The organism is Ruegeria sp. R8_1 (assembly GCF_017743815.1).
Taxonomy (GTDB): Bacteria; Pseudomonadota; Alphaproteobacteria; order Rhodobacterales; family Rhodobacteraceae; genus Ruegeria; species Ruegeria lacuscaerulensis_A.
In genome coordinates, this window is record NZ_JAGHRL010000001.1 from 506,902 (window position 1) to 564,572 (window position 57,671).

The following is a 57,671-nucleotide window of genomic DNA, read 5'->3' on the forward strand; positions in this document are numbered from 1 at the left end:
GGGTGTGGATTTCGAGGTCGATCTGGCGCGCGGCCAAGTGACATTTGCCGACCCGCCTCCGGAAGAGGTCGAAATCACTGCTGGGTTCGAGTTCGATGTTCCGGTTCGGTTTGACACAGACAAGATTCAAACCAGCGTCGCCAGCTTTCAGGCCGGTGACGTACCGAATGTTCCAGTGGTCGAGGTGCGGGTCTGATGAACAGCGCGAAAGATACCCTTCAAGCCCACTTGAAAACAGGCCTGACCACGACTTGCCGATGCTGGGCGATCCAGCGCGCGGATGGTCAGGTCTTTGGCTTCACGGATCACGACAGGGAACTAGGTTTTGAGGGGCTGACCTTCAAGGCAAGTTCGGGGTTGACGGCTGCAGCAATCGAACAGGCGACTGGCTTGTCCATTGATAACTCGGAAGCCATGGGTGCGCTGTCGGATGCGGCCGTTACGGACGATGATATCGAGGCCGGACGTTTTGATGGCGCGGAAGTCCGGGCTTGGCTGGTCAACTGGGCCGCGCCAGAACAGCGCGTCCTGCAGTTTCGCGGGTCGATCGGGGAAATTCGCCGCTCGGGTGGGGCTTTTCATGCCGAATTGCGCGGGTTGACGGACTTGCTGAATCGCCCTCTGGGAAGGATTTATCAAAAACCCTGTACGGCTGTACTTGGCGACAGCGCCTGCCGGTTCAATGTATCTGCCGCGGGCTATCAGGCTGAGGCCGAGGTTACCGAGTTGACCGCAGGCAGTGTGTTGGAACTGAGCGGTGCTTTGGGGCCGGATGCAGCGTGGTTCGAGCGGGGTCGCTTGGACGTTATCTCGGGTCAGGCCATTGGCTTGTGGGCGTCGATCAAGCAGGACAGCCTCAGACCGGGTGGCCGCAGCGTTACCTTGTGGTCTGGGATCAGTGGTGGTCTGGCCGTGGGTGACAGAGTCCGGTTGACCGCCGGGTGCGACAAGCGCATGGAAACATGCCGGAAGAAGTTCAACAACTTACTGAACTTTCAGGGATTTCCAGATTTGCCCAGCGAAGATTGGGTCATGGCTGTTCCCAAAAAGGGCAATCCCAATACAGGGGGCAGCCTGCGATGAGCACGATCCGCGATCAAATAGTGGCGGAAGCCCGAACATGGCTGGGGACGCCGTATGTGCATCAAGCCTCGTGCAAAGGCGCGGGCAGTGACTGCCTTGGGTTGCTGCGCGGTGTCTGGCGTGCGGTCTTGGGGCCCGAACCCGAATCCGTTCCGAGCTACAGTATGGATTGGTCCGAGCCGCAAGGGGATGAGCGCATGTGGCAAGCCGCAAGGCGACATCTGACAAGCAAGGCTGTTGAAGACATGCAACCCGGCGATGTGTTGTTGTTTCGGATGCGTGACGGGCGCGTTGCGAAGCACGTGGGCATTGTCAGCGAGGGCGGTGAAGCCCCGCGTTTCATTCATGCCTATTCCGGGCACGGCGTTGTTGAAAACACGCTGAGCGACCCCTGGCGCCGCCGGGTTGTCGCTTGTTTCGGTTTCCCGCTGGAGGATTTCTAGATGGCTACAATTGTACTCTCGGCAGCAGGGGCTGCGATTGGTGGCGCGATTGGCGGAACGGTCGCTGGTCTTTCGACGGCTGTCATTGGCCGTGCCATCGGCGCGACGCTGGGTCGGGTCATAGACCAGCGTTTGATGAGCCAGTCCGTTATGGGCGGCGGCAGCGAAGTTGTCGAGACCGGCCGGCTTGACCGCTTTCGCCTGACTGAAACCGGCGAGGGAGCACCCGTTTCGACCCTGTTCGGACGGATGCGCGTTGGTGGGCAAGTGATCTGGGCCTCGGATTTTCTGGAAACGCGCAGCACCTCTACGACGACACAATCGGGTGGAGGTGGCAAGGGCGCACCCAAAGCGCCCGAAGTCACAACGACCACCCATAGCTACAGCTATTCCGTTTCACTGGCGATCGCGGTTGGCGCGGGACAGATTGCTGACGTGCCCCGTATCTGGGCCGACGGTGAAGAGCTTGAGCGTGCCGGCCTGAACATGCGCGTGTATCATGGAACGGACGCCCAGTTGCCGGATCCGCTCATCGAAGCGGTTGAGGGCGCGGGAAATGTTCCGGCATATCGCGGGACGGCGTATGTCGTGATTGAAGATCTGCAGCTGGCAGCTTTCGGAAACCGCGTCCCTCAGTTCTCATTCGAAGTTGTGCGCCCCGATCAGGCGGGTCTGCCGGAAACACATGATGCCTTGTCCCGTATCGTGAAAGGCGTAGCGCTGATGCCGGGCACCGGCGAATACGCTTTGGCGAGCACACAGGTAAATTATACCAAAGGTGCCGGCCAAAGCTGGGCGGCGAATGTGAACTCGGCCTCGGGTGTGCCGGATCTAGTGACCTCGACCAGAGCTTTAAGTACTGAGCTGCCGGCCTGCGGCGCCGCTTCGCTTATCGTTTCGTGGTTCGGTGACGATCTGCGATGCGGCGCGTGCCAGGTAAAGCCGAAGGTTCTGCATAAAGAACTGGAAGGTGAAAACATGCCATGGCGCGTGGCTGGCGTGACACGCGGCGCTGCCGAGGTGGTGAAGCATGAACAGGATCGCCCTGTCTATGGCGCCACCCCAACGGACCAGTCGGTAATTCAGGCGATTCAACATTTGAAGCAGACCGGCAAGCGCGTGATGTTCTACCCGTTCATTCTGATGGACCAGTTGCGCAATAACGGCCTGCCGGATCCTTGGTCTGACGCGGCGGATCAACCTCATCTTCCGTGGCGGGGGCGTATCACCCTCAGCCGGGCTCCGGGGCGCAGCGGCTCGCCGGACGGAACAGCCGCGGCAGACCTTCAGGTGGCCGCGTTTTTTGGAAACGCCCGTGCGGACCATTTTACCGTCGTCAACGGCAAGGTGGTCTATTCCGGCCCGCAAGAATGGGGCCTGTTCCGTTTCATCCTGCACTATGCAGCGTTGTGCCAAGCTGCGGGGGGCGTTGACTCGTTCTGCATCGCGTCCGAGATGCGCGGATTGACACAAATTCGCGGTGCATCAGGCTTTCCGGCGGTGGCGCAGATGCGTGTTCTCGCAGCCGAAGTGCGCAAGATTTTGGGATCACAGACCAAGATCGGCTACGCTGCCGACTGGAGCGAGTATTTCGGCTATCAACCTGCGGATGGCAGTGGCGATCGATACTTCCATCTGGACCCGCTTTGGGCAGATACCAATATCGACTTTATCGGTGTCGATAACTACATGCCGTTGTCCGACTGGCGTGATGGCGAAGGTCATGTGGACGCCCGCGACGGGGCAAAGTCCATCTATGACCTCGACTACCTGCGCGGCAACATAGAGGGCGGTGAAGGGTACGACTGGTTCTATGCGTCACCCGAAGAGGCCCAAGCGCAAATACGGGCCCCGATCGAGGATGATGATCATGGCGAGCCATGGATATGGCGGTACAAAGATCTGCGGAATTGGTGGTCGCAGCCACACCACGAACGGATCGGTGGCGTCCGCCAACCAGATCGCACCGCGTGGGTACCTGGGTCCAAACCGATCTGGTTCACGGAGTTGGGCTGTGCCGCGATAGACAAAGGAACAAACCAGCCGAACAAATTTCTGGACCCAAAGTCGTCGGAGTCGAGCTTGCCGGTGTATTCCAACGGTCAGCGTGACGATTTTATGCAAGTTCAATACCTACGAGCGGTTCTGGGCTATTGGTCCGACCCAAAGATCAACCCGATCTCGGACGTGTATGGTGGCCCGATGGTGGACATGTCCAATGCCTATGTCTGGGCCTGGGACGCGCGCCCATTTCCCGCCTTTCCGAACCTGCGCAGTCAATGGAGCGATGGTGAAAACTATGCCCGCGGCCATTGGCTGAATGGGCGCTCGGGATCGCGAACTTTGGCCTCTGTGGTCGCCGAGATCTGTCATGGCGCGGGAGTCACGGATATTGACATCACGGAGTTGCACGGAGTCGTGCGTGGATACGTGATCGAACAGGTTTCGGACGGGCGCGCCGCGTTGCAGCCACTGATGCTTCGGTATGGCTTTGACGCTATCGAACGCGACGGCGTGTTGCGTTTTCAGATGCGCAACGGGCGGGCTCCGGTTCAGCTTGATAGCGACCTGCTTGCAGCCAGTACCGAGATCGATGGCACCATCGAACATCGCCGCGAAGCCGAGGCGGAGATGACCGGTCGTGTCCGGCTGCGATTTGTCCAGTCTGATGCGGATCATGATATCGTATCGGAAGAGGCCGTTTTACCGGATACGAGTACCCATTCGGTTTCCGTCAATGAGATGCCGTTGTCGATGACACGCGCCGAAGGCCGTCAAACCGCCGAGCGGTGGCTGAGCGAATCCCGCGTGTCGCGAGAGAGCGTCCGGTTTGCATTGCCGCCTTCGATGTTGAATGTCGGTGCGGGTGATATCGTCACCCTGTCCGGCGAGCAGGGCGCGCGGTATCGTATCGACCGGCTCGAACAGGCCGAAATGCAGATGGCAGACGCTGTTCGCGTTGAACCGGGTGTTTATACGCCTTCCGATCTGCCGGACGACGACGTCTCGGAAAACCCGTTTGTGGCACCAGTCCCCGTATTTCCAGTTTTCCTGGACTTGCCGCTTATCACAGGATCCGAGGTGCCCCACGCACCTTATCTGGCGATCTCGGCTGATCCATGGCCGGGAAGTGCAGCGGTCTACTCATCTGCGACTGATGAGGACTATGCTTTGCAAGAAGTGGTCAGCGGGCAAGCCGTTGTCGGATTCACGCAATCGCCGATGCGCCGGGCAGGTGCCGGGCTGTGGGATGAGGGGGCACCCCTGACTGTCGAACTGATTGCGGGTGTTCTGGAATCCCGACCGCGCGACGCGTTGCTGAACGGCGCAAACCTTGCGGCAATCGGCGATGGATCACCGGATAACTGGGAGCTGTTTCAGTTTGAACGCGCTACTCTGCAAGAACGCGGCATCTACACTCTGTCAGGTCGTCTTCGGGGACAACTGGGGACAGATGCCAAAATCCCGGATGTATGGCCCGAAGGCTCGACTTTTGTGCTTTTGGACCAACGGGTGTATCAAACCAACCTGCTGAGGTCTGAGCGCCGTGTGGCCAAGCACTACCGGATAGGCCCTGCGGCGCGCAGTTATGACGATCCGTCCTTCGTCCACAGGGTCGAGGCATTCAACGGCAATGGTCTACGCCCTTATGCGCCATCCCACCTGCGGGTTGCCAAATCTGCGGGTGACGATCAGCTGTCGTGGATACGTCGCACGCGCATCGACGGTGATGATTGGTCGGGTATCGACGTACCATTAGGTGAAGAAACGGAATCTTATCTGGTGCAAGTGCGCGCCGAAGGGGCGTTGGTGCGCGAACTGATCTCAGCCAATCCAAGTTGGACATACACGGCCGCAATGAAATCAGCCGACGGTGTAAGCGCAGGATACACCGTGCAGGTTGCGCAGGTCTCGGCCAGCTATGGTCCGGGTCTGCCTGTCAGCCTTGACGTAAGCTAAGTCATACGTCCGGCTTTTCACAGAGATTTAAGTGCTGCGGCGCGCGTGCTATTGCGTGCGCCGGCACCTGACCGGTTTTGCCTGTGTCGGCGCGTGCTTACCGAGGCCGAGTTGGCCGATCGGTACATGCATCGAACCGGTCATCTTCATCCGGTATTCGGCAATGGATCGCTGGTAACCGCAGCGTGTATCCGTCCCTTGGACGTTGAACCCAGTTTTGACGATCTACAATACTGTCAGTGTTTCGCGATGGTTTTAAACAGTCTGGTACGGCTTCATCTTAGCCAGACGCGCAGCTGACGCATTTTGTGGCTGCCAGATCCAGTTTTAGCCGACCTGCAGGAATCTCTTCTCCGCAATCTTCGCAGAAACCATATTCGCCGTCCCGAATCCGGTTCAGGGCGGCGGTCAGTCTGCGCCGTTCCAGATCGCGACTGGCTTGATGTGCTTTGGCCATAGCCTGGTTTTGCAACGCGTCCATCCGGCTAAGGCGACCAACGGCCTGCTGATCCAACTCAACCACAGCCTGCGCGCTTTTGCCCGATGCAGTGCTGTCTGCCAACTCGTCCATACGAGCGAGGATCAAAGCGCTAAAATGTGCCAGTTCCGAGTCATTCATTTTCGTTATCGTGCGGATCACGGGTTTGCGTTTGGTGTTTTTACCACTAAATGGCATCTTAGGCGCAGCAAAGGATGAAAAGCCATGTTGGAAAAGCGCAGTCACGTGACCCCCGTCGATCCCGTTTGGGATCGTATCACGACCGAAGCTCAGGCGGCCGTCGAGAATGAACCGCTGATGGGCGGGCTTGTCCATGCTTGTGTCCTTCATCACAAAAGTCTTGAGCGGGCGTTGTCATATCGCGTTTCTGCCAAGCTGTGCTCGAACGAGATGTCGATGATGGTTCTTCGTGAAATCGTGGATGAGGCTTATGCCGACGACCCATCACTGATCGAAGCCGCGCGCGCAGATCTGATGGCCGTATATGAACGTGATCCGGCCTGCCACCGGTTGCTGCAGCCAATTCTTTATTTCAAGGGTTATCAGGCGATGCAGGCCTATCGTGTGGCGCATTGGCTTTGGCGTAAGGGTCGTTATGATCTGGCTTACTTCTTCCAGATGCGCTCGTCCGAGATTTTTGGCATCGACATTCACCCTGCAGCGAAGATTGGCAAGGGGATTATGATCGACCATGCGCATTCCATAGTGATCGGTGAAACTGCCATCGTAGGCGACAACGTCTCGATGTTGCACTCGGTGACGCTGGGCGGAACCGGCAAAGAAGAGGAACAGCGTCACCCCAAGATCGGGAACGGAGTTCTGATTGGCGCGGGCGCCAAGGTGCTTGGAAATATCGAAGTCGGCCATTGCAGCCGCATCGCAGCCGGTTCGGTTGTTCTGCAGGAGGTTCCCCCCTGCAAAACCGTTGCAGGCATTCCCGCCAAGATCGTGGGCGAGGCCGGGTGCGATCAGCCCTCGATCTCAATGGACCACATGCTGGGTAAAAATCAGTAAGTAGTCTTAGTTCGAGCGGTTGTTCTTTTCGTTCAACCGCTTGAGACGACGCTCTTCCCGGCGCTTTTTGCGCTCTTCAATGCGTTTCGCACGATCGGCTTCCCATTTGCCAACTGCGCTCTTGGAATTGAACTTCGAGTTCTCTCCTGGATAGCTGTTTGGTTTTGCGTAGGCGTCCGCAGGGGCAAGCGCCGCCAGCATCAGCAGAACCAGAAATGTGCGTGTAATTTGAGTGATGGTCATATGGCACCTGTGCGTCCTTGAATGTCGTGCCACCAATCTGGAGCCCCACAGGCCCCCGAGCAATAGTAAGCCCGATCACGTCGGCTCACATCCCGTCAGGCCATGAAAAAACCGCGCCGGGGTTGCCCGACGCGGTCTCTGCAAGTTTGCGGGAATCAAGCCAGCATAACCATAGGATTTTCAAGGTTTTCCACGATGGCCTGCAACAATTCAGCCCCAAGCGCACCGTCGATAACCCGGTGATCTACTGACATGGTGACGGACATTACTGTAGCCACAGTCAGCTCTCCGTCGTCTCCGACAACCGGTTTCTTGACGCCGGTGCCGACCGCCAGAATTCCGGCGTGAGGCGGGTTCACAATGGCGTCAAAATTGTCGATGCCGAACATACCCAGGTTCGAGATCGCAAAGGTGCCGCCCTGATATTCATGCGGTGCCAGCTTGCGTTCACGCGCGCGACCGGCCAGATCTTTCATCTCGGTCGATAGCGCGGACAGCGATTTGGTGTCGGCGTCCTGCAGAACCGGGGTGAACAGACCGCCCTCGATGGCAACCGCGACGGCCACGTCCGAAGGTTTCAGTTGCAGCACCCGATCACCGGCCCAGACCGCGTTACAGGCTGGAACCTGTTGCAGCGCGTTGGCAACGGCCTTGATGATAAAGTCATTGACACTGAGCTTCACGCCCCGGCCTTCCAGCTGCTTGTTCAGCTGGCTGCGGAACTTCAGCAGTGCGTCCAGCTTTATGTCACGACGCAGATAGAAATGCGGGATGGTCTGCTTGGCCTCGGACAGGCGCGCGGCAATGGTTTTGCGCATCCCGTCGAGCTTGATTTCCTCATAGTCGCGACCATCGTACATTTTGGCCACCGCATCTGCGGAGGGGCCAGCCGGTGCCGCTGCTGCAGGGGCGGCTGCCGCAGGTGCGGGGGCTGCCGCCGGGGCAGTCGCGGTTGCGCCTTCGACATCGGCTTTGACGATCCGACCATGCGGACCCGAGCCGGTGATCTGCGCCAGATCAAGGCCCTTTTGCGCGGCAATCCGGCGGGCCAGAGGCGAGGCAAAGATACGACCGCCATCGGCCTTGACCGGAGCGGCCGGGGCAGGGGCGGGCGCCTCGGACGCCGCTGGCGCGGCGGCCTCGTTGCCTGCGGCGGCTGCCGGGGCAGCCGCGGGGGCTGCGGCAGGGGCTGCGCTGATGTCGTCAGCGCTTTCGCCATCTTCCAGCAGGACCGCGATGGCGGTGTTGACCTTGACCCCTTCAGATCCTTCCGGGATCAGGATTTTGCCAATCGTACCTTCGTCGACGGCCTCGAATTCCATCGTGGCCTTGTCGGTTTCAATTTCGGCCAGCAGGTCGCCGGACGAGACAGTGTCACCCTCTTTGACCAGCCATTTGGCAAGGGTGCCTTCTTCCATGGTCGGCGACAGGGCGGGCATCAGAATTTCTGTGGGCATCTGTGTCGCTCCTTACCGGTAGGTCACTTGTTTGACGGCGGCGATCACCTCATCTGTGGTGATCAGCGCCAGCTTTTCGAGGTTCGCAGCATAGGGCATCGGAACATCTTTGCCGGTGCAGTTGATGACCGGCGCGTCGAGATAGTCGAACGCCTCCTGCATCACGACTGAGCTGATATAACTACCGACCGAGCCTTGTGGCCAGCCTTCCTCGACCGTCACCAGACGGTTGGTTTTCATCACCGAGTTGATGATCGCGCCGGTGTCCATCGGGCGGATGGTGCGCAGGTCGACGACCTCGGCGCTGATACCTTCTTCGGCCAGCTTGTCGGCGGCTTCCAGCGCGTATTGCATGCCGATGCCAAAGCTGACGATGGTCACGTCTGTGCCTTCGCGCCAAATGCGTGCTTTGCCCAACGGCACAGTCAGGTCATCCACCTGCGGAACGTCGAAGGACCGGCCATAGAGGATTTCGTTTTCCAGGAAAATCACCGGGTTTGGATCGCGGATCGCCGATTTCAGCAGGCCTTTGGCGTCGGCGGCCGAGTAGGGCATGACGACTTTCAGGCCGGGGATCTGCATGTACCACGCGGCGTAATCCTGAGAGTGTTGCGCTGCCACGCGGGCGGCGGCGCCGTTGGGGCCGCGGAACACGATCGGGCAGCCCATCTGGCCGCCGGACATATAGAGTGTCTTGGCGGCGGAGTTGATGATCTGGTCAATCGCCTGCATGGCGAAGTTGAAGGTCATGAACTCAACGATGGGTTTCAGGCCGCCAAAGGCAGAACCAACTGCGATACCGGCAAAACCATGTTCGGTGATGGGGGTGTCGATCACGCGTTTGGGGCCGAATTCATCTAGCAGACCTTGGCTGATCTTATATGCGCCTTGATATTCGGCGACCTCTTCGCCCATCAGGTAGACGTCGCCGTCGCCGCGCATTTCCTCGGCCATCGCATCGCGTAGGGCCTCGCGGACGGTTTCGGATTTCATCTCGGCATCTGCTGGCCAGTCCGGGGATAGATCGACGACTGGTGCCGCCGGTGCGGCGGCGGAAGCGGGGGCCTCAACCGCCGCAGGGGCGGCCTCGGCCACCGCTGCGGCTGCGGGGGCAGCCGTGGGAAGGGCGGAGGCGTCTTCGCCTTCTTCCACCAGCACCGCGATGGGGGTGTTCACTTTGACCCCTTCGGTGCCCTCGGCGATCAGAATCTTGCCGACGATACCTTCATCGACAGCTTCGAACTCCATCGTTGCCTTGTCGGTTTCGATCTCGGCCATGATATCGCCCGAGGATACGGTGTCGCCTTCTTTGACCAGCCATTTGGCCAGCGTGCCCTCTTCCATCGTGGGCGAAAGGGCGGGCATGAGAATTTCGGTTGCCATGTCTTAGTCGTCCTCTCAGGCGTAAATGTCGGTCCAGAGCTCTTCGACGGAAGGCTCGGGGCTTTCTTTCGAGAATTCGGCGGCCTGGTTGACGATCTCTTTGATCTCTTTATCGATCGCCTTCAGGTCATCCTCGGTCGCGTGTTTGCCGGTCAACAGCAGTTCGCGGACATGTTCGATCGGGTCGCTTTGTTCGCGGACCTTCTGAACCTCTTCGCGGGTGCGGTATTTGGCTGGGTCTGACATCGAGTGGCCGCGATAGCGGTAGGTCTTGACCTCAAGGATGTAGGGGCCTTTTCCGGAGCGGCAGTGTGCGACGGCTTTCTCACCAGCAGCTTTGACCGCAAGCACGTCCATACCGTTGACCATTTCGCCAGGGATTCCGAATGCTTGTCCGCGGTGATAGATATCTGCCGAAGAGGTGGAGCGCGCTTGCGCTGTACCCATGGCGTATTGGTTGTTCTCGATCACGAAAACCACCGGAAGGTCCCACAAGGCGGCCATGTTGAACGTCTCGTAAACCTGACCTTGGTTCGCCGCGCCGTCGCCGAAATAGGTGAAGGTGACGCCGCCGTTTTCCTTGTACTTGTCGGCAAAAGCCAGACCTGCCCCTAAGGGAACCTGCGCGCCAACGATGCCGTGGCCGCCATAGAAATGCTTCTCTTTCGAGAACATGTGCATCGAGCCGCCTTTACCTTTGGACAGGCCGCCAATACGTCCGGTGAGTTCCGCCATCACGCCGCCCGGGTCCATGCCGCAGGCTAGCATGTGGCCGTGGTCGCGATAGGAAGTAATCCGCTTGTCGCCTTCTTTCGCTGCGGCCTCGAGGCCCACAACAACGGCTTCCTGCCCGATGTACAGGTGACAGAAACCGCCAATCAGGCCCATGCCATATAGCTGACCAGCCTTCTCCTCGAATCGGCGGATCAGCAGCATTTCCCGGTAATATGTGGTGAGTTCTTCCGCAGAAACATTTGGTTTCTTTGTGGTTTTTCGCGCAGCCATATCGGCGATCTCCCCCTCTCGGCAAGATAGTTTAGCGTTAAACTATCTAATAAAGCATTTGTCGCTTTGTGGCGAGGAGAAATGTGACGCGACGTCGAAACCTGCGGACATCGTCGCGAGGGTGTTTTGGGTTTACTCAGTAGAAAGGGTCACTGAATAACGATCTCATCCGAACGGATCATGCCCAATACTGAACGCGCCTGCTGATCCAAAAGGTCCAGATCCAAATATGTATCTGACAGACGGCGTGTGAGGTTTTCCATCTGAGCAATCTCGGCTTCCAGCTTCCCAAGATCGCGCGACAGGGCGTCCCGTTCCGCTGCAATCTCGACCCGTCGGAACAGGCCATAGTCACCCTGAACGGCAGCAAAGGTGAAATACACACCCAGCATAAAAGCTACCATAAAGAATGCGACTGCGCCCAAACCGGGCCGATGGGAACGGGACACTCTGTTTACCGCCGTATGAAACGCCTCAATAACGGGCCCTTTTTGGACCTCTGAAAGTACTATGTCACAGGCGATTCGGGTTGTGAATCCCCTGATTCGCAAAAATGCGTCAAAGGTCGACTTTTTATTGATCCAGCGCGGCGACACCCGGCAGGGTCTTGCCTTCCATCCATTCCAGGAACGCGCCGCCTGCGGTCGAGATATACGAGAAGTCCTTGGCGGCACCCGAAGCGTTCAGCGCCGCGACCGTGTCGCCTCCGCCAGCGACTGATACCAAGTTACCCGAGCGGGTCAGGGCGGCGGCTTTCAGGGCGGATGCGTTGGTGGCGGCGTCAAAGGGCTCGATCTCGAATGCGCCCAGTGGGCCGTTCCAAATCAGCGTCTGACTTTGGTCGAAGATATCCGAGATCGCTGCGACACTGTTGGGGCCTGCGTCTAGGATCATGCCCTCGTCAGTACACTGGTCCGCAGGCAGGATCTGGTGCGGCGCGCCGGCCTCGAACTTTTCGGCGACAACGATGTCAGTGGGCAGAACGATGGTGCAGCCCGCGCCGTCGGCCTTGGCCATGATTTCGGCCGCGGTGCCCTTCATCGCGGTTTCGGCGAGGGACTTGCCGACATTCACGCCTTTGGCCACGAGGAAGGTGTTGGCCATGCCACCGCCGATCACAAGATAATCCACCTTGGTGATCAGATTGCCCAGCAGCTCCAGCTTGGTCGACACTTTGGCCCCGCCCACGACCGCCGTCACTGGCCGTTTCGGCGCGCCCAGAGCGCCTTCCAGCGCCTCAAGCTCGGCCTGCATCAGGCGACCGGCACAGGCGGGCAGCAGCCGGGCAATGGCCTCGGTCGAACTGTGGGCGCGGTGCGCGGCGGAAAACGCGTCGTTGCAGTAGACCTCACCCAGACGCGCCATGCCGGCGGCCAGATCAGCGTCATTCTTGGTTTCAGCCGCATGGAAGCGAGTGTTTTCCAGCAGCAGCACCTGACCGGGCTTCAGCTGCTCGGCGGCCAGTTCAGCCTCGGTGCCGACGCAATCGGCGGCAAACAGAACGTCTGCGCCAAAGGCGGTGGTCAGCGTGGGGATCAGCTGTTTCAGCGACAGGTTCTCGCGGCGCTCGCCACCCGGACGACCGAAATGCGCCAGCAGGATCGGCTTGCCGCCTGCTGCAAGGATATCGCGCACGGTGGGCACGATGCGCTGAATACGGGTGGCGTCGGTCACAACGCCGTCAACGACCGGCACGTTGATATCCACGCGCACCAGCACGCGCTTGCCGTTCAGGTCCATATCGTCCAGCGTTTTCCAGCCCATCGTTCCATCCTTGCCGTTAAATGCGATTTAGGCGGTTCTTTTCCTGCATTTCGCCCTCAGGTCAATGCGTCACTTGGCTTTCACGCCCATGCCGCATAGGTATTTGCGCAAGACAAACGACAGGAGGGCCTCATGGCCGAGATCAAGGATCCCGAAAACACCATCATCATCGAACTCAAAGGCGGCAATGTCGTCATCGAGCTGCTGCCCGACGTGGCCCCTCAGCACTCGGCCCGGATGAAGGAACTGGCCCGCGGCGGTGAGTATGACAACGTGGCCTTCCACCGTGTGATCGACGGTTTCATGGCGCAGACCGGCGACGTTCAGCACGGCGACATGGAAGACGGGTTCAACATCCGTATGGCAGGCACAGGTGGGTCGTCGTTGCCCAACGTTCCGGCAGAGTTTTCGAAGCTGCCGCATGACCGGGGCACGCTGGGTGCCGCGCGGTCGCAGAATCCTGATTCAGCCAACTCTCAGTTCTTCATCAACTTCAAGGACAATCACTTCCTGAACGGTCAATACACCGTTTACGGGCGCGTCATCGACGGGATGGAGCATGTAGACGCGATTGTTCGCGGCGAGCCGCCGATGAACCCCGACCGGATGATCAGCGTCAAGGTGGCGGCCGATGTATAAGCTAGCCGCCGCATTTGCCGTTTTGGCCAGCCCCGCGCTGGCTACTGGCCTTGAGATCGAGATTGAAGGTGAGGGCGCCAATGGCACCGTGACTGTCGATCTGTTTGATGACCTGGCCCCGAAACATGTTGAGCAGATCAGCGCTCTGGCGGCTGAAGGCAAGTATGACGGGGTGGTCTTCCACCGCGTGATCGAGGGGTTCATGGCGCAAACCGGCGATGTTGAACATGGCCGTCTGGGCAGTGACCTGCGCCGCGCCGGAACAGGTGGGTCGGATCGCCCCGATCTGGCAGCCGAGTTTTCGGACTACAATTATGATCGTGGCGTGATCGGTATGGCGCGAGCCCAGGACCCCAACAGTGCAAATTCGCAATTCTTCATCATGTTTGCGCCGGGGCCGTTCCTGAACGGCCAATACACGGTTGTAGGTCAGGTAACTGGCGGGATGGACGTCGTCGATGCGATCAAGCGTGGTGACGGACCTAACGGCGCAGTGATCGGACAGCCGGATGTAATGAAAAAGGTCACAGTGACCGAGTAACAGAAAAGGCCCCGTGGCAATGCGCTTCGGGGCCTTTCTTTTAAAGGCTCAATCGTCGCCGATCACATTCCAGATGATCGCGCCAATGATGCCCCCCGCCAATGGGGCCGCCCAGAACAGCCATAGCTGCTCCATCGCGGGGCCTTCGGCAAACAGGGCAACTCCGGTTGATCGGGCCGGATTGACCGAAGTGTTTGTCACCGGGATCGAGATCAGATGGATCAGTGTCAGGCCAAGCCCGATGGCAATCGGCGCAAAACCGGCTGGTGCAAATTTCGACGTCGAACCCAGTATGATCAACAGGAAGAAAGCGGTCAGCGTGATCTCGATCACCAGCGCCGATGCCATCGAATACCCCTGCGGCGAGGCCTCATCGAAACCGTTGGTGGCAAAACTGCCAACCCCTTCGAAACCCGGCGCGCCGCTGACGATCACGTATAGGACGGCGGCGGCAGCGACAGAGCCCGCAACCTGAGCGATCCAATACGGGATGAGAAGCTTTGGCGAAAACCGGCCACCAACCGCAAGGCCGAGACTGACTGCCGGGTTGAAGTGCCCGCCCGAGATTTGACCGACCGCATAGGCCATGGTCAGAACCGTCAGGCCAAAGGCAAAGGATACACCCAGCCAGCCGATGCCCACATCGGCCACACCAGCTGCCAGAACGGCGCTGCCGCATCCGCCCAGAACCAGCCAGAACGTGCCGAAGAATTCGGCCATGAGTTTTGATGACATGAAAAGCCCTCCCAAAAACAATGGGTTCACTATAATTCAAAAATGGATTTTTGTGAAACTGTACTGTCAGGTCCAGCTTGCAGGGTCCAGTTGGAATAATTTGGCCAGTTGTTCGTAGACTTCGGGCGCCTCGGACTTGAGCGCGACGGGCCGCTCAAAGAAAACTTCGACCGAGACTGCAAAGAACTCCTCATGCCCGGTAGCGCCATAGGGGTCGATAACGGTGTGTCGACCATGTTCGACCGCGCTGACATGCGCGTCGTAGGCGGTCAGGAACACCCGTTCCCATTCTGCAAAGCTCTGCCCGTTGCTGAGGATTGGCACTCCGTTCGTGCCCCCCGAGAGGTCGTCGACCTGATGCGCGAACTCGTGCAACACGACATTCTGCCCATCGCGATCATTCAGCGCGCCTTGTTGGCTGTGCGTCCAAGACAGGATCACCGGGCCGCGATCCCAGCTTTCACCCGTGCGCACGATCTCTTTCTCGCTGATAACATAGCCATCCTGCCTGCGCTGACGCGACTTGAATGCAGTGGGGTAGATCAGAATGGTGGTCAGGTTGTCGTACCAGATATCCCGATTGACCAGTAACAGACTGGCCTGTGCGGCAATGGCCAGTTCCATCTCTTCGGTGACGTCCAACCCGTCACAACCAAAAAAGCGGACCTGATCCAGGAACAGATTGACCTTGCCGTCCAGCTTGGCCCTCAGTTCTTTTGGTAGGCGGCGTATCAAAGGCACCTGAGCGTCGATTACACGACGCTGATGATCGGACAGCGGGGCGGCCAGCAGCGCATTGCGCGCCTGAGTCTTGGACCAATGGCGATAGGCAAAAAAGCCGATGACCAACAGCAGAACCGAGAAAAAAATCAGCATTCGCAAAGACTACTATGCGCAGCCGGGGCTTGAAACCAAAAACGCCGCAGGTTTCCCCGCGGCGTTCATAGAATAGGGCAGAGCCTGCTTTACTGTTTGACCTCTGCAGCCGGGTTTGCACCACCCTTGGCGCTGCGGCCGGGGTTCAGCGGGTCGTCTTGACGCTGAACCGAACCTTCGAAATGCGCGCCGCTTTCGATCGCGATGGTCTTGTGGATGATGTCGCCCTCGACACGTGCGGTCGAGGTCAGACGGACTTTCAGACCGCGCACGCGGCCGACGATGCGGCCGTTGATCACGACATCATCTGCGGTGACCTCACCCTTGATGGTCGCAGTTTCACCGATGGTCAGCAGATGGGCGCGAATGTCACCTTCTACGGTGCCTTCCACCTGAATATCGCCGGATGTTTTCAGGTTGCCGGTGATGTGCAGATCTGACGACAGAACCGATGCCGGAGGCTTGGGCTTGGGTGCAGTGCTGGCCTTGGCTTCTGACGGCGCAGGCGCGGCAGGCGTCGCGGGGGCAGCCGGTTTTGCGGCCTCTGTGTCTTTGGTTCCGGGCTCGTTGATTTTGCTCTTAGAAAACATTTCTCGCAGCCTTGATGTAAGTCATTGGGTTAACAGGTTTTCCATTCACGCGCACTTCGTAATGAAGATGCGTGCCGGTCGACCGTCCGGTGCTACCCATATCAGCAATATGATCCCCGCGCGAGACCCTTTGACCAACCTTTACGCGTATCTTGGTGTTATGAGCATAAAGTGTCTCAATTCCAAAGGCATGCTTAATTTTTACCAGCCGTCCGAACCCTGACTGCCAGCCAGCATGGGTGACCACACCATCGGCGGTCGCGAAGATATCCGTTCCATGCGCACCAGCGAAATCAGCACCGTTATGCATGCGGCGTCCGCCCGTTTTGGGGTCGCGACGGGTGCCGAAGCCACTGGTGTAACGCACCACCGCGTTCACGGGGCTTGCAAACGGTGCCTTTTCGGCGGCAATGCGATAGAGGTTCAGCTGGTCCATCTGCTGCAGCAGAGTATTCGCGCGGACTTCGTCGGGGGTCAGTTCCTCGCCGCGCGTGCTGAAGGATATGGGGGTTAGGGGGCCGCCCATGCCGCTGTACCCGCGCCGTACTTCTTCAATGATACGGTCTGTGGGCATTCCTGCCTGACGGAACATCTTGTCGAGCGGCTCGACCGAGATAACCATCGCCTCTTCCAGCTGACGGAAGATTTCGTCGCTGCGTTCCTGCATGAGCCGGATTTCCAGCTCAAGGTCATCACGCTGTTCCAGCGCGTCCTTGGCGTCGGCTGCGATCTGGTCCCGTTCCAAGGCCGTGCGGACCAAAGCCTGGGTCATGAAATCCATCTGAGCCGGATTGCTTACATTTGCCATGTAAGCGTCCGCGCCATCCTCCTGCTTGAGGCTGGCCAACTCCAGACGCGCGTCTTCGCGCTGCTTCATGGTCGCACGCAGAGTGGTTTGAATGACTTCAATGCCCGTTTCCAACTCGCGGCGGCGGTTTTCCGACGCCAGAAGCTCGGATTGCATCGTCGAAATTTGTTCAAGTGCCGTGTTGAAACGGTCCTGCGCCATGAGCGCCTCAGAGGCGCGCATATCCCGCTCGGCCGACAGTACGTTCAGACGTTCCTGATAGGTTGCCTGATCCCGCTTGGCCTGCTCGCGGAAATTACCTGATCCAATGCTGTCCATCAGCAGGATTGCGGTTGCGACGGCAGTCCAGCCGACGAAGGCGGCGACGCCCGCAACGGCAATAACCTGCGTCTCGGAACTGAGCCGGATAAACCGCGTATCATTATCAGATTTCAGAAAAACCCGGCGTTCAGGAAAGTGCCGCTCGAGCAGTGAGTGTAGTTTTATTGCCAGACGTGTTCGCACGCGTCTTCCCTCTGTCCATCCCCAAATTCGGGACCGGTTGTGAGTGATCTCCGTCCCTTGGGGCAATTGCATAGAGGGGACATGTGATTTGGGCAAGTTTGTTAACCAGTTCACACATGAAACCGGTTTTTTCCCGCCAGTTTTAGGCGGGAAGTTGCCGATAGCGTCAACTTGCGCATGTTTAATGGGCTTGACCAGGCGCAGGCAGGTCTTCGGTCAAAGGCCAGTAAAAGTCGGGTGGCAACCCGGCTTCAGCGCGTTTTTCCTCGTTGAACGGAGGTTTAAGGACCCCGTGGAAATAGCGCCGTACAAGCTCATGAAACACATCCTTGGGATCTGCATTCTCTCTTCCGCACAAAAAGTGGAACCATTTTGATCCATAGGCGACATGTCCCACCTCTTCGGCATATATGACCTCAAGCGCGGCGATGGCGTGGTCGTCCTTGGCTTTGCGGAAGATGTCGATCATGCCCGGCGTCACATCCAGCCCACGCGCCTCAAGCACCATTGGAACAACCGCTAGGCGGCCCATCAGGTCCTCGGCCGTGTCTTCTGCGGCGCGCCACATGCCGGCATGGGCGGGCAGGGCACCATAGTGACTGCCCATGCGTTCAAGGCAATCGCAAACCATTTCGAAATGGCGCGATTCTTCTTCAGCGCATTTGACCCAATCGTCATAGAACCCAACTGGCATGGGAACATGCCCGAACCGCGCAATGATGTCCCAATGCAGGTCGACCGCATTCAACTCGATATGGGCGACTGCGTGCAACAACGCGATCCGTCCAGCTTCGGTGCCGGGTTTGCGTTTGGGTACTTCGCGGGGAGACAGCAGTTCAGGCCGTTCAGGTCGCGCCGGTTGCAGCGGAGGCGTCGCGGTGCCGACCTCGATCTCGGGTGCATCGCCTTTCCGCGCCGCGAACCATTCGGCCGCATAACGTTTGGACAGGGCGGTCTTGGCCCGCCCATCCGCCGTGGTCAGAACTTCGGTTGCCATCTGGGTCAGTGTTTTGGGCACAGGTCCGCTCCGTTCAGGTTTGGGCGGGTCTTAAACCGGATGGCAACCGCAGGAAAGAGCCGTCAGAGCGCGCGCACCGCCTCTAGCACCTCGTCTACATGGCCGGGCACTTTGACCTTGCGCCAAGCGCGGGCAATCTTGCCCTCGGCGTCGATCAGAAATGTAGACCGTTCGATGCCCATCGACTTGCGGCCGTACATGTTCTTTTCGACCCAGACGCCATAGTCTTCGCACACGGTTGATCCTTCGTCGGACAAAAGCGGCGTGGTCAGGCTGTGTTTGGCGACGAATTTGTCATGCTTGGCGACGCTGTCGCGCGAAATGCCGAAAACGTGAGCCCCGGCATCGGCAAAGGCCTGAAGTTGTTCCGAGAAACCGATGGATTCCTTGGTGCAGCCCGGCGTATCATCACGGGGATAGAAAAACAAAACGACGGCACCTCCGCGCAGGTCCGACAACGTGACCTCGCCACCGCCGTCACGGGGCAAAGTGAAATCAGGGGCGATGTCTGTAACGTCGGGCATTGGAAACTCCGTTAAAGGTTTTTATGTGCTGCTCGGGATCATAGGGCGGTACGAGCGGGTTGAAAGGCGTGGATAGCAATTTGGTGCAGCACGACGAAAAAAGTGCAGACCACAGCCAGACACCTCGGCGTCGCAGGTCGCGCCGTCGGTTGGCCGCCTATGTGACCCTTGGCTTTACTTTGACACTGGGCGGGTTGGCTGTTGCCGGTTGGTTCTTTCTGATCGGTCACCAGTTGCACGCGCCGCAATGGATGCGCACTCAGGCTGAAAAACGGCTGGATCAGACGTTGGGCGGTTTGAAGGTCAGGTTTGGAGAGGCGACGTTTTTTGTTAATGAGCAGTGGCTTCCTCGCCTCAAGTTAAGTGACGTGACGATCAGCGACGCGACCGGGCAGCAGATCGCTCAGGTCGGAGATCTGCGCACGCGCCTGTCAATGCGGGGCCTCCTGCGTGGGCAAATCCGGCCCCGCCGCATCATCCTGCAGGATGCGCAGATCGCGCTGACGCGTAACAAGGACGGAGCGCTGTCGCTGACGGTCGGGTCCGGCAGCTCTCCGGTGCAAGAAGCGCCGACGCTGGCCGAGTTGATTGAAGAATCGGATGACGTGTTCTTGTCACCGATCTTGTCCGGTTTGCGCTCGGTAGAGCTGCAATCGCTGACGTTGGACTATCAAGACTTGCGGCTGGGACGGGCTTGGGTGTTTGATGGCGGTCATATCAACGTAACGCGCGACGGGGACGAGATGCGCCTTGCCACCGGGTTCTCGGTTCTGACGGGACGGGACTATGCCAGTTCGATCGAGGCGAACTACACAAGCCTTCTAGGCAGTCCACAGGCGAGTTTCGGGTTTTCGATCACAGACTTACCGGCTGAAGATATAGCGGGGCAAAGCCTTGCCCTGTCTTGGTTGCAGGTTCTGAAAGCCCCGATTTCAGGATCTTTGCGTGGCAGCGTCGATGATCAGGCGTCTCTGGGCCCACTATTTGCGACACTGAACCTTGGTGCCGGTGCAGTTCAGCCGACGCTCGAGACACGCCCTATACGGTTCGACTCGGCCCGAACATATTTCACCTATGACCCGAGCCAGCACGTACTGGACTTCAACGAAGCATCCGTGGTCTCGGATCTCGGGGCGGTTCAAGCTGAAGGCAAAGCGTTTCTGGAGGGCATCGAAGATGGTACGCTAGAGAGCCTGACCGCTCAGTTGAAACTGAACGACATCGACATCTATCCCGGTGGTCTTTTCCCGGAATCGTTGGAATCAGCCCGAGCTGAGTTGGACTTTCAGATGAAACTCCTGCCTTTCGAACTGCGCCTGGGGCAAATGACGCTTGTCGAAGCTGGTCATACGCTGCGGGCCTCGGGGCGCTTGCTGGGCCGCCCGGACGGATGGGTGGCGGCGCTGGATGCTGATCTGGACAATATGACCGCGGACCGATTGCTGAACTATTGGCCCGAAATTCTGGCTCCTAAGCCGCGCTTGTGGGTGTCAGAAAACCTGTACGAAGGCGATTTTTCGGGCGTAGAATTCTCGCTGCGCCTGCGCCCTGAAACCAAGCCAGATATCTATTTGGGGTTCGGTTTCGATAACGCAAAGATAAGATATGCCAAGACCCTGCCGCCCATCCAGAACGCGCAAGGGCGGGTGAGTTTGTTGGAAAACCGTTTTACGGCCTCGGCAGAAAGCGGCGTTGTGATCGCCGATCAGGGTGGCGCCGTGGATGCGTCGGGGACGTCGTTTATCATCCCTGACACGACACTTAAAAAGAACTCGCCCGCGATTGTGCGGATCAAGGCCAAGGGTAAAGCCACTGCCGCGCTGTCGCTGCTGGATCTGCCGCCACTGGAGTTGCTGAGCAAAGCCGGGTTGCCGGTAGATCTTGCAGCAGGAGATGTCAGCCTGTCAGGCACGCTGTCGCTGCCGATGAAGAAGGGGCTAAAGTTCGAAGACACCGAGTTCCACTTTACCGGTGACATAGACAACGTGAAAAGCGATCGTCTGGTTCCGGGGTTCGTTGTCAGTGCCGACCGGCTGACCCTGTCCGGAGATCAGACTGCCGTCGAGATCGGAGGGTACGGCCTGTTTGGCGACGTTCCAATGCATGCAACATGGCGACAGCCCATCGGAGGGGCAGCTCCGCAACGCAGCGAACTCTCGGGCGAAATCGAACTGTCTCCGCGTCTGATGACCGAGTTGAAGGCCGGGTTACCGCAAGGAATGCTGACCGGAGAAGGGACGGCTGACATCACATTGGGCATCGGCGCTGGCGAGCCCATAGAGCTCACCGCGAGTTCTGATCTGGTGGGGGTCGGCCTGTCGATCCCCGAACTGGGTTGGAGCAAAGGCCGTCGGACCAAAGGCGCAATGACCCTCGATGCGACGTTGGGCGATCAGCTGCGGGTCAACTCGTTGAAACTGGATGCGGCTGGACTTCGCAGCACCGCGTCGATTTCGTTCCGCGAGGGTGGTGAGTTCGATAAGGTCGAATTCAGCTCGTTCGATCTGGGGAACTGGCTTGCAGTTCCGGCGGAACTGGTCAGCCGCGGCGCATCCGTGCCCGATATCCGGGTACAGGGCGGGGTGATGAATCTTGGGGCGGCCACCTTCGGAGGAAGTGGCGGCAGTGGCAGCGGAGGGGCTGGAAACGGACCGAACCTGGATGTGGTACTGGACCGCCTGCAAGTGACAGACAGCATCGCCCTGACGGGTTTCAAGGGCGATTTCCGAACCACGGGCGGCGTCACCGGCGCTTTCACGGCACGTATCAACGGTGCTGCGCCGGTTCGGGGTACTATCACGCCCAGAGGTGCACGCAGCGCGGTCGAATTGACATCAGAAGATGCCGGTGAGGCGTTGCGATCTGCCGGGGTGATTACGCAGGCCCGCGGCGGAACCTTGACCATGACATTGGAACCAGTAGGCAACGGCAGCGACTACGACGCCAACCTGAAAATTTCGAACACCCGCATAACCGATGCTCCGGCGATGGCGGCGCTGCTGAACGCCATCAGCCTTGTCGGTTTGATCGACGAAATGGCCGGGCAAGGCATCTTTTTCTCGACTATCGAAAGTCGGATGCGCATTACGCCGACCGAGATCAAGGTCTTAAGTGGCAGCGCCGTTGGACCCTCAATGGGGCTGTCGTTCGACGGTACGGTTGATCTGGCAAATGGGCTGCTAAATCTGCGGGGGGCGATCTCGCCGATCTACCTAGTGAATGCGATCGGCAGTGTTTTCACCAAGAAGGGGGAAGGGGTGATCGGCTTTAACTATACGCTGACCGGCCCGTTGAATGCGCCTAAAGTGTCGGTCAATCCACTGTCCGGTCTGGCCCCTTTGTTTTTACGTAATCTGCTACGTGCACCAGCGCCGACCGTGGCAGATGGCCCGAATGCGCAACCCGTTCGACCCGACAAGCCGAAAAAGACCTTTGGGTCTCCGTCCGGCGATCGGTGAATTGGGCTGTTGCTGAATCCACTGGGGCCTTGTAAGGCGCGCGCATGAAACTGAGCGATTTTGATTTCCACCTGCCTGAAGATTTGATTGCCACGCGGCCTGCGACCCCTCGGTCATCGGCGCGTTTGCTGGTTGCAAACGGCGACGCGTTTACGGATGCGCATGTTTTCGATCTGCCCGACTGGCTGCAATCCGGAGATCGCCTTGTTCTGAACGACACCCGCGTGATCCCCGCGCGGTTGAGCGGCCGCCGTCATCGTGACAGCGCACAAGGGCCCGTCTCGGCCGCGATCGAGGCGACCCTGCTGGAGCCGCAGGCGGATGGGACATGGACCGCTTTGATCAAGCCGCTGAAAAAGGTCAAACCGGGTGAGGATATCCGGTTTTCGGATGATTTGAGCGCGACGCTGGACCGGGTCGAAGACGGGCAGGCCCACCTGCGGTTCAACCTGACGGGTGAGGATTTCGACACCGCGCTGGAGCAGGCCGGAGCGATGCCTTTGCCGCCCTATATCGCAGCCAAACGGCCGGCAGACGAACAGGACAAGACCGACTATCAAACCATCTGGGCGCGCAATTCCGGCGCAGTCGCGGCCCCTACGGCATCGTTGCATTTCGACCCGGCATTGATGCTGGCACTACAAGCGCGGGGCGTGGCGATTACTCATGTCACATTACATGTCGGGGCGGGGACTTTCCTGCCGGTCAAGGTCGAGGATGTAACAACCCACAAGATGCATGCCGAATGGGGCCGGGTCAGCGAAGCGGCCGCGCAAGAAATCCGTGACACCAAAGCTGCTGGTGGCCGGGTGATCCCGGTCGGCACAACAGCGTTACGACTGATCGAAAGTGCGGCGCGCGGTGGCGACATCAAGGCATGGGAAGGTGAGACAGACATTTTCATCTACCCGGGGTTTCAGTTCAACGTGACCGACGCGTTAATGACGAACTTTCACTTGCCGAAATCTACATTGTTGATGCTGGTATCGGCATTGATGGGGCAAGATCGGATGCGCGACGTCTACGCCCATGCGATTGAACAGAAATATCGCTTCTTCTCGTATGGGGATGCGTCGCTGCTGGTCCCAAAGTGACGTAAGTGTCGGGATCATGTCATCGTAATGTCGTAGACAAACACGACGGATACCCGCTTTCATATCAAAACGAACTAAACGTCAGGTCGGCATAATTCGGAGGCCCCAATGATTCAGGTCCTTTCCAGCGCATGGGCGCTTCTTCTTGGGATGGGTCTTCTTATGATCGGCAACGGCCTGCAGGGGACGATCCTCGGTGTCCGTGGCGAGATCGAGGGGTTTTCGACCCTCCAGATGTCATTCGTGATGTCGGCCTATTTCGTGGGATTCCTCGGCGGATCCCGCCTTGCGCCCGAGATGATCCGGCGCGTCGGACATGTCCGTGTCTTTGCTGCGCTGGCCTCATTCATTTCGGCAGTGATGATCATGTATCCACTGCTCACCAACGAGATTGCGTGGATTCTGGGCCGGGTTGTGATCGGGTTTTGCTTTTCCGGCGTGTATGTCACCGCCGAAAGCTGGCTGAACAACGCGGCCAACAACGAAAACCGCGGGCAAGCGCTATCGCTTTACATGATTGTGCAGATGACCGGGATCATCTCGGCGCAGGGGCTTGTTCTGATTGGTGACCCGTCCGGCTATGAGACGTTCGTGATCGCGTCGATTCTGGTTTCGGTTTCTTTTGCACCGATCCTGCTGTCGATCTCGCCGACACCGGCCTTCGATACCACCAAACCGATGACCCTGCGCGAGTTGATGGGGAAATCTCCGTTGGGATGTGTTGGGATGTTCCTTCTGGGCGGCGTGTTCTCGGCCCAGTTTGGCATGGCTTCGGTCTATGGCGCGCGGGCAGGTTTGTCGTTGGCCGAAATTTCGACCTTCGTGGCTGCGTTCTATGTCGGAGCGGTGCTGCTGCAATACCCTCTGGGGTGGTTCTCGGACCGGATGGACAGGCGTTTTCTGATCATGCTGGTGGCGATCACTGGGGCTGCCGGGGCGGTCTGTGGGATGCTGTTCGGCGTGTCATTCCCGATCCTGTTGGTCTCGGCTTTTGTCATTGGCGGCATGTCTAACCCGCTTTACTCGATGCTGATTGCCCATACGAACGACTTTCTGGAGCATGAGGATATGGCAGCCGCGTCCGGAGGGCTGGTGTTCATCAACGGTATGGGCGCAATCTCGGGGCCATTGATTACAGGTTGGTTGATGGGAGACGGAGTTTTCGGGCCTCCGGGCTTTTTCCTGATCATTGCTGCGTTGCTGGCCATGACAGCTGTTTATGCGATGTACCGCATGACACAACGCGCCGCGATTCCCGTCGACGAGACCGGCACAATGTCTCCGATCTATCCAACCTCGTCGCCCGTTGCCTTCGAGGTCGCGCAGGAAGTGGCCATCGAAGCGGCCGAGGAAGCGGCCGAGGCCGAGCAGGATACGCAGAATGTTGCCTAAAACACGGAATTATTGCGCAAATGTTGCAATATGTTACTGTCACAAATCTGTAAAACGCCCTTAAATGACGTTACGTCCCTGGGGAGGCGAACATACGGAGTTAAGGGCAATGGCAGGGCCTGAAGACGTACTGAGTTATTGGTTGGATGAAGTCGGCCCCAAGGGTTGGTATCTGCAGGATGAGGCACTGGATGCCGAAATCCGGGAAAAATTCCTGACCACGTGGGAAGCCGCGAGTGAGGGCAAATTCTCACTTTGGCTTACCTATCCCAGCGGCGCGCTGGCTTATATCATTCTGATGGATCAGTTCCCGCGCAACATGTTCCGAGGTAGCGCCAAGGCGTTTGCGTCTGATCGTGCGGCGTTGTCGGCCGCTAAATGTGCCGTCGACAAGGGTTGGGATCTTAGGATCGACGAACCCGCCAGGCAGTTCTTTTACCTGCCCCTGATGCACTCTGAGAACCTGTGTGATCAGGAACGCTGTGTGCGACTGATGTGTCAAAACATCCAAGGCGATGCCAGCAATCTGTTGCACGCCCGAGCCCATCGCGAGGTGATCCGCCAATTCGGTCGTTTCCCGTATCGGAACGAGGCGCTGTCGCGCCCCATGACCGAACACGAAGCAGCCTATGTGGACATGGGTGGCTATGGGGCGACGGTGCGGGAATTGCAGGCTGCTGGTTAACTACCCGGTACGCACCCACGGATAGCGATAATCCGGTCGGCGGCAACGTCGGCCGTGGTTGTAATGGCGGTTTGTATCAGCTCATCCGGTGCTTCGGTCAGGTCTGCGATGCGTGTCTGAGCTGCTTGCAGTTTAGTTTCGAGCCCGTCGAGTTTACCTAGTGCCGCTGAAATCTGTTGCGCCGTGGCGCTGTCGGAAAGGGCTGCGGTGTCCTGCAGGGATGAAAGCTCGCTGCGCAAGGCCGTCAATTCTCCGCGCACGCCCTGAACCTCGTCTTTAAGCGGGGCAACGATGTGAAGGTTCTCTGCGAAGGCTGTCGTGACGCCTTCAACGGTCGATGCTAGTTTCCAGCCCAAAAACAGACACAAAGCCACCAGGATCAGCGTTGCGTTCAACATAGCAAGCAACAGGTCGGAGAGTGTTCTGGCCATGATAAGTCATTCCAATTCGTCGTGAAAAAATAATGGGTCGGGTTGCCCCGGTATCTATGTTCTAGCCATTAGCAACTGTGCGGTATAGGCTGAAAAATGCGCGATAAGCGCGAATTGACCCGCCGTTAGTAATGTCGCGGGCAATTTCGTTGATGCATGTCTAAATATAGTTTAATGGTGAACTAATTTCTGCATCGACCTGCGCCGAGAGGGAAACATGGCTGCAAAATCTTTTGATCTTATCGTAATTGGCGCCGGCCCTGGCGGCTATGTGGCGGCCATTCGCGCGGCGCAGCTTGGGCTGAAGGCTGCCGTGGTAGAGCGCGAGCATCTGGGTGGCATCTGTTTGAACTGGGGATGCATCCCGACCAAGGCGCTTTTGCGCTCGTCTGAGGTGTTCCATTTGATGGAGCGGGCAAAGGATTTCGGCCTCAAGGCCGAGAAGATTGGCTATGATCTGGATGCGGTGGTTAAACGATCACGCGGAGTCGCGGGCCAGTTGTCGGGTGGCATTGGCCACCTGTTGAAAAAGAATAAAGTGACCGTAGTGATGGGCGAGGCGACGATCCCCGCCAAGGGCAAGGTATCGGTAAAAACCGAAAAGGGGACCGAAGAGCTGACGGCCAATAACATCGTTCTGGCCACCGGAGCCCGCGCGCGCGAGCTGCCGGGGCTTGAAGCAGATGGCGATCTGGTCTGGACCTATAAACACGCGCTGCAACCGCCGCGGATGCCCAAGAAACTGCTGGTCATCGGTTCGGGCGCGATCGGTATTGAATTTGCCAGCTTCTACAACACGCTGGGCGCGGATACGACCGTGGTCGAGGTGATGGACCGTGTGTTGCCAGTCGAGGACGCGGAAATCAGCGCCTTTGCCAAGAAAGCTTTTACCAAACAGGGCATGACCATCATGGAAAAAGCGATGGTTAAGCAGTTGGATCGCGCCAAGGGCAAGGTTACCGCGCATATTGAGGTCAAAAGTAAAGTTGAAAAACACGAGTTCGATACCGTGATATCGGCCGTTGGAATCGTTGGTAACGTTGAAAATCTCGGGCTGGAGGCTTTGGGTGTCAAAATCGACCGAACCCACGTTGTGACGGATGAATTCTGCCGGACCGGGGTCGATGGGCTTTACGCGATCGGGGATATCGCGGGCGCGCCTTGGTTGGCGCATAAGGCAAGCCATGAGGGCGTCATGGTTGCTGAGTTGATCGCTGGCAAACATGCGCATCCGGTCAAACCGGAAAGCATCGCGGGTTGTACTTATTGCCAGCCGCAGGTCGCCTCGGTCGGCTATACCGAAGCCAAGGCGAAAGAGCTGGGCTATGACGTCAAAGTGGGTCGCTTCCCCTTTATCGGAAATGGCAAAGCAATCGCGCTAGGTGAACCAGAGGGGATGATCAAAACCATCTTTGACGCCAAAACCGGTGAATTGCTGGGCGCGCACATGATCGGCGCAGAAGTCACTGAGTTGATTCAGGGCTACGTGGTCGGACGTCAGTTGGAGACCACGGAAGAGGACCTGATGAACACGGTTTTCCCGCATCCGACCTTGTCGGAGATGATGCATGAAAGCGTATTGGACGCTTACGGCAAGGTCATTCACATGTGATCGGCCATGGAGGGGGCGCTGCCCCCGCCGCCCTTTGGGCGACTCCCCCGAGGTATTTCCGGCCAGATGAAAAGACGAATCCTTCATTCATCTGGCTAAAAAATACCTCGGAGCGCGAGGCAGAGCCTCGCTGAAAACCTAGCGCGTTAGCGCGTCCAGGATGCGGGCCCAGGACCGGATGCCTTTGTGAAAGCTTTTGACGTCGTATTTCTCATTCGGCGAGTGAATTGCGTCATCATCGTTGGCAAAACCGACAAGCATCGAGTCCAAACCCAGCTCGGTATTGAAATATCCGACCACAGGGATTGAGCCGCCCATACCGGTGAACACGGCCTCGCGGCCCCACTCATCAGACAATGCGCCGCGGGCGGCTTCGAATTCAGGCCGTTCTAAATTCATGACCGAGGCCGGAGAGCCTTCCAGATCATTGTCCCATTCGACACTTGCGTCGGCGGACAGACGGTCTTCGACATGTTTGCGGATTTTGTTGCGCAAATCATCGGGATCCATGTCGCCAACCAGACGACAAGTAATCTTGCAGTGCGCGCGCGACGGAATCACCGTTTTTGAACCTGCGCCGTTGTATCCCCCCCACAGGCCGTTGACTTCGAGCGTTGGCCGCGCCCATTGCTGTTCGAGTGTTGAGTACCCTTTTTCACCGTGCGGTTGAGAATAGCCCACGGAGTTAAGGTAGTCTTCCTCGTCAAACCCGCAGCCTTGCCACTGACGAAGTTGGTCCGCTGGAACTTCGTGGACGCCATCATAAAAGCCTTCGACAGCGACGCGGCCGGACGCGTCGTCATAGAAAGAGGCAACGATCCTTGACAATTCGCGCAGTGGATTCAGACCGGGGCCGCCGTAATGCCCCGAGTGCAGATCGATACGCGGACCAATGATGGTGAATTCGTCCTTGAGCATCCCGCGCAGTTGCGAGGCGATCGAAGGCACGCCGCGCGACACCATCGAGGTATCGCAGACCAAAGCCAAGTCGGCTTTCAATTCGGCGGCGTTCTCGCGCAGGAAAGGCACCAGAGAAGGTGAGCCGGACTCTTCTTCGCCTTCGAAGAAAAATGTGATGCGACAGGGCAGGGTACCGTGCACCGCTTTCCACGCACGGCAAGCTTCGACAAAGGTCATCAGTTGGCCCTTGTCGTCAGATGATCCGCGACCGCGGATGACAGGGCCGTTTTCTGTGTCTTCGATTGCGGGGTCAAACGGATCACGGTTCCACAGGTCTAACGGGTCCACCGGCTGCACATCATAATGCCCGTAAAAGAGAACATGAGGGGCGTCGCTGTCTTCTCCGATGTGACCAACGACCATCGGATGACCTGTGGTTTCGCGCTTTTCGGCATGAATGCCGATTGTGTTCAGATCGGCGACCAACCAATCGGCGGCCTGGCTGACCTGAGCGTCAAACGCGGGATCCGTCGAGATGGAGGGGATGCGCAACAGCTCCATCAGGCGGTCGATTGAGGTTTGCAAATCGGCGTCGATACGGTTCAGAACTGCGTCAAGCGTCATGGAAGGCTCCTGCCAATGGGATTTATGGCCGAACCCTATCAGCGCGGATGGCGCCGTCCAGCCCATATGCCGGCGAATATTGGGTAATATCGGAAACATGGCGCGCTGCCCTGCGTCGTTTCCCCACGTCCGATAGCCGTAACTTTACTTGTCGCGTCACAAGTGAAGCGATATTTGATGCAAATCAAATAAGCATTCCCGGACTCGGTTATATGGTCCGAGCACTTGGGAACACATCGGCGTCGTTCGAAAACGGGGTCGTGGAATATGTCCGGTCAATGTGGATTGGCTGGGCTGTTAAGGAGAAACCGGTGGACTATACTGCTCAGCTCGATACTGCGATTGCCAGGCTTCACGACGAAGGACGCTACCGGACCTTCATCGACATCGAACGTCGCAATGGTCATTTCCCGCATGCGGTTCATACCCGCCCAGACGGGTCCCAGCAAAACATCACGGTATGGTGCGGCAACGACTATCTTGGCATGGGGCAAAACCCTGTTGTCCTGAACGCCATGCACGAGGCTGTGGAGTCCGCCGGTGCCGGCTCAGGCGGTACACGCAATATTTCGGGTACGACGGTTTACCATAAACAGCTTGAGGCCGAGCTGGCCGATTTGCACGGCAAGGAAGCCGCGCTGCTGTTCACGTCTGCTTATATCGCCAACGACGCGACGCTGAGCACTTTGCCCAAACTGTTCCCCGGGTTGATTATCTATTCGGATGCTTTGAACCACGCCTCGATGATCGAAGGTGTACGCCGTAATGGTGGGGCGAAACGTATTTTCCGTCACAACGACGTGGCCCATCTGCGCGAACTGCTTGAAGCCGACGATCCTGCCGCGCCCAAGCTGATCGCGTTCGAATCCGTCTATTCGATGGATGGTGACTTTGGTCCTATCGAAGAGATCTGTGATCTCGCCGATGAGTTTGGCGCTCTGACATATATCGATGAGGTCCACGCGGTAGGCATGTATGGCCCGCGGGGCGGTGGCGTGACCGAGCGGGATCGTCTGGCCCACCGGATCGACATCATCAATGGCACGCTGGCAAAAGCCTTTGGCGTCATGGGTGGCTATATCGCTGCAAGCGCGAAAATGTGTGACGCTGTGCGCTCTTACGCGCCGGGTTTCATCTTTACCACGTCTCTGCCGCCAGCCGTCGCAGCGGGTGCCGCGGCGTCGGTCGCTTATCTGAAGAATGCTCCTGAACTGCGCGAGCAGCACCAAACGCAGGCCAAAATTCTCAAGCTGCGGCTGAAGGGGTTGGGCCTGCCATTGATCGACCACGGCAGTCACATTGTCCCGGTGATTGTGGGCAACCCGGTTCACACCAAGAAGCTGAGCGATATGTTGCTGGATGACTATGGCATCTATGTCCAGCCGATCAATTTCCCGACCGTTCCACGCGGGACGGAACGCCTGCGGTTTACGCCGTCACCTGTTCACGGACCCAATGAGATGAACAGTCTGGTTCAGGCGATGGACGAACTTTGGTCACATTGTGCGCTAAATCGCGCCGAACTAGCAGGTTAACCTCACGCCAAAGTGTGCAACGTGTTTTTCACGTGTTAGGCTTAAGCTAACAAAAGAAGCGACCGAATCGTGTAGGATTGATTCGGTTCTTGCGTGAAACACGCGTAGGCAGAATGGGGCAGCAGGGATGATTGGGCGCAGATCTCAGCGCGAATCCGAAGATGAAACCGACGTCCGGCCAAAGGGCTTTGACGATTACGAGGTGAGTCTGGGTGATCGGATGCGTGGGGAACGCGCAACGATGGGCAAATCCCTTTTGGATGTCCAACGCGAGCTGCGGATCAAGGCCAACTACATTGCAGCCATAGAAGACGCTGACCCTGACGCGTTTGATACACCGGGTTTTATCGCAGGGTACGTCAGGTCTTACGCGCGTTACCTGGGTATGAACCCGGATGAAACCTTCGCCACCTTTTGTGCCGAAAGCGGGTTTGAAGTTGCCCATGGCATGTCGGCCGAAGCATCGGTTGTACGTAAACCAAATGGAGGGCTGCCCGCGCGCGGTCCGATGGGGCGCGATCCTTTTACCTCTCCTAACACGCCGTTTGTTCCGGGACGTGAGTCGTTTGTCAGCCAGATCGAACCGCGTGCAATCGGGTCGTCGCTGGTTTTGCTGGCTGTAATATGTGGCATCGGATACGGCGGATGGGCGGTGCTGAACCGCATTCAGCAGGTTCAAGTCAGCCCGGTTGAGCAAGCACCCGTTGTTCTGTCCGACCTCGATCCGTTGGACGTTGCGCGCAGTGCGACACCAGACGAACAAGTGGCGGCGACCGATTTGCCAAGTGCTGAAGCTCTGGACCGTCTGTATCGTCCTCAGGCGTTGGACCTGCCGGTATTAGTGGCCCGAGACGCGCCGATTTCTACCCTGGACCCTCGCACAGTTGGAACATTCCAACCGCCCGAGCCGCCTCAGATTGAAGTGGCCGAGGTGCACACGGTCGAACGTCCCGCCTTGCCGCAGGTTGTTGAAAAGCTGGATACGACGCTGAAGATTGTGGCCGTGAATCCTTCGTGGATGCGCGTAACGGCTGCGGATGGCAGCATCATCTTCGAAGGCACGTTAGGAACGGTAGAGCAGGGCAACACGTTTGAGGTGCCCCTGACGGAAGAACCTCCGCAACTTCGGGCCGGCGCGTCGGGTTCTGTTTACTTCTCAATGAACGGTGAACATTTCGGCCCGGTCGGCGCGCCGGGAACAGTTGCTAAAGGCGTGATTCTATCCAAGGACGCTGTGGCCGAAACCTACAGTGTTGCGGATCTGGAAGCCGAACAGAACAGCGCCCTCAAGCGCCTTGTGGCCGAGCTTCAGGCGCAGGAACCTGTTGCCACATCTGAGTGATCTAGCCATTGCGATAGTGGGTTAAGCGAACTATCTAAAGACGCAACCTAGTCTGTCTTGGACCTGTTCCCATGTCGCTCAATCACGTTCGTCCGTGGCGCAATATCTATCGCCGCAAATCCCGTCAGATCATGGTTGGCGATGTTGCCATCGGCGGCGATGCTCCGATTGCCGTGCAGACCATGACCAACACTCTGACAACCGACGTTGCAGCAACGGTGGCGCAAGTGCAGGCCGCAGCCGAAGCAGGGGCGGATATCGTGCGGGTTTCGGTCCCGGATGAGGCGTCTTCGAAAGCGTTGAAAGAGATCGTGCGCGAAAGCCCTGTACCGATCGTGGCCGACATCCATTTCCACTATAAACGCGGGATCGAGGCGGCTGAGGCGGGCGCCGCTTGCCTGCGGATCAATCCGGGCAATATCGGCGACGAAAAGCGCGTGCAGGAGGTGATCAAGGCCGCCCGCGACCACAATTGCTCGATCCGGATCGGGGTCAATGCGGGGTCGCTGGAAAAGCACCTGCTTGAGAAATACGGCGAGCCATGCCCCGAGGCGATGGTCGAAAGCGGGCTGGAACATATCCGCATTCTGGAAGACAACGACTTTCACAACTTCAAGATTAGCGTGAAGGCCAGCGACGTGTTCCTGTCGGCGGCGGCCTATCAGGGCATTGCCGAGGCCACGGATGCCCCCATCCATCTGGGCATCACCGAGGCCGGAGGACTGGTCAGCGGTACTATCAAATCCGCCATTGGGCTGGGCAATCTGCTGTGGATGGGGATCGGCGACACGATACGCGTCAGCCTGTCCGCGGACCCGGTGGAAGAGGTCAAGGTGGGCTATGAGATCCTGAAATCTCTGGGCCTTCGCCATCGCGGTGTGAACATCATCTCATGCCCGTCTTGTGCGCGGCAGGGGTTTGACGTGATCAAAACGGTCGAAGCGCTGGAACAGCGGCTGGAACACATCAAGACACCCATGAGCCTGTCGATCATCGGCTGCGTCGTGAACGGCCCCGGTGAGGCGCTGATGACCGACGTTGGCTTTACCGGCGGCGGTGCGGGGTCTGGCATGGTCTATCTGGCGGGTAAAGCCAGCCACAAGATGTCGAACGATCAGATGATCGACCACATCGTCGAGCAGGTCGAAAAGAAAGCGGCCGAACTGGACGCGGCAGCTGAGGCTGCGGAATAAAATCCAATTTCTAGTCTAGCTGTCACGTTATGGCCTGAATCTGCAGTTTTTGTGTCGGTATAGATTTCGCAAGCCGGAGCAGTGAACATTGAAAGTTAAAACCATTTGCGCGGGGCTTATGATCACTGCTGTCGCTGCTTGTAGCACCTCTTCCAACATCTACGACGACCGGCCAAGTTTTATCCATGTGCCGGTTCCACCGACCCAAGGAACCCAGCTTGGGTATTTGTCGGTGAATGTTGCGGGCTTTAACGAAAACGGTGTCACTAAACGAACCGATGTTCGTATAAGCCCAGGCGGGCAGGGAAAACCACGCGGAAAACTGACGCCCGTGATGCAGGTTGATCCGCAACTCACCTCGCGGGTGGCGCTGTCCTTGCGGGATGGGCAGGATTCTCAGGCAGCGTTTGCGTTTGCGCAGCAAATCGCGCGTGCCACTTATTGTCCTTCAGGACCAATCGCCAAGAATACGGGAATACGCAAATACTCAAATCCAAAAGATCTGCAGGCGATTCTGTCAGAAAGCCAACGTCAGGGGCGCGATGTTATTCCGGCTGGTATCAAGGGTGAGGCTGTCTCGGCAACAGATTTTCGGACCAATGACTCGCCAACATGGGTCGTGTCGATGACGTGTAACGCGCCTTTCCCCTACGACTAACGGGTAAAGGGGCGGTCTTACCGCCCCCATGCTTTTAACCCTGTTCGGCCCGCACGGCGTCTGCGATCTGCAGCATCTGATCGGCAGTCAGGTAGCCGCGCAGCATTTCTGAGCCCAAAACGAAAGAGGGCGTACCCGAAATCTGCATCCGACGCGCCAATTCGCGGGTCTGGTTGATCTCGTCGGTCACACGATCGCTGTCCATCGCTTCCATGATTGCATCGCTGTCCAGCCCAAGGCCATCTGACAGGCGGCGCAGGGTGACTTCGTTGGGCTCTCCGCCAAATTCCAGCAATGCATCGTGGACTTGTTTATAGGCGTCGTCGCCAGCTACGTGTTTTGTCGCAACGGCAAAGCGAGACGAGACGACGGACGCGTCGCCGAGGATCGGAAACTCTTTGATGACCAAGCGGATGTTGCCATCCTCGGCCAGCAATTCGGCCACTTCAGGCACGGCTCGACGGCAATAACCGCACCGATAGTCCATGAACTCGACAAGGGTGATATCGCCGTCCGGGTTTCCGCCAACCCAGCTATAGCCGTCGTTGAACAACTCATCTGCATTGACGGCCACCAGTTCCTTGTCGGCAGCGGCCTCGGCAACGGCGTTGCGTTGTTCAAGCACGTTTATGGCTTCGATGATCACTTCGGGGTTTTCCAGAAGATATTCCCGAATCTGAGCGCCGAACTGCTCTTTTTCGGCATCGCTCATGGCGTTCAGGTCCAGCGCGTGTGCGGGACCGGTGATCAGGGAAAGACCCAGAAGGGCCGGTGCAGCATGTCTGAGGATCATTTCCGTTTCCTTTTCTTTTTCTCTGCTTGTTCCGAGGCAATCAGCACATCCTGTGCCCGTTGCCAACCAGGGGACCCCTCGGGCAGTTGCCCGACGGCGCGTCTTGCGTGAATACCTGCATCTGCCAGCTGGCCTTGCAAGGCAAATCGTTCGGCGGTGACTGCAGATGCCATGCCGTTATTGCCGGTTTGTGAATAAGCAACGCCCAGATCGCGTAGAAGGCGTGCGTTCCTGAAATCCCTTGCCCGCGCTTTTTCAAGAACTTGCAGGGCGTTCTTCGTTTCACCATGCGCCAAAAGGGCGCGACCGTATCCTGCCAGAATTAAAGGATCATTGGGCGTCATCTTGACCGCGTGGCGGTATGCCGCGACAGCTGCCTCCACTTGCCGATTTTCAAGCAGGATCTGCCCTTTCAATTCGTAGTAAAACGGATCGTCAGGACGGATAGCCAGTGCTGCGTTTATTGCAGCACGCGCGTTATTCAGGTCCCGGTTCTGGTGATAGGCGGCGGCCTCGCGCATCAGGCGAATGTCCTGAGCGGTTTCCTCTTTGGCGCGGCGCATTGTCCAGCTTGGAGATCTGAGAAAGGCGGACAGTTTGCCTTTAACGCGGGCAAACCAATAATTGGCGTTCTGATCTGGAAGTGCACTATCCCCGAACGCGTCCAAAAAGGTTTGGGCGGCCCGCAAGCGTTCGCGGCTTGTGGGATGCGAACGCATATAAGGGTCCTGGTTGATCTCGCTCAGCAACTCCTGCCCTGCGAATTTCTGGTGTAGGGCAACCATACCGCTGGGTGAAATCCCTGCCCATCTGAGGTAGCTGGCGGCGCTTTGGTCGGCCGAGGATTCTTCGGCCCGCGTGTGCCCCAGAAAGCTGCGCAAGGCTGAACCTGATGTGCCCGCGGCGATACCGGCCGCAGCCTCGCCGCCGCCTGCAGCTGCGACAACCAGTGCAAGGGCTGTTCCCAATTGCGAATTGCGTTGTGCGGCCTTTAGGTTTTCGACACGGCGCGCCAGATGGCCATTGGCAATATGCGCGGCTTCGTGGGCGATCACGGCCTGCAGCATCTCGGGGGACTCGACGTTCAGGATCAGGCCGTAGTTCAGATAGATGGCATTGTAATCAATGACAAACGCATTGAACGTACTGTCGTTGACCACAAAAATCTGAACTCTGTTGGTGTTCAAGCCGGCAGCACGCAGCACGGGAAAGGCCAGCTCTCGAAGGCCGTATTCGATGTCCGGGTCGCGGATCAGGCTTTGCGCGGCGGATTGAACAACTGTCGCGGCCCATGTCGCTACAAGCAGCAACAGGGCCGGGATTGACGCCAGCCTGGATACACGTTCAAAAGCCATGTCAGCAACATGGGAGATGGGCATGCGAAACTCAACCCGGTCCGGGGTCGATCCGTTTATTGTGATGGACGTGATGGAGGCCGCGCGCAAAGCGGAAGAAGCCGGGCGCACCATCATCCACATGGAGGTCGGCCAGCCTGGCACCGGCGCCCCCACGGGGGCGACAGCCGCGTTGACCCAAGCGATGCAGCATGAGCCGCTGGGCTACACTGTCGCGCTGGGTATGCCTGCGCTGCGTCAACGCATCGCTCGGATGTATGGTGAATGGTATGACGTCGATCTAAACCCTGATCGGGTGGTGGTCACGCCCGGATCGTCTGGGGGTTTTTTGCTAGCGTTCACGGCGCTTTTCGACAGCGGAGACCGGGTTGGAATCGGCGCACCTGGCTATCCGTCTTACAGGCAGATTTTGAAGGCTTTGGGGCTGGTGCCGGTCGACCTGCCCACTGCACCGGAAAATCGTTTGCAGCCCGTACCGGCGGATTTTGCCGGGCTGGACCTGCAAGGGTTGATGGTGGCCTCTCCGGCAAATCCCACCGGGACAATGCTGGATCGCACGGCAATGGGCGCGCTCATCGAGGCGGCGCAGGGGCAGGGGGCCTCGTTCATCAGTGACGAAATTTACCACGGGCTGGAATATGAGGCCAAGGCTGTCACTGCGCTGGAGCTGACGGATGAGTGCTATGTGATCAATTCCTTTTCAAAATATTTCTCGATGACAGGTTGGCGCGTCGGTTGGATGGTAGTGCCCGAAGATCAGGTGCGAGTGGTCGAACGGATTGCCCAGAACATGTTTATCTGTGCTCCGCATGCCAGTCAGGTGGCGGCGCTGGCCGCGATGGATTGCGACGAGGAATTGCAAGCCAATCTGGATGTATACCGCAGAAATCGCGCATTGATGCTGGAAGGGTTGCCCAAAGCAGGGTTCACGAATATCGCGCCTCCTGACGGGGCATTTTATGTTTATGCGGATGTCTCTGAGCTGACCAATGACAGCCAAGCCTTCGCCGCCGAGATTCTGGACAAGGCAGGTGTCGCCGTGACCCCGGGCTTGGATTTTGACCCTCAGCGGGGCCACACGACTTTGCGGTTCTCGTATGCGCGGTCAACCGATGATATCGCCGAAGGCCTGAGCCGACTTGCGCGCTTCATGACCGAGCGGGGATTGTCCAAGGCCAAAGCCTAAGGCGTTCACAAGTGGGCGCAGGTCGGTTAGTCTTGGGCGCAAACGATCTTGGGAAAACTCGAGGCCATGAGCAGGATATTTTTTGCCATAGCGCTCATCTGCGCGCTTGCAGCTTCAGCCTTTGCGCATGATTTCAGCGCATTGGCCCGGATTGAACCTGCAAACAGCCATGTTCAAAATGATGGGCAGGCTGGGGTTCAGGTACAGCTTGGTCTCAGCCAGGGTGTGCCGTATCGGGTGTTCACTCTGGAAAACCCCTATCGCGTCGTTCTTGATTTCAAAGAAGTCGATTGGACCGGGCTTGAGAGCGACAGCTTTCTGCAGGCGGATCGCGTGACGTCTGTGCAATTCGGGGCCTATGTGCCGGGGTGGTCTCGGATGGTGCTGGAGCTTGGCGCGCCAATGGTCGTCGATACGGCGGGCCTGCGGATTGATTCCGCGTCCGGAGCCGCTGAGTTGTCTTTGCGCCTTAAGCGATCGACTGCGGAAACCTTTGCCGCCAGTGCCGGCGCACCGCGACAACCGGGATGGGATCTGCCGGAAGCCGCTGATTTACCCGACGCTCACCCCAGTGACGGTCCGCGTCCGCTGCGCGTCATGTTAGATCCCGGACATGGCGGTATTGATCCGGGGGCCGAGGTTCAGGGCGTGAACGAAAAGTCCCTCATGCTGACTTTTGCCCGCGAACTGCGCGAGCTTTTGCTGCGTCAAGACGGGTATGAGGTGATCCTGACGCGGACAGACGATCATTTCGTGTCGCTCGAGCGGCGCATTGCGCTTGCGCACAGAGCGGGGGCGGATGTGTTCATCTCGCTGCACGCGGATATCCTGTCAGAAGGTCGCGCACATGGGGCAGCTGTTTACACCTTGTCCCAAGACGCCTCGGACGTGGCCAGTCACAAACTGGCCGAACGGCACGATCGTGCCGACCTGATCTCAGGTATTGATCTGAGTGGTGCGGACGATCAGGTGGCGGATGTTTTGCTGGATTTAGCGCGTCAGGAAACCCGCCCACGGACAGATGCGTTGGCGGGGGCTTTGGCCAACGGAATGGCTCAGCAAGGCGGACCGATGAACAGCCATCCAATCAGAACAGCGTCCTTTTCGGTGCTTAAGGCGGCCGATATCCCTTCGGTTCTGATCGAACTGGGCTTTCTGTCCAGTCCCAGAGACCTGAAAAACATAGTAGATCCCGAATGGCGCATGGGCATGGCGCGGGGGATACGTGACGGGCTGGAGGATTGGCGTCAGCAGGATGTGATCCGGCGGTCCCTGATTGGTCAGTGACCCTGCGGCGTAATCCGGCTAATATGGGTCATCGTGTTTTGACCCAGAGCAGGCGCGCCCTTATATAGACCGCACCGCGAGCAAAAGGCAGTGACGTGATCCGTTTCATATTTTCAATCTTCGGGGCGATCTTCAGCCTCGTGACCCTTGGTGTTTTCATGGCCGCGCTGGTGATTGGCGCGATCTTCTGGATGTATGGGCGCGACCTGCCCAGCCATGAATCGCTGGCGCAGTACAAACCGCCCACGATCAGTCGGATCTATTCGGGCGAAGGCCAGTTGATCGACGAATTCGCGCAAGAACGCCGTCTGTTCACGCCGTCCGAGGAAATTCCCGATCTGGTGAAACAGGCCTTTATCTCGGCCGAGGATAAAAACTTCTACACGCACCAAGGCTATGACCCGCGCGGGATCATCGCAGCTGGCGTTGAGGCGGTGAAATCCAAGGGTGAAAACGTGCGTGGTGCGTCGACCATCACCCAACAGGTGATGAAGAACTTCCTGCTGTCCGGCGACCGTCGCGCCGAGCGCAAGATCAAGGAGATTATCCTCGCCACCCGGCTTGAGGATACGTTGGACAAGGAACAGATTCTCGAACTCTACATGAACGAGATTTTTCTGGGCCAGAACTCGTATGGTGTGACGGCGGCTGCCCAGACCTATTTCAACAAGACGCTGCAGGAACTGGCCCCGCATGAGGCGGCGACCTTGGCGGCGATGCCCAAGGCACCTTCGGACTACCACCCGGTGCGCGAGAAAGAGCGCCTGCTGGCGCGCCGCAACTATGTGCTGCGCGAGATGAATCAGAACGGGTACCTCGACTTGGCCACCTATGAGGCCGAGGTGGCGCAACCGCTGCGTTCGGTCCAAAACGGCGATTTCGAAAGCTTCCGGACCGCATTGCCGCCGCGTGACTATTTCACCGACGAAATCCGCCGCCAATTGAGCGAGGATTTCGGTGAGGGTGAGTTCTTCACCGGCGGCTTCACCGTCCGCGCCTCGGTGGATGAGGAAATGCAGGTCGAGGCCGCCAAGGCCCTGCGCACGGCGTTGCAGAAATACGACCGCTCGCGCGGGAAATGGCGCGGCACGGGGGAGGTGATTGCCGAAGACAAGCTGGCGGATGAAGCGCAATGGCGCGAAGCATTGGCAATTACGGAAATCCCCCGCGACGTGGAACTGCCGACTCAATGGTATCCGGCCGTCGTGCTGAACGTCGCCGATCAGTCCCTGACAGTGGGTATCGAGGACGGTCCTGCAAACGGTACCATCCCTCGTTCGGACATCCAGTGGATGCAGGGTAATTTCTTTGACAATTTCAAGCGCGGCGACGTCATTCTGGTGATGGCCGGGGACGAGGGCCAATGGTCCGCCCGTCAGATCCCTGAAGTGCAGGGTGGCTTTGTCGCGATGGATGTGAATTCGGGCCGAGTTCTGGCCATGCAGGGCGGATTCTCGTATCAGGATTCGGTGTTCAACCGCGCCACACAGGCGCAGCGCCAGCCGGGATCGAGCTTCAAACCCTTCGTCTACGCCGCCGCGCTGGACAGTGGCTACAGCCCTGCCACTATCGTTGTGGATGCCCCGATCGAGGTGAACACACCTCAAGGTCTGTGGCGGCCCAAGAATTCGTCGAACAAATTCTATGGGCCTACCCCTTTGCGTACAGGGATTGAACAGTCGCGGAACCTGATGACCATCCGTTTGGCGCAAGAAGTCACGATGCCCGTGGTTGCGGGCTATGCCGAACGGTTTGGAGTTTATGACCGGATGGGCGCATTCCTTGCGAACTCGCTGGGGTCAGAGGAGACGACGCTTTACAAAATGGTCGCCGCCTACGCGATGTTTGCAAATGGTGGCGAGCGGGTCGAGCCCACTCTGGTCGATCGCATTCAGGATCGGTTCGGCAAGACGATCTATCGCCATGATGATCGTCAGTGTCTGGATTGCAACTCGGCATGGTTGGAACCTGACGAGTCACCCACCATCGAGACCGACCGCTGGCAGGTGATGGACGCCATCACCGCGTATCAGCTGACGTCGATGATGAAAGGTGTTGTGGATCGTGGGACTGCATCTGCTCATGTAAACCTGCCGGTGCCAACGGCTGGCAAAACCGGTACGACCAACGAATCCAAGGATGCATGGTTTATCGGTTTCACCTCGAACATCGTGGCTGGGTGCTACATTGGGTATGACCGCCCGCGTCCGATGGGTAGAGGTGCCTATGGGGGGACAATGTGCGGCCCGGTGTTCCAGAGTTTCATGGAACACGCCACCGAGAAGTATGGCGGCGGTCCGTTCGAAGTGCCCGAGGGTGGCCATTTCATCAAAATCGACCGCTTCAGCGGCGCGCGTCTGCCTGCGGACGCGACCGGTGATTATGTCGTCGCCGAGTATTTCCGCGATGGTGTGGATGGCTTTATCGACCGGGTTTACGATGGTGGGTTTGCGATGGGCTCGGACCTGCCTTTGTTTGAAGAAGCCAGCTCGGGCCGACAGGTGACGACATCGACCGGTGATACGATCACTGTTGGCCCCAACGCCAGCCAGGGTGATCTGCAGGGCGGCGGGCTTTACTGAAATCTTTAAGGACCGCTCTGACTTGTAGCGGTCCCATGCTCTTGCTATCACGCAGCACTGATCAAGCAAGTTGGGACGTAACCATGCGCGCCGAAACCCAGAATATTGTGGCGGAAATCGAAAAGTCGCTGGAGCTGCTGGCGCAGCGTATGGACTATGAAACCGCACCTCATCGTCTTGAGGAATTCAACGCGCGGGTTGAAGACCCCAACCTGTGGGACAATCCCGAGAACGCACAAAAGCTGATGCGCGAGCGGCAGATGCTGGTCGATGCCATCGAAACCTATGAAACCATCAAGACCGATCTCAGCGACAATATTGAGCTGATCGAGTTGGGCGAAATGGAAGAGGATGACGAGGTCGTCGCCGACGCCGAGGGGGCGATCAAGGCGCTTGGCGAAAAAGCCGCCAAGAAAGAGCTTGAGGCCCTTCTGGACGGCGAAGCCGACAGCAATGACACGTTCCTCGAAATCAACTCGGGCGCGGGGGGGACGGAAAGCTGCGACTGGGCCTCGATGCTGGCGCGGATGTATGTCCGCTGGGCCGAGAAAAAAGGCTATACGGTTGAGCTGCAATCCGAGACCGCGGGCGAAGAGGCGGGGATCAAGTCGGCGGCCTACAAGATTTCTGGCCATAACGCTTATGGCTGGTTGAAGTCGGAAAGCGGTGTGCACCGTTTGGTGCGGATTTCGCCGTATGACTCAGCGGCCAAGCGGCATACATCGTTCAGTTCGGTCTGGGTCTATCCCGTGGTTGATGACAATATCGAGATTGAGGTGAATCCGGCGGATATTCGGATTGATACCTATCGGTCGTCCGGTGCGGGTGGTCAGCACGTGAACACCACGGATTCGGCGGTGCGGATCACGCATATTCCTACCGGTATCGTTGTGACCAGTTCCGAAAAGTCGCAGCACCAGAACCGCGATATCGCCATGAAAGCGCTGAAGTCGCGCCTGTATCAGCAAGAGCTGGACCGCCGGAACGCCGATATCAACGCCGCCCATGAAGCCAAAGGCGATGCGGGCTGGGGTAACCAGATCCGGTCTTACGTGCTGCAGCCTTACCAGATGGTAAAGGACCTGCGGACCAACCATGAGACGTCGGACACAAAGGGTGTGTTGGATGGCGATCTGGATGGGTTCATGGCGGCAACTTTGGCGCTGGATGTGGCTGGTAAGTCCCGGTCCGAGGCGCAGGGCGACTAAGCCGGGCAGGGGGCTCTGCCCCCGCCGCGCGATGCGCGACTCCCCCGAGATATTTTTGGCCAGATGAAGTCGACCCCCGTGTGGTTGCTGCTGGAAAAGATACATCTAAACAGTGGGTTTAAATGGGGATAAGCCCCGGATAGGCTGATCGAGTCAGTGTGACCTGTCAGCCGAAGAGATCCGAATGAACCTAAGCCAGATTACCGCAACCGCGTTGGTGACCGAATTGTCCGAAGGGCGGGTCTCTGCGTCTGAAGTGATGCGGGCCACGTTGGACCGCATAGCAGCGGTGAATGGCGATTTAAACGCCATAGTTGGATTGCGGGACGAGGGCGATCTGATGGCAGAGGCGGCTGAGCTCGACAAAGGGGCGAATAGGGGTCCTCTGCATGGGGTGCCGATCGCGGTCAAAGACTTGGTCAATGTGGCCGGGGTTGTGTCGACCCAAGGGTCGCCGTTGTTTCGCGATCATATCCCTCAGAAGGATGACATGATCGCTGCCCGGATGCGGGCGGCCGGAGCGATTTTGATCGGAAAGACCAACACGCCCGAATTCGGATTGGGGTCACACACGTTCAACCCGGTTTATGGCGCCACGCGAAACCCATATGATTCATCCCGAACTTGCGGTGGATCTTCTGGTGGCGCGGCGGTTGCTTTGGCGTCTGGTATGGTGACGCTGGCGGATGGCTCGGACATGATGGGTAGTTTGCGAAACCCCGCCGCGTGGAACAATGTCTACGGGTTTAGACCAAGCTGGGGTAGGGTTCCGTCCGAACCGGTCGGAGACGCGTTTCTGCATCAGCTTTCGACCCTCGGTCCGATGGCGCGTTGCCCTGAAGATTTGGGTCTGCTTTTGGATGTCATATCCGAGCGTGACACGCGTCAGCCCTACAGTGTGAAACCTGAGCCCGTTGGGCCGGTTCAAGCGCGCGACCTGACAGGGGTTCGTATCGGTTGGCTTGGCGATTGGGGCGGAGCCTATCCGTTCGAAGACGGGATAACGGATCTGTGTCGGGAAGCCGTGTCCGTTCTTGCTGGGTTGGGGGCACAGGTCGATGACGTCGTGCCCGATTTCGAAGCCGAGCGTCTGTGGGAAAGCTGGACGGTGCTTAGATCATGGAGCATCGCCGCCAGCCTTGCCCCTCTGACCGAGCATAGATCAATGTTGAAAGACACGGCGCAATGGGAACTGGATCGGGGGCTTGCCTTGACCGCAATGCAGGTTCACCGCGCCAGTGAGATGCGTTCAGAATGGTTCCGGCACGCTCTTGGAATGTTCAACACCTATGACGCGCTGATCCTGCCATCCGCGCAAGTCTGGCCTTTCGAGATCGAAACGCCGTATCCGACCGAGATCGCTGGCACCAAAATGGATACTTACCACCGTTGGATGGAGGTTGTTCTGCCAGTGAGCCTGATTGGCCTGCCGTGCCTGTCCGTGCCGGCGGGGTTTGGCTCAGAAGGCGTGCCGATGGGGATGCAGGTTTTCGGTCCGCGCGGCACGGACGCAAAGCTTTTGTCAATCGGGGCTGCCTATCATGCGGCGACTGAGTGGCCACAAAAAAGACCCGCCAGCTAATAAGCGACACAGGGAGGAGGGAGACAGAATGGAGAAGCCTTTCGGAGTTCCGAAAATGGGGCCGGTTACGACAGACATGTTGCGTGAAGCCTTGAGCCGGGCTTGGGCGGATTTTCGACGTGCGCCGGTCTATGGCCTTGTGTTCGCAGGTTTCTACGTCCTCGCAGGCTGGGCAATGGCGTGGGTCACGGTACAAACTCAGACCTCGTATTGGCTGGTACTGGCCGCGATCGGTTTCCCGCTATTGGGGCCCTTTGCAGCAGTTGGGCTGTATGAAGTCTCTCACCGGTTGGAGTTGGGGGAACCACTTGATTACGCTTCTATTTTTGGCGTTGTGGCGCAGCAGGGTCGACGTCAGCTGCCCTCAATTTGTGCGATCATCGTGGTCATGTTCCTGTTCTGGTTCTTCCTTGGTCACATGATTTTTGCACTGTTCATGGGACTGTCGACCATGACCAACGTTTCCACCTCTCTTGAGGTTTTTCTGACTGTAAATGGCCTGACGATGCTGGCGGTCGGAACTTTGGTTGGAGCGGTTTTTGCCACTCTTCTTTACATGATCACCGTACTGTCCATCCCAATGTTGCTGGATAGGGAATTGGATTTCGTGACAGCAATGATCGCCAGCTACAGCTATGTCAGCGCGAACTTGACGGTGATGCTGGGTTGGGGCCTATTCGTTGCTCTGCTGACGTTTCTCGCCATGGTCCCATGGTTTCTGGGACTACTGATCATCTTGCCGCTGCTTGGACATGCGAGCTGGCACTTGTATCGGCAGATCACACAAGCCGAATCCGCTGCTGCAGAGCCAGGTTAACCAACGTTTATTCTAAGCGTTCAAGGCCATGGCATGCGCACGTCGGGCGGTGCGGGCCGCGCTTATGGCTGCGGTCGGTTTTGTACCTAGGTATCGCAAATTCAAGCGACGCATTGTTGTCTCGTTGGCTGTGGTTTTGGACAGGCAAATCGCAACACCCCGCCAGGTGTCGGGCTGATCTCCTCCACAGCGCGTCATCAGATAAATCTTGCTGTTTTGCGCCGTACGGTTCGACATCAATATGTAGACTTGGCTTCCTGCGCAGGCCGCGATGCCTTGAACTTCGCGCAATTCAGGCGATGTCGCCTCGCTGGTCGCCGGCGGTTCGTAGCTGCGGATCATGGTGCATTGCGGAAGGCGCCGCGCATGGATCACGCGGTACCGTGTCACCTGCGCCCCGTCCAGAGCGGTTTCCGAGACATAATAAAACCCGGCGGGCAGAAGGTCCTCGGTCAGAGTGCCGGGCCCGGAACCCAGAAATTCTGTCAGAGCAGTTGCAGCAGGATGAGGCGCCGGCAGATCGATTTCGTTAATGGGTCGTAGAAGAATACGTGCGTCCACGTCGAAAAAACTGCAAATACGATTAAGCACGTCGGGCCGGGGAAAGCTCTCTCCGCCAAGGTACCGGTTGAACTGAGTACGGTTGATCCCAAGCTGACGGCACAGTTCAGAAATCGAGGGGTAGTCCGATGCCAGCAGTCGAAGATTATCACCGAACATCTTGCGCAGCTCAGCCGGGCTGCGGGTTTCGTTGGTCATTTCTGTCCCGGTCTTATTATGTGTTGCCGTGTTAACCTTGTTTGTCCGAGCAATAGACCGGACAATCGCGCTTCAATCGTACTGAGGACCCTGACCAGCGCATCCCAACGCCACGTCACAAGACGAGGCTAACGTCCTGATGCGTAAAAGCAATAGTCTTTTAAGTATATTGTATGGAATTTTTGGTGTTTTGGATCGTTTTGGACAACACATTGCTAAAACGCGTGCAGCCGCTATCAAACCCGAGTTGTCCCGTCCGCTACGTAAGCGCAGCGGACGGGACAGAATATTCAGTCGCCGCGCAGCAGTGCGGCGACACCTGTGCGGGCGATCTCGATCAAACCCAACGGACGCATCAGGTCGGCAAAGGCGTCGATCTTGTCCGGCGCACCGGTGATCTCAAAGATGAATGAATTCAAGGTGCTGTCGACCACATTGGCACGGAAAATATCGGCAAGGCGCAGCGCCTCGACCCGCTTGTCGCCTTCACCTACGACTTTGATGATCGCCAGTTCCCGCTCGACCGAGGGCCCCTCGACCGTCAGGTCATGCACCTCATGCACGGGTACGATGCGGCCCAGTTGAGCTTTGATTTGTTCGATCACCTGCGGGGTGCCGGTGGTGACGATGGTGATGCGGCTCAGGTGACCGGTGTGGTCCACCTCGGCCACGGTCAGGCTTTCGATGTTATAACCACGGCCCGAAAACAGGCCGATCACGCGGGCCAGAACGCCGGGTTCGTTTTCGACCAGAACCGCAATCGTGTGGCGCTCCTGCACGTCCGAAAAGGTCGGCCGTAGGTTATAGGCCGAATGGCGGGTGGAGCCTTTTTTGATATGTAGGGCAGACATTTACGTCCCTTTCATCATCCTGCGAAAGCCGGGCACCGGAGCGCCCGACAAAATTCGACGAATTTTGTTAAACCAGAACCGAACCTTTGGAGTCGATCACGCCCTGCGTCTCGGCCTCGCCCAGCAGCATCTCGTTATGGGCCTTGCCCGACGGGATCATGGGGAAGCAGTTCTCGTGCTTTTCAACCAGACAGTCAAAGATCACCGGGCCGTCATAGTTGATCATCTCCATGATCGCGTCATCCAGATCGGCGGGGTCGGAACACAGGATGCCCTTGGCCCCGAAGGCCTCGGCCAGTTTGACGAAATCGGGCAGGGCCTCGGACCACGAATGCGAGTACCGCTCGCCATGCAGCAGCTCTTGCCATTGGCGCACCATGCCCAGACGTTCGTTGTTCAGAATGAACTGCTTAACCGGCAGGCGGTATTGAACGGCTGTGCCCATTTCCTGCATGTTCATCAGCCACGAGGCCTCACCCGCGACGTTGATCACCAGCGCGTCGGGATGGGCCATCTGCACACCGATCGAGGCCGGGGTGCCATAACCCATCGTGCCCAGACCACCCGAGGTCATCCAGCGGTTGGGGTCTTCGAAACCGAGGTACTGCGCGGCCCACATCTGATGCTGGCCGACCTCGGTCGTGATATAACGGTCGTGGTTTTTAGTCAGCTCTTCAAGACGTTGCAGGGCGTATTGCGGTTTGATCGTCTTTTCGCTGTTGGTGTAGGCCAGACAATTGACCTTGCGCCAGTCGCTGATCTGTTCCTGCCACTTGGCAACGGCAGCCGCATCCGTCTTGCGCCCACGCGCTTTCCAGACCTTGAGGATATCCTCCAGCACATGGGCCACGTCGCCGACAATCGGGATATCGACGCGGATCACCTTGTTGATCGACGAGGGATCAATGTCGATATGCGCCTTTTTCGAATTCGGCGAGAACGCATCAATCCGCCCGGTGATCCGGTCGTCAAACCGCGCGCCGATGTTGATCATCAGGTCACAGTCATGCATCGCAAGGTTGGCCTCATACAGGCCGTGCATCCCCAGCATACCCAACCAATTCTTGCCCGAGGCTGGATAAGAGCCCAGACCCATCAGGGTCGAGGTGATTGGGAAGCCGGTCGCATCCACAAGCTCGCGCAGCAACTGGCTGGCCGCGGGGCCCGAGTTGATCACGCCACCGCCGGTATAGAAGACGGGCTTTTTGGCTGTTTCAATCGCCGCGACCAGCTCGGTGATCTCTTCCAGATCGCCTTTCAGAACCGGTTGGTAATGCGAGGTCGAGGGTTTCGGCCCGGAATACTCACCCGAGGCGAACTGAACGTCTTTGGGGATGTCGATCAGCACCGGACCGGGGCGACCGGAGGTGGCGACGTGGAACGCCTCGTGCACGGTTTCGGCCAGCGAGTCCGTGTCTTTCACCAGCCAATTATGCTTGGTGCAGGGGCGGGTGATGCCAACGGTGTCAGCCTCTTGGAACGCGTCCGAGCCGATCATGAAGGTCGGAACCTGACCGGTCAGAACCACGATCGGGATCGAATCCAGCAGTGCGTCGGTCAGGCCGGTCACCGCGTTGGTGGCGCCGGGGCCGGAGGTCACCAGCGCAACGCCGGGTTTTCCGGTCGAGCGCGCATAGCCTTCGGCGGCGTGCACGGCCCCCTGTTCGTGACGCACCAGAATGTGGCGAATGTCGTTTTGCAGAAAAATCTCATCATAGATCGGTAGCACGGCGCCGCCGGGGTATCCGAATACCGTGTCCACGCCCTGATCCTTGAGGGCCTGAACCACCATCTTTGCGCCGGTCATCTCACGTGTCATCTGCTTTGCTCCGTTCGCGACATGTGTCTTGCGTGTTGCCAAAAAAAAGCCCCCGAGATTTTCGGAGGCGCATGGGTTGAATTATGGTTTACCGTCACCGGCCCATGCGCGTGTTTCCTACGATTACGACTAGCGCTTTCATCGCCAGAGGCTCCTTTTTTGCGTGCAGGGACATTATGGGCGGCGCGACGGGGCGTCAACAGGCAATCGCACCAATTTTCTATCTCAGGCAGTGAATTTTGCGACATTTTATTGCGCAAATTGCCGCATGTCCGGAATTTTTGAGAAATAGGGGCGCTGATTCTCTGCGCTCGCCTGTTTCGCTTGTGCTCAAAAGCGTCACGACGATGTCCGAAACGAGCATGATTGCGGCTTAAAGCTGAGGCAACCTGACCCAGACCTTTGCTGGCAACGGAGGCACCCATGCTGCATGATCTGATTAATCTGGGACGGTATCCGATAGATTGTCCGGGTTCGCGGGCATACGAGCAGTTAATCAACGATCTGCGAAAAGAACTGGATCAGGATGGCTGCGCTGTCATGCCGGGGTTTGTTCATGCCGAAGGTGTCGCGTCGCTGTTGCAAGAGGCTGAGCGTGTTGCAGGTCACGCCCATCGCTCGTTTAACCGGACGAACGCCTATTTCACGCAGGACGATCCGACGCTGGAAAGATCCCACCCGGTGCGGCAGTTTTATGACCGTTCGAACGCGTTTGTGCCTGCGGATAATTTCCCGAATTCCGGGCCGCTGAGGCGTATTTATGAGTCTGAACCTTTTTTGCCATTCATCCGGGCGGCGCTGAATGAACCGGAAGACAAGTTCTTTCGCTACGATGACCCGTTGGCGGATGTGATTGTCAACGTTGTGGAGGAGGGGCAGGGTTTTCCATGGCATTTCGACACCAACAACTACACGGTCACACTGGCTATTCAAAATGGTGAGGCAGGAGGCACGTTCGAATACGTCCCGAACCTTCGAACCGCCGAGGACGAGCAGTTTGCATCGGTCGCTTCGGTTCTTGACGGTAGCAGGGCAAGGGTCCGTGAATTGGAACTGCTTCCTGGCGATCTGCAGATATTCCGTGGGCGGTACGCGTTGCACCGGGTGACCCCTGTGAAAGGGCCGCGCAGCCGTTACGTCGGCATTTTCTCATTCGCCGAAGCCGAAGGGATGTGTGGCAGCGTTGAGCGAACCAAACAGCTTTATGGTCGGGTGCTACAACATCACCATGATCGGGAGGGGCTGAGAAACGATCCATTGCTGGATTGAAACGTGGCAGCCTGCGCGTGAGATAGATTTGCCACCGGAGGCGCACATGCCTGAAGTATTGCAGCTCACTCCATTTGTATTGTGCTCTTCGTTGCAAAAGCAGATAGACTTCTATTGCGACCGTCTTGGGTTTGCCTGCGGGTTTCGGCAAGACAATTATGCGTTTCTGTCGCTTGGCCCAGTGGCCATTCGGTTGCTGGAATGCCCGCCGCGGGAAGACGGGCGACAGTTAGGCGACGAGCAATCGTTCTACATAGACGTGGATGATGTTGACGCGCTGTATGAAACCTTACGCGCGGGGTTCGAGAGTTTGCCCGAGGGGCGCGTGCGGCCACCATTTGACCAACCCTATCAGCAGCGCGAGTTTCACGTCATTGATGAAGATGGAACGCTAGTCTTTTTCGGTCAGGACATCAGGCCAAGGGGCTGAGTGCTCCCGCCCGTTGTCAATGCGCCTGCGGCGCATCTCCGCCGGTTGGGCCGGGCAGCGCGTGCCGCGCTGCGGTCAGAAACCGGGGCTGGTGCCCTGCAAGACTCCATGCTCGAGCGCATAGCGAGTCAGACCTGCAGTCGAAGAAATTCCCAGTTTGCGTTTGATGTTCTTGCGGTGGGTCTCGACCGTGCGGACCGAGATGTCCAACGCTTGGGCTACTTCTTTGTTGGATTTTCCCTGGGCCAGTTCCAACAGAATGGTCTGTTCCCGACCCGTCAGGGCCTCGCGCGCACCACCGCTTTTGGGTTCCAGCGACCCACTGGCTCCGGTGCACAGGTATTGCTCGCCTTGCATAACGGCATCGATGGCCTTCTTGATCTCGTCCGTCGGAACATCCTTTAGGACATATCCCTTGGCCCCGTGACTGAGGGCTGTTGAAATGTATTCAGGGCTGTCGTGCATGGACAGGACCAGAACGCGGGTTTGAGGCAGGCGTTCCAGAATGATCTCGGTCGCGCTGAGGCCGCCCATGCCGGGCATGTTCAAATCCATCAAGATCACATCAGGTGCCAGAGTAGCGACCTGATCGACGGCGTCCTGCCCGCTACTGAGCGTTCCGACAACAGTGATTTCGTCGTAGCTTTCGAGGATCGACTGTATCCCTTCGGCGACCATCGGGTGGTCGTCTACGATAAGGACACGGATTGTGGCGTCGCTCATGTACCGGCCTTTCGGTTGGGCGTGGCGTCTTCCTGTGGCGGCAGCAAATGGCTGAGAGGCAGGCTGACCTCGATCACCGTGCCGCTGCGTGGTCCGCGTGATGACAGAATGCGGAGCGATCCGTCAAGCTGTTCGATACGCTCCTGCATGTTTCGCAGCCCGATCCCCGTACTGCCGTCGCCGGGTGCACTGCGCAGTCCGCGGCCGTTGTCGGTGATCCGCATGGTTGCGCCCTTTTTGTGGCCGCGCAGGTCTATCGTAACACGAGTTGCGCCGGAATGGCGTTCGATATTGGTCAGGGCCTCTTGCGCGATGCGGTAGAGCGCGATCTTGCTGTCCTGATCCAGACGGTTGCGGAAGACAACCGTTGAGAACTCGGTGTCGATTCCGGTGCGGTCCCTAAAGTCATCGGTCAACGCCTTGAGGGCAGGGCCAAGCCCGAGGTCGTCCAAAACGCCGGGACGCAGGTCGCGGCTTATGCGACGAACTTCGGTGATAGCAGACCCCAGATGGTCGATACCCTTGCCCAACGGGTCACGCGCGCCCGCATCATCGCCACGTTCCAACCGCCTGCGGGCGTTATCCAACGCGTATCGCACGCCCACAAGGATCTGGCTGATCCCGTCATGCAATTCCCGCGCCACGCGGCCACGCTCTTCCTCTTGCGCATCGAAAACGCGTTGTGTCAGCTCTTTCAGCTTTGCGTCGGCCAACCTGCGCTCGCGAACGTTCAGCAGCATCCCCGATGTGAAAACGATCAGAACAGCCGCCAGAACGATCGCGCCGATGTATCCAAAGGTGCGCTGCACACGGGCCTCGACCTCGGCACGGGCATTGGCGACGGTTGCGACGATATCGTCGATGAAAACGCCGGTCCCAACAGCCCAGCGCCAGTCCTGCAGGCCGACCACATAGGCGATCATCTGTGCCTCTTCCCCGGTCGAGGGCTTCTGCCACATAAAGCTGTGCCATCCTGCCCCCTGACGGGCGAGGCGAATGAATTCATCCACGACAGGGGTGCCATCGCTGTCGGTCAGCCCTTCCCAGTTGCGGTTGATGAATTGCGTCTGACGCGGGCTGACAAGGTTGTTGCCGTCATAGTCATAGACAAAGAAGAATCCGTCCTTGCCGTAGATCATCGCCGACAGGATCTGTGTCACAAGATTCTGCGCGACCTTATCGTCGGGCGTGGCGCGACCATAGATATAGGCAAATCCGTTGCGTGCCTGAGTGACGTAATTGCGCAGTTCTTCTTTCTTGGCCTCGATCAGGCGACGTTCCAGTGCCTGAATTTCGCGCTCGGCCGTGGCGCGGGCTTCCTGTGTAACAAAGAACGCAATTGCCGCTACGGCCACCAATAGCGGGATAGCTGCCACAAGTGATAGCTTCTGGCCATAGGTCAGCGAAATCAGGTTGCGAAATCCTTTCATGGACGAATCGATACGCAAGCGCGCGGGAAAATGCAAAATCTTTGCTCGCGACCGGTTTTTTCTATCGTTCGCGAGCGGAAAGCACTGGACGTTTCCCCAATTTCAACGCCTCGCCGCAGAAAAACCGGCTTACCTACGTAGTAGTAGGTATTCACATTCAAATTCCTGTCATTAGGCTGGCGCGCACTGAAAACGACTGCCCCGACAGCGCTCGGGGAATTTGACTATGTAGGGGAGGAACACTCATATGGATCGTCGTTCATTTCTAAAAACATCTGCTCTGGGCGGCTCGGCTGCTGCGGCCACCACGCTGGCAGCACCGTCTTATGCACAGGGCAAGCGTACCCTGACCATGGTGACCTCGTGGGGTCGCGGTCTGGCGGGCGTTTTTGACAGCGCACAGCGTTGCGCCGACAGCATCACTACGATGTCCGATGGCGACCTGACGGTTGAAATCAAAGCCGCGGGCGAGCTGGTTGGTGCGTTCGAGGTGTTTGACGCCGTTTCGTCCGGTCAGGCCGACATGTACCACGCTGCCGATTATTACTTTGTGGGTCAGCACCCGGGCTACGCATTCTTCACCGCTGTACCTTTTGGCATGACTGCGCAGGAACTGGTGAACTGGTACTACCACGATGGCGGCATGGAGCTGCATGACGAGCTGGGCGAAATCTTTGGCCTGAAATCCTTCCTGGCCGGGAACACCGGTGCGCAGGCGGGCGGCTGGTACTCGAAAGAGATCAACGGCCCCGAGGATTTCCAGGGTCTGAAATTCCGCATGCCGGGTCTGGGTGGTCAGGCACTGGGCAAACTGGGCGCATCGGTTCAGAACATTCCGGGCTCGGAAGTGTATCAGGCGCTGTCCTCGGGTGCGATTGACGGCACTGAGTGGATTGGCCCCTGGGCGGACGAAAAAGCCGGTTTCCAGGAAATTACCAAGACATACTACACCGCGGGCTTCCACGAGCCGGGCGCAGGTCTGTCGCTGGCAACGAACCGCGACGTGTTCGACGAACTGACACCTGCACAGCAGAAGATCATCGAGATTGCGGCTGGCGAAGCGCACCAGTGGAACCTGGCGCAATTCCTGGCCAACAACGGCGCGGCGTTGCAGCGCCTGCAGTCGGGTGGCGTTAAGGTTCTGGAATTCCCCGACAGCGTCTGGGATGCCTTCGGTCAGGCCAGCCAGGAAGTTCTGGACGAAAACATGGGCGACGAGCTGTTCAAGAAAATCCACGACAGCGCAATGTCGTCGATGGCAGCATCCTCGGCGTGGCAGAACCTGTCATCGGGTGCCTACACCACGCAGCGCGACCGCGTTCGCGGCTAAGCAGCGTTTCTTCGACCAAACGGTTTCCCCACCACGCGTGGGGAAGCCTTTCCCGTTGCAACAGCGCGGTTCGGACAGCCGTGCGTCATAGGTGCAACTGACGCGACCTGGGGACAACATGCAGGACGAAAACGGTATCTCGTTCTTCGGCGCCCTGTGGAATGGACTTGTATGGTTCATCCAGAACATTGCCGAAGCCTTCTATAATTTCGGATACGCCATCACGCATCCGCAACTCTGGCTAGACTGGTCGGACAAGGCGTCGATCATGCGCTTTGTCTATTACGGCGGCTCGGTCGAGTTCTTCTTTGTGATCTTCACCTTCTTTCTGGTTCTGACCGCCGTCGGCCTGTATTACCGCAATTTCATGTGGGGGATGGTGCGGGTTCTTGAGGGCTTTGCGAATACCACAGGCCGGTTCTTTGCATGGGCCGGTTTGCTGATGGTCATCCAGCAGATTGTCATCGTTTTCATGCAACGGGTGTTTACCCGCCCTGATATGTCCTTTGGTCTGGGTATCCCATTCACACAAGATATCAGTTGGTTCGCGGAAGAGCTTAAACTGTATAACGCCATGGTGGTCTGCCTGTGCTGCACCTACACTTTCGTGCAGGGCGGACATGTACGCGTTGACCTGATCTATGCCGGGATCAGCCACCGGGCCAAACGCGTGGTCGACATGTGCGGTGCGGTTCTGTTCATGATGCCGATGGCCGTGCTGACGTGGATGTATGGCTGGTACTTCATGTGGCGGCATCTGATCGTGCCGAAACCCTCGGCCAGTGATACGTTGGACCGTCTGGTCGCCAAATCCCGCGCACTGCGCTGGAACGTGGAAACCATCGGCTTCAGCCCCAACGGGTTCAACGCCTATTTCCTGTTCAAGATCCTGCTGGTGGCTTTTGCGGCCATGGTGTTCTTGCACGCCATCGCATTCCTCTACCGCTCGTTCCTGGAATACTCGGAAGGGTCCGAGAGCATCGGAAAACACCTCGACAAGGACAGCCTTGGTGAGGGTGAAGAAGCCTACGAAGGCGCACATTAGGGACGGAGACCCAGACTATGTTATTCGGACTTGATGGCATCGAGATTGGCCTCATTATCGTATTCTTCTGCCTTTTCGGAGGCATCCTATCCGGTTTCCCGGTGGCGTTCGCCATCGGCGGTGCTGGGATCATTTCCTTCGGGATCATCGCAGCGCTGGACAGTGCCGGGCTGCTGATCCACCAGGCGATTGATACCAGTTCCCAAGCCTACCGAGACCTCGTGAATTCGGGCGTCAAACCTGACACGGTGTCGGTGTTCCGCTTCCCGGATTTACCAAGGATCGCCGAGCCGGTCTTTGTGCAGGGCTGGGAAACCGCGCTGGACCGCAATGTCTCGTTCATCGTGAACCGCATGAATGAACGCGTGCTGGCCGGTCAGTCGATTGAAACCCTGCTGGCCGTTCTGATGTTCGTCCTGATGGGCATCACACTGGAGCGCTCGAAGATCGCAAACGATCTGCTGACCACGATGGCGCGTGTCTTTGGCCCGCTGCCCGGCGGTCTGGCCGTGTCGATTGTAGTTGTGGGGGCCTTCCTTGCGGCCTCGACCGGGATCGTAGGTGCGACCGTGGTGACGATGGGCCTGCTGGCGCTGCCGACCATGCTTCGCAACAACTACTCGCCGGAACTGGCGACCGGTGTGATTGCGGCCTCGGGCACATTGGGGCAGATCATTCCGCCGTCGATCGTGATCGTTTTGCTCGGGACACTGGCCGGTGATCTCTATTCCACCGCGCAGGAAACCCGCGCGCAGGATGCGGGATGTACTGACGCGCTGACGTATTTGGGCGAACCTGCCGTGGTCTCAGTCGGGACATTGTTTCAGGCGGCCTTGCTGCCGGGGATCATGCTGGCGCTGCTGTATGCGCTTTATGCCTTTGGCTATGCGCTGCTGAATCCGGACAAGGCCCCGGCCGTTGAAATGTCGGGCGGCAGTGGTGAGCCGATCACCCGTGCCGAAGGACTGACGTGGCTGCTGGGTGCACCGGTTGCGCTGATCGTGGGAATGATGGTTCTGAGCAGTGCTGGTGTTGTCGGAAGCCAGAACATCAGCGTCTCGGCCTTCTCGGATATCGGTGAGGGCGCATCGCTGCGCACGAACGTGTCTGAGGAATGCAAAGCCTCGATGATCGACTTGCACGGACAATTGGCCTGGGATCAGGCCGTGGCCGAGCAAGAGGCCATCGATGCCGCAGGTGGCACCGCCGAGTCGACACGCCTGACCGAAGAAGAACTGGTTGCTGCGCAACAAGCCAAGATCGCTGCTGCTGCGCCGATCGGCACGGGTGTGGCTGTCATGGTCGTGCTGCTGGGTCTGACGCTGGTCATGGGTCGCGGCATTGCGCCATCGAAGCCGACGCAGCCGCTGATCGTAGGTGCCATCGGCCTGTTGCTGATGCTGCTGGTCGATGTCCTGCTCATTGCGCCAACCACGTCCTCGGGGGCGACCTTTGTCTTGATGGCGGTGCCGTTTGCGCTGGCCATTTATGGATGCAAAGAGGCCGCTGCGCGCTGTGCGACCAATGATCTGATCCGCGTGGTCTTCCCGCCGCTGGTTCTGATCATCGCGGTTCTGGGCTCGATCCTGGGCGGTGTGACCAACCCGACGCCCGCTGCGGCGCTGGGGGCAGGCGGGGCGATCATGTTGGCCGCGTACCGCAAGCTGCAGGATCAGGGCCGCTCGGCCAAGGTGATCATCTGGGCGACTTTGGCCGTGATCGTGGCCTTGCTGATGGGTGTGAACTTTGACCTGCGCATCAACCAGAGCGATGTCAGCGTCGAGACCTGGATTGCCTTCATCGTGGCCTATGGCGCCTATCTATTTGCCCTGTTCGGCTTGCTGTTTGGTTGCTGGGTCTTGTTTACCAGCGGGGTTCTGACGCCCGTGGTGCGCGAGACGGCCAAGGTGACCTCGATGGTCTTCACCATCCTGATCGGCTCGCAGTTGCTGAACCTTGTGGTGATCTCGTTCGGGGGTGAGCACTATATCCAGCAGTTCCTGCGCAGTTTCGACAACGAGTTCACGGTCTTCCTGATCGTGATGCTGGTGCTGTTCATTCTGGGCTTTGTGCTGGACTTCCTCGAGATCATCTACATCGTGATCCCCATCGTGGGCCCGGTGATCTATGGCGGGTCATTCGATCCGAAATGGGTCACGATCATGGTGGCGGTGAACCTGCAGACCTCGTTCCTGACGCCACCTTTCGGGTTCGCGCTGTTCTACCTGAGGGGCGTTGCGCCTAAAGAGGTCACAACAGGTCATATCTATCGCGGGATCATTCCATTCGTGCTGATTCAGGTAGTCGGGATTGGTATCCTTTGGTTCTTCCCGACCATCGTGACCATCGTGCCGGATCTGATCCCGAACTGATCGGGCTGACAGAAGAATGACAGACCGGAGGCTCTGTGGCCTCCGGTCTTTTTTGTTCAGGCTTCGGCTTTGGGATGCGTCAGTTTCGCAAAAGCGGTCTCAGCCTCGTGGTCGATATCCAGCGTGGCAGGGGTCAGGGTCCCGGCGTCGGGGTCATTGAATACCGCCCTGTCCAGCTTGCCGACACGCTGCGCGACAATGGTGGTGACAACCGCGTCTCCGGTGATATTCACGACCGTCCGCATCATGTCGATGATCCGGTCAACGGCGAGTATGATGGCGATCCCGTCCAGCGGCATACCCAGTTGATTCAACACCATGGCCAGCATCACAATCCCCACGCCAGGCACTCCGGCAGTGCCGATTGAGGCCAGAACCGAGATCGAGATGATGGTCATATAGCCACCCAGCCCCAGATCAATCCCATAGGCATTGGCCAGGAACACCGTCGCCACCCCATGCATGATCGCAGTTCCGTCCATATTGATCGTCGCACCCAACGGGATGCCGAACGAAGCGACCGAGCGGTCCACACCGATGCGCTGCGTCACGCATTGCATCGAGGCCGGGATCGTCGCGTTCGAGCTTGAGGTCGAGAAGGCAAACACCTGCGCCGAGCGCATCTTGCGCAGAAACGCGCGCGGGCTGAGGCCGGTGCACGCATAGAGCAGCACCATCAGCGTCACGCAAAGGTGGAAGACAAGCGTCAGGCTAATGGTCGCCAGATATCCGATGACGGGGGCAAACAGGCTGAACCCTTCCAGCGCAAAGGTTTTGGCAATCAGGCAGAAGACGCCGATCGGAGCAAAGGCCATCACGATCT

The 57,671-nt window shown here is 58.2% G+C and carries 50 protein-coding genes (2 of these 50 only partly in view); 27 read left to right on the forward strand and 23 right to left on the reverse strand.

The window, feature by feature from the left end:
* The 4 genes in view from J7380_RS02575 to J7380_RS02590 are tightly spaced (each overlapping or abutting the next) and all read left to right on the forward strand, a layout consistent with a single transcriptional unit that may run on beyond the window.
* Positions 1 to 196 carry the end of a DUF2460 domain-containing protein gene (locus J7380_RS02575; RefSeq protein WP_209194349.1) on the forward strand. It extends 437 nt beyond the left edge of the window, so the window shows 196 of its 633 coding nt (coding positions 438-633); its start codon lies off the left edge, out of view; the stop codon is at positions 194 to 196.
* Positions 196 to 1,083: a DUF2163 domain-containing protein gene (locus tag J7380_RS02580; protein WP_209194350.1), complete on the forward strand. Its 888-nt coding sequence runs from the start codon at positions 196 to 198 to the stop codon at positions 1,081 to 1,083. The genes J7380_RS02575 and J7380_RS02580 overlap by 1 nt, the downstream gene beginning before the upstream one ends.
* Complete coding sequence (locus tag J7380_RS02585) at positions 1,080 to 1,526, forward strand: NlpC/P60 family protein (protein ID WP_170724452.1); 447 nt, start codon at positions 1,080 to 1,082, stop codon at positions 1,524 to 1,526. Before J7380_RS02580 ends, J7380_RS02585 begins: the two co-directional genes overlap by 4 nt.
* Positions 1,527 to 5,486: a glycoside hydrolase/phage tail family protein gene (locus J7380_RS02590; RefSeq protein ID WP_209194351.1), complete on the forward strand. Its 3,960-nt coding sequence runs from the start codon at positions 1,527 to 1,529 to the stop codon at positions 5,484 to 5,486.
* A gap of 280 nt (positions 5,487 to 5,766) precedes the next feature.
* Here J7380_RS02590 and J7380_RS20570 read toward each other — a convergent pair whose 3' ends face one another.
* Positions 5,767 to 6,300 carry a TraR/DksA family transcriptional regulator gene (locus J7380_RS20570; RefSeq protein ID WP_348539065.1) on the reverse strand — a complete coding sequence of 178 codons (534 nt, stop codon included), beginning with the start codon at positions 6,298 to 6,300 and terminating at the stop codon, positions 5,767 to 5,769.
* On the opposite strand from J7380_RS20570, the gene cysE reads away from it, so the two are divergent.
* Entirely contained in the window at positions 6,190 to 6,999 is an 810-nt protein-coding gene (gene cysE / locus J7380_RS02600) for a serine O-acetyltransferase (RefSeq protein WP_209194353.1), read from the forward strand. The two genes, J7380_RS20570 and cysE, sit on opposite strands and share 111 nt — an antisense overlap.
* 6 nt (positions 7,000 to 7,005) lie before the next feature.
* On the opposite strand, the gene J7380_RS02605 is transcribed toward cysE, so the two are convergent.
* The 6 genes from J7380_RS02605 to J7380_RS02630 all read right to left on the reverse strand — a co-directional run bounded on the left by J7380_RS02605 (position 7,006) and on the right by J7380_RS02630 (position 12,851).
* Entirely contained in the window at positions 7,006 to 7,242 is a 237-nt protein-coding gene (locus J7380_RS02605) for a hypothetical protein (protein ID WP_209194354.1), read from the reverse strand.
* A gap of 155 nt (positions 7,243 to 7,397) precedes the next feature.
* Positions 7,398 to 8,699: a pyruvate dehydrogenase complex dihydrolipoamide acetyltransferase gene (locus J7380_RS02610; RefSeq protein ID WP_209194355.1), complete on the reverse strand. Its 1,302-nt coding sequence runs from the start codon at positions 8,697 to 8,699 to the stop codon at positions 7,398 to 7,400.
* Positions 8,700 to 8,711: 12 nt separating this feature from the next.
* Entirely contained in the window at positions 8,712 to 10,082 is a 1,371-nt protein-coding gene (locus tag J7380_RS02615; RefSeq protein WP_209194356.1) for a pyruvate dehydrogenase complex E1 component subunit beta, read from the reverse strand.
* A 15-nt stretch (positions 10,083 to 10,097) separates the two neighbouring features.
* The gene (gene pdhA, locus J7380_RS02620) at positions 10,098 to 11,087 is read right to left on the reverse strand and encodes a pyruvate dehydrogenase (acetyl-transferring) E1 component subunit alpha (RefSeq protein ID WP_209194357.1); all 990 of its coding nucleotides are present in this window, start codon (positions 11,085 to 11,087) and stop codon (positions 10,098 to 10,100) included.
* A gap of 149 nt (positions 11,088 to 11,236) precedes the next feature.
* Positions 11,237 to 11,536 carry a septum formation initiator family protein gene (locus J7380_RS02625; protein ID WP_170354508.1) on the reverse strand — a complete coding sequence of 100 codons (300 nt, stop codon included), beginning with the start codon at positions 11,534 to 11,536 and terminating at the stop codon, positions 11,237 to 11,239.
* Positions 11,537 to 11,660: 124 nt separating this feature from the next.
* Positions 11,661 to 12,851, reverse strand: coding sequence for a phosphoglycerate kinase (locus J7380_RS02630; RefSeq protein ID WP_209194358.1), 1,191 nt, complete (start codon positions 12,849 to 12,851; stop codon positions 11,661 to 11,663).
* 132 nt (positions 12,852 to 12,983) lie between these two features.
* On the opposite strand from J7380_RS02630, the gene J7380_RS02635 reads away from it, so the two are divergent.
* Positions 12,984 to 13,490 (forward strand): peptidylprolyl isomerase, encoded by a 507-nt coding sequence (locus tag J7380_RS02635; RefSeq protein WP_170354506.1) that lies wholly within the window; start codon positions 12,984 to 12,986, stop codon positions 13,488 to 13,490.
* Complete coding sequence (locus J7380_RS02640; protein WP_170752611.1) at positions 13,483 to 14,031, forward strand: peptidylprolyl isomerase; 549 nt, start codon at positions 13,483 to 13,485, stop codon at positions 14,029 to 14,031. Before J7380_RS02635 ends, J7380_RS02640 begins: the two co-directional genes overlap by 8 nt.
* Positions 14,032 to 14,079: 48 nt before the next feature.
* On the opposite strand, the gene aqpZ is transcribed toward J7380_RS02640, so the two are convergent.
* The 6 genes from aqpZ to J7380_RS02670 form a co-directional block, all read right to left on the reverse strand.
* On the reverse strand, positions 14,080 to 14,766 hold the full coding sequence (gene aqpZ, locus J7380_RS02645) for an aquaporin Z (protein ID WP_170354504.1): 687 nt from the start codon (positions 14,764 to 14,766) through the stop codon (positions 14,080 to 14,082).
* Between the two features lie 66 nt (positions 14,767 to 14,832).
* Positions 14,833 to 15,642, reverse strand: coding sequence for a M90 family metallopeptidase (locus J7380_RS02650; protein ID WP_209194359.1), 810 nt, complete (start codon positions 15,640 to 15,642; stop codon positions 14,833 to 14,835).
* An 89-nt stretch (positions 15,643 to 15,731) separates the two neighbouring features.
* The gene (locus tag J7380_RS02655; protein ID WP_170354502.1) at positions 15,732 to 16,232 is read right to left on the reverse strand and encodes a polymer-forming cytoskeletal protein; all 501 of its coding nucleotides are present in this window, start codon (positions 16,230 to 16,232) and stop codon (positions 15,732 to 15,734) included.
* Positions 16,222 to 17,544, reverse strand: coding sequence for a M23 family metallopeptidase (locus tag J7380_RS02660; protein ID WP_209194360.1), 1,323 nt, complete (start codon positions 17,542 to 17,544; stop codon positions 16,222 to 16,224). Before J7380_RS02660 ends, J7380_RS02655 begins: the two co-directional genes overlap by 11 nt.
* A gap of 181 nt (positions 17,545 to 17,725) precedes the next feature.
* The gene (locus tag J7380_RS02665) at positions 17,726 to 18,541 is read right to left on the reverse strand and encodes a ferritin-like domain-containing protein (RefSeq protein WP_209194619.1); all 816 of its coding nucleotides are present in this window, start codon (positions 18,539 to 18,541) and stop codon (positions 17,726 to 17,728) included.
* An 83-nt stretch (positions 18,542 to 18,624) separates the two neighbouring features.
* Positions 18,625 to 19,086 (reverse strand): peroxiredoxin, encoded by a 462-nt coding sequence (locus tag J7380_RS02670; protein WP_170354500.1) that lies wholly within the window; start codon positions 19,084 to 19,086, stop codon positions 18,625 to 18,627.
* 68 nt (positions 19,087 to 19,154) lie between these two features.
* Here J7380_RS02670 and J7380_RS02675 point away from each other — a divergent pair, with 68 nt between their 5' ends.
* The 4 genes from J7380_RS02675 (at position 19,155) to J7380_RS02690 (ending at position 25,715) form a co-directional block, all read left to right on the forward strand.
* Positions 19,155 to 22,544: an AsmA-like C-terminal region-containing protein gene (locus J7380_RS02675; protein WP_348539066.1), complete on the forward strand. Its 3,390-nt coding sequence runs from the start codon at positions 19,155 to 19,157 to the stop codon at positions 22,542 to 22,544.
* 44 nt (positions 22,545 to 22,588) lie between these two features.
* Complete coding sequence (queA, locus tag J7380_RS02680) at positions 22,589 to 23,638, forward strand: tRNA preQ1(34) S-adenosylmethionine ribosyltransferase-isomerase QueA (RefSeq protein WP_209194362.1); 1,050 nt, start codon at positions 22,589 to 22,591, stop codon at positions 23,636 to 23,638.
* A gap of 108 nt (positions 23,639 to 23,746) precedes the next feature.
* On the forward strand, positions 23,747 to 25,030 hold the full coding sequence (locus J7380_RS02685; protein WP_209194363.1) for an MFS transporter: 1,284 nt from the start codon (positions 23,747 to 23,749) through the stop codon (positions 25,028 to 25,030).
* 109 nt (positions 25,031 to 25,139) lie between these two features.
* Positions 25,140 to 25,715 carry a DUF924 family protein gene (locus tag J7380_RS02690; protein WP_170752620.1) on the forward strand — a complete coding sequence of 192 codons (576 nt, stop codon included), beginning with the start codon at positions 25,140 to 25,142 and terminating at the stop codon, positions 25,713 to 25,715.
* On the opposite strand, the gene J7380_RS02695 is transcribed toward J7380_RS02690, so the two are convergent.
* On the reverse strand, positions 25,712 to 26,146 hold the full coding sequence (locus J7380_RS02695; RefSeq protein WP_209194364.1) for a hypothetical protein: 435 nt from the start codon (positions 26,144 to 26,146) through the stop codon (positions 25,712 to 25,714). The genes J7380_RS02690 and J7380_RS02695 overlap by 4 nt on opposite strands.
* Positions 26,147 to 26,363: 217 nt before the next feature.
* On the opposite strand from J7380_RS02695, the gene lpdA reads away from it, so the two are divergent.
* Positions 26,364 to 27,758 (forward strand): dihydrolipoyl dehydrogenase, encoded by a 1,395-nt coding sequence (lpdA, locus tag J7380_RS02700; protein WP_209194365.1) that lies wholly within the window; start codon positions 26,364 to 26,366, stop codon positions 27,756 to 27,758.
* A gap of 138 nt (positions 27,759 to 27,896) precedes the next feature.
* On the opposite strand, the gene J7380_RS02705 is transcribed toward lpdA, so the two are convergent.
* Positions 27,897 to 29,282 carry a M20/M25/M40 family metallo-hydrolase gene (locus J7380_RS02705; protein ID WP_209194366.1) on the reverse strand — a complete coding sequence of 462 codons (1,386 nt, stop codon included), beginning with the start codon at positions 29,280 to 29,282 and terminating at the stop codon, positions 27,897 to 27,899.
* Between the two features lie 311 nt (positions 29,283 to 29,593).
* Here J7380_RS02705 and hemA point away from each other — a divergent pair, with 311 nt between their 5' ends.
* The 4 genes from hemA to J7380_RS02725 all read left to right on the forward strand — a co-directional run bounded on the left by hemA (position 29,594) and on the right by J7380_RS02725 (position 34,010).
* Positions 29,594 to 30,817 carry a 5-aminolevulinate synthase gene (gene hemA / locus J7380_RS02710; RefSeq protein WP_209194367.1) on the forward strand — a complete coding sequence of 408 codons (1,224 nt, stop codon included), beginning with the start codon at positions 29,594 to 29,596 and terminating at the stop codon, positions 30,815 to 30,817.
* A gap of 127 nt (positions 30,818 to 30,944) precedes the next feature.
* Positions 30,945 to 32,159, forward strand: a complete 1,215-nt coding sequence (locus tag J7380_RS02715; RefSeq protein WP_209194368.1) for a helix-turn-helix domain-containing protein — start codon at positions 30,945 to 30,947, stop codon at positions 32,157 to 32,159.
* A gap of 71 nt (positions 32,160 to 32,230) precedes the next feature.
* Positions 32,231 to 33,352, forward strand: coding sequence for a flavodoxin-dependent (E)-4-hydroxy-3-methylbut-2-enyl-diphosphate synthase (gene ispG / locus J7380_RS02720; RefSeq protein ID WP_170782593.1), 1,122 nt, complete (start codon positions 32,231 to 32,233; stop codon positions 33,350 to 33,352).
* 88 nt (positions 33,353 to 33,440) lie between these two features.
* Positions 33,441 to 34,010, forward strand: coding sequence for a hypothetical protein (locus J7380_RS02725; RefSeq protein WP_209194369.1), 570 nt, complete (start codon positions 33,441 to 33,443; stop codon positions 34,008 to 34,010).
* A gap of 34 nt (positions 34,011 to 34,044) precedes the next feature.
* Here the strand turns inward: J7380_RS02725 and J7380_RS02730 are convergent, their stop codons facing one another.
* Both J7380_RS02730 and J7380_RS02735 read right to left on the reverse strand, forming a co-directional pair.
* Complete coding sequence (locus J7380_RS02730) at positions 34,045 to 34,803, reverse strand: DsbA family protein (protein ID WP_209194370.1); 759 nt, start codon at positions 34,801 to 34,803, stop codon at positions 34,045 to 34,047.
* Positions 34,800 to 36,182 (reverse strand): M48 family metalloprotease, encoded by a 1,383-nt coding sequence (locus tag J7380_RS02735; RefSeq protein ID WP_209194371.1) that lies wholly within the window; start codon positions 36,180 to 36,182, stop codon positions 34,800 to 34,802. The genes J7380_RS02730 and J7380_RS02735 overlap by 4 nt, the downstream gene beginning before the upstream one ends.
* Between J7380_RS02735 and J7380_RS02740 the strand changes: the two genes are divergently transcribed.
* The 6 genes from J7380_RS02740 to J7380_RS02765 all read left to right on the forward strand — a co-directional run bounded on the left by J7380_RS02740 (position 36,181) and on the right by J7380_RS02765 (position 44,820).
* Entirely contained in the window at positions 36,181 to 37,344 is a 1,164-nt protein-coding gene (locus J7380_RS02740) for an aminotransferase class I/II-fold pyridoxal phosphate-dependent enzyme (RefSeq protein ID WP_209194372.1), read from the forward strand. The two genes, J7380_RS02735 and J7380_RS02740, sit on opposite strands and share 2 nt — an antisense overlap.
* Before the next feature lie 66 nt (positions 37,345 to 37,410).
* Entirely contained in the window at positions 37,411 to 38,631 is a 1,221-nt protein-coding gene (locus tag J7380_RS02745; protein WP_209194373.1) for an N-acetylmuramoyl-L-alanine amidase, read from the forward strand.
* A gap of 95 nt (positions 38,632 to 38,726) precedes the next feature.
* Entirely contained in the window at positions 38,727 to 41,213 is a 2,487-nt protein-coding gene (locus J7380_RS02750) for a PBP1A family penicillin-binding protein (RefSeq protein ID WP_209194374.1), read from the forward strand.
* 83 nt (positions 41,214 to 41,296) lie between these two features.
* Complete coding sequence (gene prfB / locus J7380_RS02755) at positions 41,297 to 42,421, forward strand: peptide chain release factor 2 (protein WP_170752641.1); 1,125 nt, start codon at positions 41,297 to 41,299, stop codon at positions 42,419 to 42,421.
* A gap of 184 nt (positions 42,422 to 42,605) precedes the next feature.
* Complete coding sequence (locus J7380_RS02760) at positions 42,606 to 44,003, forward strand: amidase (protein WP_209194375.1); 1,398 nt, start codon at positions 42,606 to 42,608, stop codon at positions 44,001 to 44,003.
* Between the two features lie 28 nt (positions 44,004 to 44,031).
* Complete coding sequence (locus J7380_RS02765) at positions 44,032 to 44,820, forward strand: DUF2189 domain-containing protein (protein ID WP_209194376.1); 789 nt, start codon at positions 44,032 to 44,034, stop codon at positions 44,818 to 44,820.
* A gap of 12 nt (positions 44,821 to 44,832) precedes the next feature.
* Here J7380_RS02765 and J7380_RS02770 read toward each other — a convergent pair whose 3' ends face one another.
* From J7380_RS02770 to J7380_RS02780, 3 genes are all read right to left on the reverse strand, one after another.
* Positions 44,833 to 45,579, reverse strand: coding sequence for a helix-turn-helix transcriptional regulator (locus tag J7380_RS02770; RefSeq protein ID WP_209194377.1), 747 nt, complete (start codon positions 45,577 to 45,579; stop codon positions 44,833 to 44,835).
* A gap of 290 nt (positions 45,580 to 45,869) precedes the next feature.
* The gene (ilvN, locus tag J7380_RS02775) at positions 45,870 to 46,430 is read right to left on the reverse strand and encodes an acetolactate synthase small subunit (protein ID WP_170354480.1); all 561 of its coding nucleotides are present in this window, start codon (positions 46,428 to 46,430) and stop codon (positions 45,870 to 45,872) included.
* 67 nt (positions 46,431 to 46,497) lie between these two features.
* Entirely contained in the window at positions 46,498 to 48,249 is a 1,752-nt protein-coding gene (locus tag J7380_RS02780; protein WP_209194378.1) for an acetolactate synthase 3 large subunit, read from the reverse strand.
* 423 nt (positions 48,250 to 48,672) lie between these two features.
* Between J7380_RS02780 and J7380_RS02785 the strand changes: the two genes are divergently transcribed.
* Both J7380_RS02785 and J7380_RS02790 read left to right on the forward strand, forming a co-directional pair.
* Positions 48,673 to 49,518 carry a hypothetical protein gene (locus J7380_RS02785; protein ID WP_209194379.1) on the forward strand — a complete coding sequence of 282 codons (846 nt, stop codon included), beginning with the start codon at positions 48,673 to 48,675 and terminating at the stop codon, positions 49,516 to 49,518.
* A 46-nt stretch (positions 49,519 to 49,564) separates the two neighbouring features.
* Entirely contained in the window at positions 49,565 to 49,948 is a 384-nt protein-coding gene (locus tag J7380_RS02790) for a VOC family protein (RefSeq protein ID WP_209194380.1), read from the forward strand.
* A 75-nt stretch (positions 49,949 to 50,023) separates the two neighbouring features.
* Here J7380_RS02790 and J7380_RS02795 read toward each other — a convergent pair whose 3' ends face one another.
* Positions 50,024 to 50,671, reverse strand: a complete 648-nt coding sequence (locus tag J7380_RS02795) for a response regulator transcription factor (RefSeq protein WP_209194381.1) — start codon at positions 50,669 to 50,671, stop codon at positions 50,024 to 50,026.
* Positions 50,668 to 52,101 (reverse strand): cache domain-containing protein, encoded by a 1,434-nt coding sequence (locus J7380_RS02800; protein WP_170354475.1) that lies wholly within the window; start codon positions 52,099 to 52,101, stop codon positions 50,668 to 50,670. The genes J7380_RS02795 and J7380_RS02800 overlap by 4 nt, the downstream gene beginning before the upstream one ends.
* Before the next feature lie 247 nt (positions 52,102 to 52,348).
* On the opposite strand from J7380_RS02800, the gene J7380_RS02805 reads away from it, so the two are divergent.
* The 3 genes from J7380_RS02805 to J7380_RS02815 all read left to right on the forward strand — a co-directional run bounded on the left by J7380_RS02805 (position 52,349) and on the right by J7380_RS02815 (position 56,848).
* Positions 52,349 to 53,431, forward strand: a complete 1,083-nt coding sequence (locus J7380_RS02805; protein ID WP_209194382.1) for a TRAP transporter substrate-binding protein — start codon at positions 52,349 to 52,351, stop codon at positions 53,429 to 53,431.
* 118 nt (positions 53,432 to 53,549) lie between these two features.
* Complete coding sequence (locus J7380_RS02810) at positions 53,550 to 54,476, forward strand: TRAP transporter small permease subunit (RefSeq protein WP_209194383.1); 927 nt, start codon at positions 53,550 to 53,552, stop codon at positions 54,474 to 54,476.
* A gap of 17 nt (positions 54,477 to 54,493) precedes the next feature.
* Positions 54,494 to 56,848 carry a TRAP transporter large permease subunit gene (locus tag J7380_RS02815; protein ID WP_209194384.1) on the forward strand — a complete coding sequence of 785 codons (2,355 nt, stop codon included), beginning with the start codon at positions 54,494 to 54,496 and terminating at the stop codon, positions 56,846 to 56,848.
* 56 nt (positions 56,849 to 56,904) lie between these two features.
* On the opposite strand, the gene J7380_RS02820 is transcribed toward J7380_RS02815, so the two are convergent.
* A protein-coding gene (locus tag J7380_RS02820) for a dicarboxylate/amino acid:cation symporter (RefSeq protein ID WP_209194385.1) crosses the window boundary here: on the reverse strand, positions 56,905 to 57,671 show its 3' portion. 592 nt of this gene lie beyond the right edge of the window; only the last 767 of its 1,359 coding nucleotides appear in the window; its start codon lies beyond the right edge, outside the window; its stop codon occupies positions 56,905 to 56,907.

Excerpts from the sequence above, each read along its gene's own strand:
- J7380_RS02580 (WP_209194350.1), top strand. The coding sequence starts at position 196 with ATGAACAGCGCGAAAGATACCCTTCAAGCCCACTTGAAAACAGGCCTG.
- J7380_RS02585 (WP_170724452.1), top strand. The coding sequence starts at position 1,080 with ATGAGCACGATCCGCGATCAAATAGTGGCGGAAGCCCGAACATGGCTG.
- J7380_RS02590 (WP_209194351.1), top strand. The coding sequence starts at position 1,527 with ATGGCTACAATTGTACTCTCGGCAGCAGGGGCTGCGATTGGTGGCGCG.
- cysE (WP_209194353.1), top strand. The coding sequence starts at position 6,190 with ATGTTGGAAAAGCGCAGTCACGTGACCCCCGTCGATCCCGTTTGGGAT.
- J7380_RS20570 (WP_348539065.1), bottom strand. The coding sequence starts at position 6,300 with ATGGACAAGCCCGCCCATCAGCGGTTCATTCTCGACGGCCGCCTGAGC.
- J7380_RS02605 (WP_209194354.1), bottom strand. The coding sequence starts at position 7,242 with ATGACCATCACTCAAATTACACGCACATTTCTGGTTCTGCTGATGCTG.
- J7380_RS02610 (WP_209194355.1), bottom strand. The coding sequence starts at position 8,699 with ATGCCCACAGAAATTCTGATGCCCGCCCTGTCGCCGACCATGGAAGAA.
- J7380_RS02615 (WP_209194356.1), bottom strand. The coding sequence starts at position 10,082 with ATGGCAACCGAAATTCTCATGCCCGCCCTTTCGCCCACGATGGAAGAG.
- pdhA (WP_209194357.1), bottom strand. The coding sequence starts at position 11,087 with ATGGCTGCGCGAAAAACCACAAAGAAACCAAATGTTTCTGCGGAAGAA.
- J7380_RS02630 (WP_209194358.1), bottom strand. The coding sequence starts at position 12,851 with ATGGGCTGGAAAACGCTGGACGATATGGACCTGAACGGCAAGCGCGTG.
- J7380_RS02635 (WP_170354506.1), top strand. The coding sequence starts at position 12,984 with ATGGCCGAGATCAAGGATCCCGAAAACACCATCATCATCGAACTCAAA.
- J7380_RS02640 (WP_170752611.1), top strand. The coding sequence starts at position 13,483 with ATGTATAAGCTAGCCGCCGCATTTGCCGTTTTGGCCAGCCCCGCGCTG.
- aqpZ (WP_170354504.1), bottom strand. The coding sequence starts at position 14,766 with ATGTCATCAAAACTCATGGCCGAATTCTTCGGCACGTTCTGGCTGGTT.
- J7380_RS02650 (WP_209194359.1), bottom strand. The coding sequence starts at position 15,642 with ATGCTGATTTTTTTCTCGGTTCTGCTGTTGGTCATCGGCTTTTTTGCC.
- J7380_RS02655 (WP_170354502.1), bottom strand. The coding sequence starts at position 16,232 with ATGTTTTCTAAGAGCAAAATCAACGAGCCCGGAACCAAAGACACAGAG.
- J7380_RS02665 (WP_209194619.1), bottom strand. The coding sequence starts at position 18,541 with ATGGCAACCGAAGTTCTGACCACGGCGGATGGGCGGGCCAAGACCGCC.
- J7380_RS02670 (WP_170354500.1), bottom strand. The coding sequence starts at position 19,086 with ATGCCCGACGTTACAGACATCGCCCCTGATTTCACTTTGCCCCGTGAC.
- queA (WP_209194362.1), top strand. The coding sequence starts at position 22,589 with ATGAAACTGAGCGATTTTGATTTCCACCTGCCTGAAGATTTGATTGCC.
- J7380_RS02685 (WP_209194363.1), top strand. The coding sequence starts at position 23,747 with ATGATTCAGGTCCTTTCCAGCGCATGGGCGCTTCTTCTTGGGATGGGT.
- J7380_RS02690 (WP_170752620.1), top strand. The coding sequence starts at position 25,140 with ATGGCAGGGCCTGAAGACGTACTGAGTTATTGGTTGGATGAAGTCGGC.
- J7380_RS02695 (WP_209194364.1), bottom strand. The coding sequence starts at position 26,146 with ATGGCCAGAACACTCTCCGACCTGTTGCTTGCTATGTTGAACGCAACG.
- lpdA (WP_209194365.1), top strand. The coding sequence starts at position 26,364 with ATGGCTGCAAAATCTTTTGATCTTATCGTAATTGGCGCCGGCCCTGGC.
- J7380_RS02705 (WP_209194366.1), bottom strand. The coding sequence starts at position 29,282 with ATGACGCTTGACGCAGTTCTGAACCGTATCGACGCCGATTTGCAAACC.
- J7380_RS02715 (WP_209194368.1), top strand. The coding sequence starts at position 30,945 with ATGATTGGGCGCAGATCTCAGCGCGAATCCGAAGATGAAACCGACGTC.
- ispG (WP_170782593.1), top strand. The coding sequence starts at position 32,231 with ATGTCGCTCAATCACGTTCGTCCGTGGCGCAATATCTATCGCCGCAAA.
- J7380_RS02730 (WP_209194370.1), bottom strand. The coding sequence starts at position 34,803 with ATGATCCTCAGACATGCTGCACCGGCCCTTCTGGGTCTTTCCCTGATC.
- J7380_RS02740 (WP_209194372.1), top strand. The coding sequence starts at position 36,181 with ATGCGAAACTCAACCCGGTCCGGGGTCGATCCGTTTATTGTGATGGAC.
- J7380_RS02735 (WP_209194371.1), bottom strand. The coding sequence starts at position 36,182 with ATGCCCATCTCCCATGTTGCTGACATGGCTTTTGAACGTGTATCCAGG.
- J7380_RS02745 (WP_209194373.1), top strand. The coding sequence starts at position 37,411 with ATGAGCAGGATATTTTTTGCCATAGCGCTCATCTGCGCGCTTGCAGCT.
- prfB (WP_170752641.1), top strand. The coding sequence starts at position 41,297 with ATGCGCGCCGAAACCCAGAATATTGTGGCGGAAATCGAAAAGTCGCTG.
- J7380_RS02760 (WP_209194375.1), top strand. The coding sequence starts at position 42,606 with ATGAACCTAAGCCAGATTACCGCAACCGCGTTGGTGACCGAATTGTCC.
- J7380_RS02765 (WP_209194376.1), top strand. The coding sequence starts at position 44,032 with ATGGAGAAGCCTTTCGGAGTTCCGAAAATGGGGCCGGTTACGACAGAC.
- J7380_RS02770 (WP_209194377.1), bottom strand. The coding sequence starts at position 45,579 with ATGACCAACGAAACCCGCAGCCCGGCTGAGCTGCGCAAGATGTTCGGT.
- ilvN (WP_170354480.1), bottom strand. The coding sequence starts at position 46,430 with ATGTCTGCCCTACATATCAAAAAAGGCTCCACCCGCCATTCGGCCTAT.
- J7380_RS02780 (WP_209194378.1), bottom strand. The coding sequence starts at position 48,249 with ATGACACGTGAGATGACCGGCGCAAAGATGGTGGTTCAGGCCCTCAAG.
- J7380_RS02785 (WP_209194379.1), top strand. The coding sequence starts at position 48,673 with ATGCTGCATGATCTGATTAATCTGGGACGGTATCCGATAGATTGTCCG.
- J7380_RS02790 (WP_209194380.1), top strand. The coding sequence starts at position 49,565 with ATGCCTGAAGTATTGCAGCTCACTCCATTTGTATTGTGCTCTTCGTTG.
- J7380_RS02795 (WP_209194381.1), bottom strand. The coding sequence starts at position 50,671 with ATGAGCGACGCCACAATCCGTGTCCTTATCGTAGACGACCACCCGATG.
- J7380_RS02800 (WP_170354475.1), bottom strand. The coding sequence starts at position 52,101 with ATGAAAGGATTTCGCAACCTGATTTCGCTGACCTATGGCCAGAAGCTA.
- J7380_RS02805 (WP_209194382.1), top strand. The coding sequence starts at position 52,349 with ATGGATCGTCGTTCATTTCTAAAAACATCTGCTCTGGGCGGCTCGGCT.
- J7380_RS02810 (WP_209194383.1), top strand. The coding sequence starts at position 53,550 with ATGCAGGACGAAAACGGTATCTCGTTCTTCGGCGCCCTGTGGAATGGA.
- J7380_RS02815 (WP_209194384.1), top strand. The coding sequence starts at position 54,494 with ATGTTATTCGGACTTGATGGCATCGAGATTGGCCTCATTATCGTATTC.